The sequence below is a fragment of the Amycolatopsis halotolerans genome (assembly GCF_042647905.1).
Taxonomy (GTDB): domain Bacteria; phylum Actinomycetota; class Actinomycetes; order Mycobacteriales; family Pseudonocardiaceae; genus Amycolatopsis; species Amycolatopsis halotolerans.
On the sequence record NZ_JBHRWI010000002.1, the window covers coordinates 113,072 to 156,472 of the forward strand.

Sequence of the window (43,401 nt, forward strand, 5' to 3'; positions counted from 1 at the left end):
CGTTACCTCGTCTCGAAGGGGGCCTGACTCATGACCACCACCCTCCCCAGCGCGGACCAGCTCCGCGAGGAAGTCCGCGAGTGGCTCGCCGTGGAGTGGACCGGGCTTGCCCCGGCCGAGGATCGCTGGAGCACCACCCCGGAACGCATTGCGTGGCTGGAAAAAGTCGTCGCCGCCGGATACGCCGTGCCGACCTGGCCGGGCGAATGGTCCGGCCGCGGCTACCCGGCTGAGCTGGCCGACGTAATCGCCGCCGAGTTCGACGCCGCAAACGCACCCGGTGCACGACAGGACAAATACAGCATCCCCGCCAACACCGTCCTCGCGTTCGGCACCGAGAAACTCAAGAACGACTTGCTGCACGACGTCCTCACCGAACGCTCCCGGACCTGCCTGTTCTACAGCGAACCCAGCGCGGGATCCGACCTCGCCGGTGTCCGCACCACCGCGGTCCGCGACGGCGGCCGCTGGATCGTCAACGGCCAGAAAGTCTGGACGTCCGGCGCGAAAACCGCCGACTACGCGCTGCTGATCGCGCGCACCGACTGGGATGTCCCGAAGCACAAGGGCCTCAGCTACTTCGTCGTGCCGATGCACCAGCCCGGCGTCGACATCCGGCCGCTGGTGCAGATCACTGGCGAAGCGCACTTCAACGAGGTGTTCCTGACCGACGTCGAGATCCCGGCGGACTACCTGGTCGGCGAAGAGGGCAAGGGCTGGCGCGTGTTGCAAACCGCACTGGCGTACGAACGCTCCATCATGGGCGACGGCGCGCGGGCGTCGCGGCACGGATCGATCGCCGACAACCTCGTCGAACTGGCCCGGGAACGCGACCGGCTCGCCGATCCGGTCATCCGCGACAACCTGGCCACCGTGCTCGCGTTGCGCGAGCTGAACGCGTTGAACAACGCACGCGCGAAGGCCGCGGCCGAACAGGGCACGTCGAGTTCGGTGATGTCGCTGGGAAAGCTCGCGATGTCCGGCATTTTGCACGCCGAAGGACGGTTGCGCACCGACATCGCCGGTCCGGAAACGCTGCTCGCCGGAGACGGGAACCCGGTCGCCGACGACGTGAACTTCCTGGCGCTCAACGCGTTCTTCACGTCCATCGGCGGCGGCACCGACCAGATCCAGCGCACGATCGTCGCCGAACGCGTCCTCGGCCTGCCCAAGGAACCCGAGATCGACCGCGACCTCCCCTTCCGCGCCGTCCGCCGCAGCTGATCCCCGAGGAGGCTGGTTCCCTTGTCCGAGACCTACGACCCGCCGCTGTCCGGGGTCCGCGTGCTCGATCTGTCCTCCGGCCCGATGACCGCGACCGGACGGCTGCTGGCCGATCTCGGCGCGCGCGTCACCCGGGTCGTCCTGTCCGGCGTCACCGACGAACGCACCACCGGCCCGGTCGTCGACGGCGTCGCGATCGGCACCGCCCTCGACCGGCACGGCTTCGCCCACGCCACCGCCGAACCCGGCTCGCACGGCTGGGAACAGCTGCTGGCCGACGCCGACCTGCTGATCGAGACCACTCCGCCGGGTTCGCCCGCCGAAGAACTCCTCGACGTCCCCGGCCTGCGCACCCGGCATCCCGAGCTGGTCGTCCTGTCGGTCAGCGACTTCGGCCGCGCCACGACCCGGCGGCACTGGCAAGCCACCACCCCGGTGTTCCACGCGCTGACCGGCGAACTCTCCCGGTCCGGCATCCCCGGCCGCGCGCCGCTGCTGCCGCCCGGCGAGTTGCCGTACCACGTCGCCGCCGCGCAAGCCGCGTTCCAGGCGGTGAGCCTGTACCTCGACCGGCTGCGCACCGGACGCGGCGACCGCATCGACTTCTCCGTCCTCGACGGCGCGATGCAAACGCTGGACCCGGCGTTCGGCATGGTCGGCAGCGCCGCCGCCGGGGTTCCGTTGAGCAACCTTCCGCGCGGACGCACCGAAGAACGCCACCGGTACCCGATTTTCCCTTGCCAGGACGGGTACATCCGGATCTGCCTGCTGTCGCGACGACAGTGGCGCGGGATGTTCGAATGGATGGGCAGCCCGGCCGAGTTCGCCGACCCGAAGTACGACCAGGTGCGCGAACGCTATGCGGCACCGGACCTCCTGCCCGCGATCGGCCGCTTTTTCGCCGACCGCACCCGCTCCGAACTGGAGCGCGAAGGCCAGCGCCACGGCGTGCCGACCGCCGCAGTGCTCACCCTTGCCGAGGCCCTGCACACCGACCAACTCACCGCCCGCGGCTTCTTCCGCGACACCGAACTGTCGCCCGGCCTGATCGCGCCAGTCCCGGCCGGAATCACCGAAATCGACGGACACCGCGCCGTCGCCGGTCCAGACAGCGGCGCGCGAGTCACTACCGCACCGATCCTGGCCGCTCGCCCCCGTCGCGGCGAAGGGCGTCCGCTGGAAGGAATCCGGGTCCTTGACCTCGGCGTGATCGTGGTCGGCGGCGATACCGGGCGGCTCTTCGGCGACCTCGGCGCGGACGTCATCAAGATCGAGAACTCCGCTTTCCCCGACGGTTCCCGCGCCGCGCTGCCGGGCCTGATGTCGCACGGATTCGCCGCCGGGCACCGCAACAAACGCGCCATCGGCGTCAACCTGCGGAATCCCGAAGGCCAGGCGCTGGTGCGGCGGCTGGTCGCGCAGTCGGACGTCGTGCTGACCAACTTCAAACCCGGCGTCATCGCCTCGCTCGGCCTCGACCGGGCGGCTTTGTCCGAGGTCAACCCCGGCATCGTCGTCGTGGACAGCTCCGCCTTCGGCCCGACCGGTCCGTGGGCCCAACGCCTCGGCTACGGCCCGCTCGTGCGCGCCGCGGCCGGACTCACCAGCGAGTGGATCTACCCGGGCGAGCCAGGCACGTTCAGTGACGCCGTCACCGTCTATCCCGACCACGTGTGCGCCCGGATCGGCGCGCTGGCCGCGCTGGCGCTGCTCGTCCGCCGCGAACGCACCGCAGAGGGCGGGGCGGTGAGCGTCGCGCAGTCCGAGGTGATGCTGAGCCATTTCGCGGACCGGATCGCCGCCGAAGACCTGGCCCGCCGCGGACATTGTTTGGCTGGCCCCGCGCACGACGCGCCGTGGGGCGTCTTCCCGACCGCTGGCGACGACGATTGGCTGGCCGTCACCGTCCGCGGCGACACGGATTGGGGCGCGCTGTGCTCAGTGCTGGACCGTCCCGACCTGGCCGCGGACCCTGCTTTGGCCACCCGGTCCGGCCGGGCTTCGTCGCGGACCCGGATCGACGCCGCGGTGACCGAGTGGACGGCGAGGCATTCCCCGTTCGCGGCAATGGATCTGCTGCAGGCCGCCGGAGTTCCCGCCGGTGCCCTGCTGCGGGCGGCTGACCTGCCGGAATGGGAGCAGTACCGGGAGCGGCGCGCGTTTCGGGAGGAGCTGCATCCGCACGCGGAGGAGCCGTACGTGCTGGAGAACGTGCAGATCCATGCGGCGTACGTCGCCGATCCGCCGGTGGGGCAGGCACCGTTGCTGGGCGAGCAGACGTTCGAGATCGCGGCGGAGTTGTTGGGGCTGGGCGTCGCGGAGACGGCTGGGCTTGTGGCGCGCGGAGTGTTGGAGGCTCCGGAGGAAAGCGGTAGGCGGAGCGCTCGCGCGGGGTGACATTTCGGCGGTCTCATCGCTTGCGGGATTCCGGCGCCGCCGAGCGCACCGTCCCCCATTGCAGCCCGCACCAACAACCAGCCGAACTTCCCTCCCCCGCCGTATGATCGCCGGAAACCCGCCCGCCCCGCTGGACATTGGACGATGGAGATCGACTTCACCCGGCTCAAATACTTCGTCGCGGTCGCCGACGAGCTCCACTTCAAGCGCGCGGCGGACCGGCTGCGGATCACCCCTCCGCCGCTCAGCAAGCAGATCAAGCTGCTCGAGCGCGAACTCGGCGGCCCGCTGTTCGAACGGCACTACCACGAGGTCCGACTCACCCCGCTCGGCGAAGCGCTTCTCGGCCCGGCGCGGGCGATCCTGCGCCAGGTCGACGGGCTGAAGGACATCGCGGCGGGAGTCCTCGAAGACGGCACGCCGATCCGGGTCGGCGCCACCGCGTACGCGCCGTCGGACCTCCTCGAAGACCTCGAAACCGCGGTCGGCGGGCTGGCTTCCCCGGCGACGTTCGAGGTGGCCGGGTCAGCGGCCGAGGTCACCGCGAAACTCGTGTCGGGGCATCTGGAACTCGGGCTGATCCACCTCGCCGTCGAGGACCGACGGCTGCGCGCCCGGACCGTCGCCGAGTACCAGGGCGCGATCGCGGTCCGCGCGGACGATCCGCTCGCCTGCCGCGACCTCGTCCGCATCGAGGAACTGCGCGACCGCGAGGTGGTCATCGACTTCGCCCGGCCGAACCCGGTCATCCTCGCCGCGCTGACCCGGCGGCTCGCGAAACGCGGCGTCCGGAACATCGTCCGCGCGGTCAGCGGGCGCGGCGGCGAGCTCGAAATGGCCGCGCAGGTGTTCAACCGGCGGCTGGTCGCCCTCGTGTCCTACGCGCCGGCGTCGTTCATCGGCCGGATGTTCTCGCCGCCGGAGTTCAAGCTGGTCCGGATCGACGAGGACGGCTGGGAACCGAGCCGGCTCGCGCTCGCCTGGGCCGCCGACCGCGCCGACGGACCGCCCCGTCCGGCCGATCTCGCCGAGGACCTCTCCGCGAAACTGGGCCCGATCCGCCGCGGCTGACCGAGCCGCCCGGCCCGCCGTCCACTGTGGACGGCTAAGACTCGACGAACCTCGTCAGCAACCGCCCGAACTCGACCACGTCCCGACTCGGCCAGTCCCGCAACCGCTCCTCGAGCCGTTCCCGTTGCGCCGCACGGGTAATCGCCAGCGCGCGATGCCCGTCCTCGGTCAGCTCGAGCTGCTGCCTGCGCGAATGCCGCGGATCCGGACTTCGCACCAGCAGCCCGGCGTTCTCCAGCTCCGCCAGCTGCCTGCTCACGGTCGAGGGGTCGAGCCCGTACTCCTGGGCGAGATCCGCGGCGTGCGCGCAGTCCGCGAGGTCGATCGAGGACAGCATCGTGTACTGCACGAACCCGAGCCCCTCGTACAGTTCGTTCGAGCGGACCCGGGACCCGCGGGAAAACAGGATCATCGCGCGGTGGATAGCGTCCAGGGCATCGCCGTCGCGGTCTTCTCCCGGCATGTCCCCGCATGCTAGAGATGCACCATACAACTGTCAACGCGACTCGGCGGCGATCCCCCGGTTCAGCAGGTCGTCCGCGTCCAGCCCGGCTTCTTCAAGCAGCGCACGGGTATGCGCGCCGAACGCCGGGACGTCGCCCATCCGCGCCTCGACGTCCGCGAACGTCACCGGCGGCAGCAGCGCGTCGACGGTCGCGTGTTCGGTGCCGATCGTCCGCCAGCGGTCGCGGGCGCGCAGCTGCGGGTCTGCTACGACATCGGCGACCTGTTTTACCTGTGCGGCGGGGATTCCTGCTTTCGCTAACCGCTCGTCCAGGTCCACTGTGGACCATCGGGCCGTTTCGGCGGCTACTGCCGTGTCGCATTCCGCTCGATGTTTCACGCGCAGGACGTTTGTGGTGAATCGGGGGTCTTCGGCAAGTTGCGGGGCTTCGAGGACCGCGGTGACCAGGGTTCGCCAGCCGCTGTCGTTCTGGACGCCGATCAGCATTTGGCCGTCTTTCGTCGGGTACGCGTCGTAGGGGGCGATCGAGGCGTGGCTCAGGCCCATGCGCGCGGGCTGGCGTCCGGAGTACATCTGGCTGTACATCGCGTAGCCCATCCATTCGACGGTCGCTTCCAGCATCGACACTTCCACTGTCGCGCCTTGGCCGGTTCGGACGCGGCGCAGGAGGGCGGCCAGGACTGCTTGGGCGCAGTACATTCCGGAGGCTATGTCGGAGGTGGGGATGCCGGTTTTCACCGGGGTTTCCGGGGTGCCGGTGATGCCGATCAGGCCTGCTTCCGCTTGGACGAGCATGTCGTAGGCCTTGCGTTGTTCCCTTGGGCCGCCGGTACCGTAGCCGGAGAGGTCTACGGCGATTAGTTCTGGGTGGTTGGCCCGGAGGTCTGCAGCGTTGAAGCCTAGACGGGCCGCTGCGCCTGGGGCCAGGTTTTGAATGAAGACGTCTGATTGGGCGATCAGGCGGTGTACTGCGTCGCGGCCTTCTGCTGTTTTTAGGTCTATGGCTAGGGATTCTTTGCCTCGGTTCAGCCAGACGAAGTGGGCGCCGGTGCCGTGGACTACGTGGTCGTATTCTCGGGCGAAGTCTCCGCCGTCTGCTCGTTCTACCTTGATCACTCGGGCGCCTAGGTCGGCTAACGTGCGGGTGGCTAAGGGGGCGGCTACTGCTTGTTCGATGGAGACGATGGTGAATCCGTCTAGCGGGAGCGCTGGGTGCATGGTGCTTACTATTACTCGGTTTTCGGTGGGGTGCTGCGGGAAGAAGTGTTGCGTGGGGCACCCCGAAGCTTGATTGTGCTGACGGTTCGGGGGTGCTTGTCAAGGCGGGAAAGATGCCTTGACAAGCACCCCCGAACCGCAGAGAAGGCTTCGTATCGGGGTTGGGGAGGGGCTGGGTGCCTCGATCGTTGGGTGCACCGGTGCGGTTTGTTCGTGGGTGGGGCTTGCGCCCCAATGTGGCATTGGGTGCATCGCACGCACCCAATGTGGCGTTCGGTGCGTCTGACGCACCCAATGCCACATTGGGGCGCGTTCCGGCGGTGGGCGGAGGCGGTCCGTGAAGGGCTCCTTGAAGGAATCTGATTCCGTGAAGGAGCCCCTCACGGACCGTCGAGGGGCCGTGAGGGGAACCCTGAGGGACTCTGAGTCCCCCAGGGTGGCCCTCACGGAACTCGTCAGCCGCGCGGGTCGAAGGGGATGCCGTTGGGCTTCGACTTTTCCAGCAGGTCTTGGTAGCGGCCTTCGCTGATCTTGATCGTCGCGGCACCGAAGTCCGCGCCCATCAGGCGGTCGCGCAGGGTGGTCGTCGGCCAGCCGTCCCAGCCGACCAAGGGCGGATAGCGCCAGTCGTGGTAGTGGTTTTCCGGCGGTTCGTCATGGGCGTCGGCCAGGCGGAAGAAGTGCGTGCCGGGGCCGTCCTTGTGATACACCGCCTTCGGGTGGGTGCCGTCGAAGGTCACCTTTGACCGCGGATAGGTCACCTGCGAGGAGTGCTGCGTGGTCGTCACGTACTCGACCTGGTTCGACGACTGGTCGATCCACGAGATCACGTGTTCCCAGTCGTGCCGGTGTCCGCCCAGGCCGCTGCCGTCTACTGCCTGGTCTTTTTCGAAGTAGCTCGCGTAGACGACCGCGCACCAGCCGTGGTTGCAAGTCGACCGGGAGTAGGTCTGGGAGTTGTCCAGGTCGGACTTGTCGTGGCAGTTGCCGTTGACCGCACCCGTGGTTTTGAGACCGGGAGCCAGCGTGCCGTCGGGGCCGATCGCGGGGGTGGCGTAGCAGCCGTCGCCGTCGTAGTCGTATGCGGGCGAGAAGGATTGCTCGTATCCGTTGGCGTTCTGCGGCAGGTTGTGCGGCGGATCGGCGTACGCCGCGGACACCGGGAACAGCAGTGCCATGGCCACCGTCACCGTCACGATCGGGAGTTTCCTCATGTTCGGATGGTGACATCGCGAATACAGAAGGTGAAGGTACGCAAGGGAAGCATTCGGTGGCCGCACGGCCTTCAGTTCGCGAGGACCTCCGCGCCCCGGTGCACGCGCAGCAGGTCAGCTCGTACGAGGTCGGCCAGCAGGCGCTCCTCCTCGTCCACGTCGGCCGGACGCGGCGGCAACTCGCCGCTGCCCGCCAGCGCGTCCGCGGCTGCCGAGGCGAAGGACGCCATTGTCGGCGACTGGTCGTCTCGCTGCAGCAGCGCGCCTGCCGACGCGGCGAGTCCGCGTAGGCCCTGTCCGGCTTCTTCCAGGGCTTCTCGTTGCTCCGGCGAAGGCTCCCGGCTGCCGGGCTCGGGGCTCAGCAGGTCCTGATGTGTCCGGGCCGCTGCCCGGAATCGCAGTCCGACCTCGCGTCGGCCGCCTCCCCCGCGCAGTCGTTCCGCCACCGAGGCGAGCAGTTCGCCAGTTTCAGCGACGGCGTCGGAAAATCGTTGTGCCACTGAAGGTTTCGGGACGCCTGGCACTGCGGCGAAGCCGAAAAGCAGTCCGATCGCCACCGCCAGCGCCACCAGCAGCAGGTACTCCACGAGTACCGAGACCGCGTCCAGATGTCGCGTCGTGGCGTTCATGCCAACGCTCATCAGCACCATGCAGCCGTTGAACACCATCGGTTTGACCTGCATGAACGGGAATCCGACAAGGAGCGCGACGATTCCCAGCGGCAGCAGCGCACCGGGCGGCAACAGCCACAGCGCGACCGCCAGGACCACGGCTCCGGCCACGGCACCGGCGGCGCGCTGCCCTGCCTTTGCCAGCGTGTCCCGCCATTCCGGCTGCATGAGCGCGAAGGTCGTCATCAGGAAAGACACCGTGAGCGGGTCGCCGGGCCGGAATGTCGCGATCACGGCCGCGACGAGCATTCCCAGAGCACACCGCACCGCGTGCCGCAATTGAGCGGACCGCCACGAGAACACCCCGGTCGCCTCGCGTCGCAAGGCCTCGCGGACGAGGTGCCGCGGGAAGTCCACAATGGACTCGTCGCGAGCCAGTACTGCTTCCCGGATCGCGGACAGTCCGGCCCAGGCTTCGTCGAGCAGCGCGCTGGTGTCCCCGGGCAGCGCGACATCCGGATCGATTCGTTCGATCTCCGGTGGGTCCGAGACAGTCTTGGCTCGCACGGCTTCCGCAAGCGCCGCGACCTGTTCGTCTGCCGCGTCGAGTACGCGGGAAACGGCGGCCGCCTGCTCCTCGTCGAACGCGCGCAGCCGGTCCCGTAGCAACGCGGCCGTTCCGTGATACCGCGCGCCGCCTGCGAGAACACGCGCCTGCCACGCTCGCGGGCGGTCGGTCACCCACAATCGCACTGCCCGCTCCGCGCTCGCGCGGTCCGGTCCGGCGAGGGCGTCGGCCAGCGCGGTGCGGGTGGGTTTACCGGGATCGCGCAAGCCCATAAGCAGCCGCAGCACGAAGACGACCCCGACGGCCAGCGCCGGCGCACAGATGATCTGCACCGGGCTGGCCGCACCGCTCAACTGGAAGCCGTAGCCGAATACCGAAGCCATGCCGAGTCCGAGCCCGACCGTCACATACCGCGGCCCGAGCGCGGGCACTACCGCCGCCGCGAACACCACCAGCACCAGCAGCGCGATCGAAGCGACCGGCGAAACCTCGCCCAGCAACCGCGGCCCGGCCCCGCCCAGCACGACCGCGGGAGCGAACGCCGCGAGCAGCCACAGGTCCGGCCGCAGGGGCCCGCCGGTGGCGGCGATGAAGCAGAACAACGCAGTCAGCCCGGCCAGCATCGCCGTCCCGCCGAGCCCGAGCGCCACCCCGAGCCCGGCCGTGCCGCCGACGACCACCAGAATCGCCGCGAGCATCCCGCCGCCGCGCGCAATCGCGTTCATTCCGCCTCGTTCCGTCACCGCGCAATGCCGCCGGGTAGCCTCGCACGCCGCGACCGGGCGCCGCACGGCGGGGAAAGCTCGTGCGCGGCGATCGCGGTTCTTGCCGGGATCGCCGCGCACGGCCTCAGACGGTCGCGCGCTCCGGCGGCAGCGTCAGCAAGTTGTGCACCTCGCTGTGCGCCTCCCCCGGCAGCCCGTCCAACGCCCGCAACGCCGAGTTCCGCGCCGCCACCTCCGCGTCGGTCCGCGGCGACATCACGACCGACCCGCCCGTCGCCAGCGCCTGGTTCGCCTCCACGAACTCGCGCGACCGCTTCTCGTACGCCGCGAACGCGACGTCGTGCGGAGCCTCCGCCAGCTCGTACGCCAGCAAGTACGCGCCGATCATCGCGAGGCTCGAGCCCTGCCCGGACAGGAACGACGTCGCGTGCGCGGCGTCCCCGGCCAGCGCGACGCGGCCCTTCGACCACACCGGCATGTGGATCTGGCTGACCACGTCGAAGAACAGGTCGTCCGCCGAGCGCATCGCCTCGACCATCCGCGGCACCTCCCAGCCGCAGCCCTCGAAGCGGCTCGCGACCAGCGCGCGCTGCGCGGCCGGGTCGGCGAACGCGGAGAACGGCGGGTCGGCGTGAGTGAACACGAGGAACCCGTGCACCTGGTCGATGTCGCCGTCGCCCGCGGCGTAGAGCGACGCCGAACGGCCCGCGACCGCCCAGGACATGCCCTCGTGCGACAGGCCGAGGTAGTTCGGCATGGTGAACCCGGCGAAGCAGTAGCCGAGGTAGCGGTGGAACTGCTCCTCCGGCCCGAGCACCAGCGAACGGGTCTTCGAGTGCAGGCCGTCCGCGCCGACGACCAGGTCGAACGTCTGGCTCCGGCCGCTGGCGAAGGTCACGTCGACCCCGTCGCCGCGGTCGTCCAGCTCGGCGATCGAGTCCGAGAAGCGGAAGTCGACGTCGTCGCGCACCGCGTCGTACAACAGGCTGGTGAGGTCGCCGCGGGCCAATTCGATGTCGTGCCCGGCCTCGTCCCCGGTGATCACGGTCGGCGCGACACTGTTCAGGACGCCGCCGTCCCCGTCGAGGAACGCCAGTCGCCGGGTGTTGACGTGCCGCGCCCGCACCGCCTCGTCCAGTCCCATCCGCCGCAGCACCTCGACCGCCGGGCCGCGCATGTCGATCGGGTACCCGCCGCCGCGCACCGCCGCCGACTTCTCCACCACCGTGACCGCGAAGCCGTACCGGTTCAGCCAGTACGCCAGCGCCGGGCCCGCGATGCTCGCCCCCGAGATCAGCACACTCCTGCTCATGGTTCTCCCCTTCGCCTCGGCAGGCGGTAGATGCCTACCTTAGGTATCATTTTCGAGACCGGCCGGAACCGCCTCTCGCGATCCCGGTGACCCAACTGTATACCTAACTTAGGTATCTAATCAAGGAGACCGCGATGTCCGCCGTCCCTTCCCTGCTCCGGGACCTGCTTCCCCGGCTGAACGAGCTGAGCGGTTCGCTGCGCCGGGGCAAGCTGTTCGAGCGCGCGGTCGAGGCCACCGGGCTGCCGCTGGAACGGCCGGCGATGACCGTGCTCGGCATCCTGCACATCGAGGACGCGCCGCTGCGGGTCGGCGAGATCGCGAACCGGATGAACGTCGTCGGCCCGCACGTGACCCGGCAGGTGCAGGGGCTGGAAAGCCGCGGGCTGGTGCGGCGCGTGGCCGACCCGGACGACCAGCGGGCCCGGCTGATCGAGCTGACCCCGGAAGGAAAGGCCGCGGCCGAACGCTACATCGGCGTGATCGAGGACTGGTTCGCCGGCGCGATGAGCGGCTGGACAGCGGAAGACCGCCAGCTCCTCGACCGGCTGGTGACCCGGCTGGTCGAGGACCTGACGGCCCGGTTGTCCGATTTGGACTGAAGCGGTTTTAGCGCGACAGCCGCAGGAACTCCTGCTGCTCGCGGTCGTAGCGCTGGGTCAGCCCGTTTCCGTAGCGGTCCCACCAGTTCTGGGTGTGCCCGTTCTGGCGGGTGGTCGTGTCGCCGTAGATCTCCCGGTCGTATTCGATCCGGGCGTCGTGGAACTGCTGCTGGAATTCCTGCGGCGACAAGCCCTGCAACTGCTGCACCGCGGCCGGGTCGAGGGTGCGTGCGCTCTGCACGATGTCCGCGCCGCCCATGTGGTTCAGGATCGCCCGGACGCCGCCCGCGCCGCGCATGTGCGCGCCGGACATGATCGCGGCCTGCGTGCCCGCGTCGGAGAACTCCAGCGCTCCGGCGTGGCGCGCGTTCGCGGTCATCAGCTGCGCGACCACGGCGTGCTCCTCGGCGCTGCCGATGCCGTACTGCTGGCGGGCGGCCATGATCTGGTCGTAGCCGTTGTGCATGTTCCGCCGGAAGCCGTACGCCTCCGGCACCCCGCCCTGTTCGCCGGTCGCGCCCTCGGACCGCATGATCGAATCGACGACCCGCTCGTCCAGCTGCTGCGGTGCGGCACCCCCAGCAGCCGCACCGCCGCCCGCCGCCCCGGCTCCCCCGCCGCCGCCCGTTCCGCCGCCGTAGCCTTGGGCCACCGCGGTGTCGGCGTCGGCGTAGTTCTGCGCCGCGTGCTGGACTTTGCCGTTGACCTGTTCGATCAGTTTCACGAAGTCGCCGAGCGACGACACGAGTTTCGACTGCAGCAAGGTGTTCGCCGCGGCGACCCCGCTGCCGATGCCCGCGAACGACAAGGCGTCGATCACGAGCGTCTCGAGGTCGCGCACGGCCGAGAACGCCGCTGAGCCGAGGCCTTCCACGTTCTTCACGATCGCCGACACCTCGGCCGGCAGCACCCGGTAGGTTCCCGCTGTCATGCCAGTGACGATCGCGCACCGGCCCCGTCGCGCCCACGGCCGAATTACCCACTTTCGCAGGGGATCGATTCCTTGCCCGCTGGGTACCTCGGCGGCATGGAGTCCGACGAGGACCGGCACGACCGGACCGACCACGAGATCGAACTGCTCGCCGAGCGGCTCTGGGCCTGGTCCCGCGAACCCGCCGACGACCCGGCGCCCGGCCTCGGGCAGCTCGCCGCAGCCGGTTTCGACGTCACCGGCCGCACCGCCGTGTACGGTGCCGGACGTCCGTGCGTCGCCCTGCTGCTTCCGTCCGACCGGCTCCGCGAATTCGGGCACAACCTCGTCGCCGCGGCGGTGCTCGGCGCGGCGCTCGCCACCGCCGCGACGCTGGAATCCGGTTCCGTCGTCGTCACCGATCGTCCCGCCGACGAGATCGACGCGGTGCTGACTTTCCAGCCCGGCGTGCACACCTGGGCCGCCGCGCCGCTCGCCGCGCGGACCGAACTGCGGGTGACCGTGCACGGGAATTCCGGTCCAGCGCCCGAAGACACCACCGACGCGGTCGCCTCGCTGGTGCAGGTCTTCACCGCGATCGCCGCCCTGCGCGCCCGGCTTCCGGCGGGTGCGACAGTGCAGGGAATCGTGACGCACGGCGAGGAATCCACCGACGTGGTGCCCGATTTCGCCGAAGCCCGCTTCGGGTTGCGCGCGCCGGATTCGGAGGCGCTCGGCCGGGTGGTCACCGAAGTGACCGCTGCTGCCGAAGGCGCCGCGATGGCGACCGGGACCAAGGCGAACGTCGAACGGTTCGGCCCGATTCACGCGCGGTTCCAGGACAATCCGGTGCTGTCCGGGCATTTCGCCCGGCAACTCGCGGCGTGCGGGATCCACGCTTCCCCTTCAGGTGCGGCGGCAGTGCCCGGCCGGGCCGAGGTGGGCGATCTGAGCGTGCGGATGCCGACGATCCATCCGTCGGTCGCGCTCCACGATCCGGTGCGCGCGGTCGGCAGCCGGGCGTTCGCCGAGGCGACCGGCTCGCCGCGAGCCCGGACGGTGTTGCTCGCGACGGCGTCGGCGCTGGCCCGGACCGCGTCGGACCTTCTCGCGCACCCCGCGCTGGTTCGGCAGGCCTGGGACAATTTCGCCGATCGCGCGCGCCGGGGCGGCTAGAGTTCCCGGCATGGGGACGACTGATCTATCGCTGCCGGACGGCCGGAATCTTCGAGTGCACGACAGCGGGGGCGACGGCTTTCCGCTGGTGTGGCACCACGGGACCCCGCAGTCCGGCCGCCTGCTGCCGCCCGTGGTGGAGGCTGCCGCCGCGCGGGGTTTTCGGGTGGTTTCCTACGGTCGGCCTGGGTACGGCGGGTCCACCCCGAACGCCGGGCGGACGGTGGGGTCGGCTGCCGAGGACGTGCGGCAGCTGGCGGATGCCCTGGACCTAGCGGGTTTCGCGGTCATGGGCGCGTCCGGCGGCGGACCGCACGCGCTGGCCTGCGCCGCGGGCCTGCCGGATCGGGTGACGGCGGCGGTGTCGCTCGCCGGTTTGGCGCCGTACTCCGAGGACTACGACTGGTACGGCGGGATGGTCGACGACAGCTCGTTGCGCGCCGCCCGCAAAGGCCGGGAAACCCGCTTGCAGCACGGAGAAACGCAAGAATTCGACCCGACGAGCTTCACCGACGCGGACTGGACGGCGCTGCGCGGCACGTGGGGCCCGCTGGGCGAGGACGCCGGTGCTTCCGGTGACGTGGCCGCCGAAGCCGACGACGACCTCGCGTACGTGACGCCGTGGGGATTTTCCGCTGCCGACGTGCGGGTTCCGGTGCTGCTGGTGCACGGGGGCGAGGATCAGATCGTCCCGGTCAGCCACAGCGAATGGCTCCTGCGGAACCTCCCGGACGCCGAAATGTGGTCACGTCCGCACGACGGGCACATCTCGGTGCTGAACGCGCTCCCGACCGCGCTCGACTGGCTGCGCAACCTCCTCGCCCGCTGACCCGCGCCAGCGGTCCGTGAGGGCCACCTTCACGGACTCTGATGCCCTCAGGGTTCCCCTCACGGACAGCTGGGCGGGAACTCGCACGCGGCCGGTTATCGTGTCAGGCATGAGCAACGTCGAGACCGACCCGGCCGAACTAGCGTGCGGCGGGGACCCCGTCGACCCCGGCAAGGTCGAGGTCCTCGACGCCCGCTCGGTGCCCCTCGGCGGCCCGCGGGCCATGCCGGTCCGCCGCACCCTGCCGCAACGCAAGCGCTCGCTGATCGGCGCGTGGTGCTTCGCCGACCACTACGGCCCCGACGACACCTCCGTCAGCGGCGGCATGTCCGTCGGCCCGCACCCGCACACCGGCCTGCAAACGGTGAGCTGGCTGTTCACCGGCGAAATCGAACACCGTGACAGCCTCGGCTCGCACGCGATGGTCCGCCCCGGCGAGCTGAACCTGATGACCGGCGGCCACGGCATCTGCCACGAAGAGGTGTCGACGCCGGAAACCGCCACGCTGCACGGCGTCCAGCTCTGGGTCGCGCTCCCGGACGAGCACCGGCACACCGCCCGCGACTTCCAGCACTACGCGCCGCCCGCCACCGAACTCGACGGAGCCACCGCCCGCGTCTTCCTCGGCGCCCTTGCCGGGGAAACCTCGCCGGTGAAGACGTTCACTCCCTTGCTGGGCGCGGAAATCGTCCTCGAGCCGGGCGCGGAGCTCAGCCTCGACGCGGACCCGTCCTTCGAGCACGGCGTCCTGCTCGACACCGGAGAAGTCACCTTCGCCGGCACCCCGCTGCAGCAGGCTCAACTCGGCTACCTCGGCATCGGCGCGACCACGCTCCACCTGCACAACCCCGGCTCCTCCCCGGCCCGCGTGATCGTGCTCGGCGGCCCGCCGTTCGGCGAGGAAATCCTGATGTGGTGGAACTTCGTCGGCCGCAGCCACGACGAGATCGCCGAATACCGCGAGGCGTGGGAAGCGAACTCCGACCAGTTCGGCGCGATCGACCCCTACCCCGGCGGCCCGGCGCGACTGCCCGCTCCCCCGCTGCCCGCGGTGCGGATCAAACCGCGCCGCAACCCCTCGTGAGTGGCTACGCCGGTTAGAACCAGCCGGGTAGAACTGGCGCCAGCACTCAGGACCCCTCCGCCTCACGCAACCGATTCCGCGCCCCGGACGGGTCGAAGTTCACCCGCCGGAGCGGCCCGGCCGCCAGCAACACCACCGCCACCGCACTCAACGCCGCCAGCACCAACGCCGCCACAAACCGAGCCGGAACCGACGTCGCCGACGCCAGCACCGCATACCCGCCCAGCACCACCAACGTCGGCCCGAGCAACGCGACCCCCGTCACCACCACCGGGATCCGCCCGCCGTCCGGACGTCTCGCCGAGACGACCGCCGCGCCCGCCGACACCACCGCGGCCACCAGCAGGCACGCGCCCACGGTGTCCGACAGGCGGTGCCAGCTCAGCGCGACGGTCGCCGCGGCCACCCAGGCGACGCCGGGCGCACCCACGGCGAGCACCCAGGTCCGGAACCGCGCGGGCAGCACCACGGCCAGTGCCAGCAGCACGGCGGTGGCCGCGCTGACGTGCCCGCTCGGAAAGCTGTTGTGGTGCGGGGCTCCCGTCGAACCGACGTCCGGCCGGTCCAGCAGGTAGATCTTGAGCAGCTGCGCCGCGGCCAGCGGCAGCAAGTACAGCACCAGCGCGGTCACCCCGAGCGCGAACCGCTTGCGCAGCACCGCGAGCGCCACGATGACGATCCCGGCCGCGCCGAACACCTCGACGCCGTCGATCCCGGCCAGCGGCCGCGCCCAGTCCACAGTGGACCGCGGAAGGTTCTGCGCGAAGCGGACGACCCCGTCCTCCGCGCGCTGCCCGGCCTCGGTCCGCACGAACAGCAGGTAGGCGACGACGAACGCGCCCGCGAACCCGATCGCGGCCGCGACCAGCACGGCGGTCCGCGAACGCCCTCGAGGGGCGAGCGCGTGCCGGGGCGAGGACAGGGGCACGGTCGGCGTTTCAGGAGTCAGCACTGCCATGCCTTCGAGCCTGGCCGCGGGATTTCGGGATCTCGTCAGAGCTGTGTCATGGTTTCGCTACAAGATCCGCCCGGCTCGCGCGAATCCGCGGGCATTCCGAATAATGGCCACCGTGGCTGTGGTGTTGGTGATCGAGGACGACGCGTCCGTCCGCGAGGGCATGGAGCTGGCGCTGCGCCGTCAAGGACACACGGTGCACACCGCCGCGACCGGCGAGGACGGCGTCGTGCAACTGCGCGAACGCGCGCCCGACCTCGTGGTCCTCGACCTGATGCTGCCCGGCATCGACGGGTTCGAGACGTGCCGCCGGATCCGCGCGCTCGGCCAGGTGCCGATCATCATGCTCACCGCGCGCAGCGACGATTTCGACGTCGTCGCCGGACTCGAAGCGGGCGCGGACGACTACGTCGTGAAGCCGATCGAGCCGCGCGTGCTCGACGCCCGCATCCGCGCGGTGCTGCGGCGCACCGCCCCCGAACCCGGTGCCGCCGGGCCGGAACAGCACGGCGACCTGGTGATCGACCGGGCCGGAATGCTGGTGCGCAAGCACGGCGAGCAGGTCTCGCTCACGCCGACCGAACTGAAGCTGCTGCTGGAGATCTCGCGCACGCCAGGCCAGGTGTACAGCCGCAGCCAGCTGCTCGCCTCGGTGTGGGGGCACGACTATCTCGGCGACTCCCGCCTGGTCGACGCGTGCGTGCAGCGGCTGCGCGCGAAGATCGAGGACGTTCCGGCGCGCCCGGACCATGTGCAGACCGTGCGCGGCTTCGGCTACCGGTTCGGCCGCTCGTGAAGCGGGCCGCGCCGTGAAGCGGCTCCGGTCGTGGGTGTCCGGGCTGCGGCTGCGGCTGGTGCTGGCGTTCGCGGCGATGACGCTGGTCGGCGCTGGCGCGGCGGCGGGCGCGAGCTACGTGTCCGCGCGCAACACGATCCTGGCCGGCGTGCAGGACCCGGCGATGGTGCAGTTGCGCGACGAGGTCAGGACGTACCTGCCGCAGCTGACGCTCCCGCCCGACCAGCGGCAGCTCGACAACATGGCGAGTTCGCTCAAAGGCGTCACGACCGTGGTGTTCGGGACGCTGCATTCGCGCGTCGGGCTGAATCCGGCGGAAATACCCGCCGGGCTGCGCACCGCGGTCGCGGGCGGGACCAGTGTCCAGTTCCAGCGGGTCATCGAGGGCGGCCGTCCGGTGCTCTACATCGGGATGCCGCTGCTGCGCTATGGCGCGGCACAGGGGGAACACACCGGAATCGAGGTCTACAAAACCGTCCCGCTGGCCACCCAGCAGGCCGCGATCGACCAGCTGGCGACGCGTGCGTGGCAGATGACCGCGCTGGCCCTGCCGATCGCCGTCGCGCTGGCGCTGCTGGCCGCGCGCCAGGTGCTGCAGCCGGTGCGCGCGCTGAACTCGGCGGCTCGCAAACTCGGCGACGGACAACTCGACGTGCGCCTGCCCGCCAAGGGTTCCGACGAACTGGCCCAGCTGGTCACCACGTTCAACCACACCGCGGCGGAGCTGGAGCGCACCGTCGGCTCGCTGCGCGAGATGGAGGCCGACGCGCGCCGGTTCGTCGCCGACGTCTCGCACGAACTGCGCACCCCGCTGGCGGCGATGAACGTGGTCACCGACGTCCTGGACGAGGACGCCGACCAGCTGCCCTCGGACACCGCGGTGGCAGCGCGGCTGGTGTCGTCCGAAACACGCCGGCTGACCCGGCTCGTGCAGGACCTGGTCGAAATCTCCCGCTTCGACGCCGGACGGGCCGAGCTGCGCGTCGAGGAGGTCGACCTGGCCGAGGCCGTGACGAACACCCTCGCCGCCCGAGGCTGGACCGACTCCGTGGTGGCTGACCTGCCCAGCGTCACCGTGCCCGCGGACCCGCGACGGCTCGACCTGGTCATCGCCAATCTCGTCGGCAACGCCCTGCACCACGGCGCACCGCCCGTCGAAATCGAGCTGAGCACCGACGACGCGACAGTCTCCCTGGCGGTCACCGATCACGGCCCGGGGATCCCCGAAGAGGTGCTGCCCAAGGTGTTCGACCGCTTCGCCAAGGCGGACACGTCACGGGCCCGGTCCGACGGCAGCGGCCTCGGATTGTCGATCGCGCTGGAGAACGCCCGGCTGCACGGCGGCGACATCGCAGCGGAAAACACCGGCGACGGGGCGCGGTTCACGCTCCGGCTGCCTCGCACCGAGCAGGAGGAGCGATGAAACTTCCCCGGCTCTTCCTCGCGCTGATTTCGGTCTTGCTCCTGGCCAGTTGCGGCGTCCAGCCGACCGGCGTGGTCCCCGCTGGGGAAGCACCCGGCGGATTCCAGCTGGGCACGCCGCGTCCGGCAATCACGCTCTATTTCGTCTACGCGGGACAACTCAGCCCGGTGCAGCGCGCCTGGGCGCGGGACGCGACCCCCACGACGGTGCTGACAGAACTGTTCGGCGGCCCGACGCGCGTCGAAGAACAAGAGGGTTTCTACTCGATGCTCTCGCCCGGCCGGCACGTCACGGTCGACACCTCGACGCAGCCGGTCACCGTGACCGTCTCCGAATCGATGAAACTGCTGTATCCGATCGGTCTGCAGCAGGTGGTCTGCACCGTGTCCGCGTCGCTGGCGGCGTCCGGGCAGTCGATCGGCAAGGGGATCACCGTGGTCGCCTCGGACACGAAACTCGAATCCCTGTACTGCAATTAGCCTTTCTTCCCGGGCAGAAACCCGTACACGACCCGGTCGACGGTCGCCAGGACGACCTCCGTCGCGCTGCTTCCGTCCGGCAGCTGCCGCAACGCCGCCTCCAACGCGCCCAGCACCGCGCCGGTCAACGCGGCCGCCTCGACCCGGTCCAGCTGCGGCTTGCACGTCTCGTAGAGCTTCTCCGCCCACCGATCGCCCACCACGGCGTTGCGCAGCAGGTACCCGGCGCGCAACGCGGGCACCGCGGCGAGCAGCCGGGTGCGCACCTCGGTGAGCGGATGGTCCAGCGGGAAACTCCACGCTTCCGCCGTCGCCAGCGCGTGCACAGTCCTCGTCACGAGCTCGGCGACCTGAGCGTCCGGCTTCGCCGCGGCGAACACCCCGTCCACCACCTCGTCGTAAAGATGCTGGTCAGCGAAGACGACCTCCTCTTTGGTGGCGAAGTAGTTGAAAAACGTCGCCGGGGAAACCTTCGCCCGCGCGGAGATCTCGGCGACGGTCGTGCCGTCGTAGCCCTGCTCGTCGAACAGCGTGAGCGCGGCCTCGATCAGCGCCTGGCGGGTCCGCCGCTTCTTCTCTTCCCGCAACCCGGTCATGGCGTGAATCTTAGCGTTACTCTAAACTTAGAGTGTCTCTAAGATTGGAGGACCGATGGAGCGGACCGGATGCGTGGTCGCTGGGGGCGGACCGGCCGGCGTGATGCTGGGCCTGCTGCTGGCGCGGGCCGGGGTCGAGGCGGTGGTGCTGGAGAAGCACCGCGACTTCCTGCGGGACTTCCGCGGCGACACCGTGCACCCGTCGACCCTGCGACTGCTGGACGAACTGGGCCTGGGCCCCCAGTTCGCCGCCCTGTCCCGTTCGATCCTGGAACGGATGAAAATGGAAATCGGCGGGGAAACCGTGGTAGCCGCGGATTTCAGCAGACTGCGCGGCCCGCACCGGCACATCGCGATGGTCCCCCAAGCCGAATTCCTGGGCTTGCTGGCCGAAGCCGGTGCCGCGGAACCGAAATTCTCCCTGCGCATGGGCGCTTCCGTCGTTTCGCTGCTCCGAGAAGGCGGCCGCGTCACCGGAGTCCGCTACCGCGACGACACCGGCGCCGTCCACGAACTCGCCGCTCCGCTAACAGTCGGCTGCGACGGCCGCTGGTCGACGGTGCGCCACGAACTCGGACTCGCACTGCGGGAGTCGGAGGTCCCGATGGACGTCTGGCAGGTGCGGGTGCCGAAAGCCGGACCGGGCGAACCGGGGGTGTTCGCCCGGTTCGGCCCCGGATACGCCTCGGTGACCATGGACCGCGGCGATTACTACCAGACCTCGTACCTCATCCCCCGCGGCTCGGACGCCGCACTGCGCTCCGGCCCGATCGAGGGATTCCGCTCCCGGCTGGGCGAGTTGTTCGGCTGGACGCCCGCGCAACTGTCCGCCGTGCGCTCGTGGGACGACGTCAAGCTGCTCGAAGTGACCATGGGCCTCCTGCCGCGCTGGCACACAGCGGGCGCGCTGTGCATCGGGGACGCAGCACACCCGATGTCGCCGGTGGGCGGGGTCGGGGTGAACCTCGCCGTGCAGGACGCCGTCGCCACCGCCCGGCTTCTCGCGGAACCGTTGCGGCGCGGGGAGATCCCGGTGTCCCGCCTCGCCGCCGTACGCCGCCGCCGCTTGCTGCCGACGGTCGCGGTGCAGTCCAGCCAGCGGGGCGAACACGCCATGCTGCTGCGTCCGGCACTCGACGGGACCCTGAACCGGTTGCCCGCGCCGATGCGTGCACTGCAACGGTTTCCGGCGCTTTCCGGGGTTACGGCTTATCTTGGCGGGGTTGGGCTGCGGCCGGAGCATGCGCCTGCTTTCGCTCGACGGTCCACTGTGGACAGTTGCGCGGGTTGAGCTTGCGCCCATCCGGGGTCGGCGCCGCTCAGCTCCGCACTGGCTTAGAGTCCGCGCGGACAGGTGTGGCGATTGGACAGTGCGGCACCACGACGGAGCGATGGGAACTGAGAGATCACTCTGTGGTCGGCTCCGGTATGATCGGCACCATGTCTGCTTCTTCGTGCGCGGCTTGCGCCGCAGTGACGAGGACGCTCCGCTAGCGGCGGGGCGTCTCTCTCAACTTCTGCAGAACGTGCCGTCGCTTCGTGGTCGAACCGAAGCGGCACGTCGGTGCTGCTCGGAACTTCTTCTGAGCAACGGAGCACTTGGTGATTTCAGGCATTCTCTTCGCGTGCCGGGACGGATCGTCCCCGGTGCGTGCACGGCTGGTGCTGTGCTGCATGGCCATGCTGCAGTTCTTCATCGCGGTCGACGTGACGGTGGTCAACGTCGCCCTGCCCTCGATCGGCGCCGGCTTCGGTGTCGACGGGCGTGCGCTGACCTGGGTGGTGGTCGGGTACACGATCACCGGTGGCGGGCTGTTGATGCTCGGCGGCCGGCTGGGCGACGTACTCGGCAGGCGGCGCGTCCTTCTGCTCGGCACCGCCGTCTTCGGCGCCGCGTCTCTGCTGGCCGGGCTGGCGCCGTCCTTCGTCCTGCTGGTGACGGCCCGGCTGCTGCAGGGGGCCGGTGAGGCGATCGCGCTTCCTGCTGCGATGTCGGTGATCGTGCTCCTGTTCCCGGAAGGCCCGCGCAGGTCACGGGCACTGAGCGGGTGGGCGGCCGTCGCCAGTTGCGGCCTCGTCCTCGGGTTCGCGGTCTCCGGGTTCATCACCGAATTCCTCGGCTGGCGGTGGATCTTCCTGGTGTCCGTGCCGTTCATCCTGGTCGTGTTCCTGGCCTCGGCGTTCCTCGTGCCGGGGGAACGGCCGGCCGGGAGGACGCCGTTGGACCTTCCCGGTTCGTTCCTGCTGATCGCGGCCCCGTTGCTCTTCACCTTCGGGGTCGTCGAAGCGGGTGAAGGAGGCGGCGCGGCGCGCTGGCTGGCCCCGGCGGCTTTGGCGGGCGCGGCCGCGGCCGGGGCCCTGTTCGTCAGGGTCGAGCGGCGCGCGCGCAATCCGCTCGTGCCGCTGCGGTTCTTCCGCAACCGGCCCCGGGTCCTGGCCAACCTTGCCACCGCCTTGGTGAGCGCGGCACTGTCCACCTCCTTTCTGCTGTTCACGTACTTCCTTCAGGACCGGTTGGGCGCCAGCCCGCTCCAGGCCGGGGTGACGATGCTGCCCTTGGCGGTGTCCCTGATCGCGGCCTCGGTGCTGGTTCCCCGGGTACTCGAACGCCGGGGTGCTCGGTTCTGCGTCCTGGCCGGGATCTGCTGCACCGCGCTGGCCATGGCAGACATCGCCCTGGTCTCGCAGTTCGGCGCTACCGGCGCGGTGATGATTCCGGCCATGGTGTTCGTCGCCGCCGGAATGGGGCTCGGGATCGTCGGACTGCAGTACATCGCGGTCACCGGCGTGACCGAAGAGGACGCCGGCATCGCCTCCGGCGTCCAGCGAGCAGCCGACCAACTGGGCGGCTCCACCGGGATCACGCTGTACATCGGCATCGGGTTCGCCCCCGCCCTGAAGGGCGCCGATCCCTTCCTCGCGAGCAGCTCCCTGGCCGTCGCCGGACTCGCGGTGGCCGCGATCGTCGCCTGGCGGATCGCCGTCCCCGCCGCCGGGACAGCGGAATCGATCACCTGACCTCGACCAGGCTGTGCCCGCCCGGCTTGAGGGCCGGACGGGCACAGCCCTGGAGATCAGACCGCGATCGCCATTCGCTCAGGTCACCTGCCCGTCTTGCCCTCCTTCATCACCGAATCCACGTGGGACCAGTTCCCCACGCTGCTTCCGCGCCAGCCGATCACCCGCCCGCCGGGGCGCCATGGTCCCCGGGTCCCAGGCCGGATCGTCTTCGACAAACGCCTGGCCCGGCTCGCACCGGGCGGCACCTGCCCACAGCACGTCGACCACCGCGTCTCCGCGACCATCCCGCGGTCCCGCCGGGGCGAGCGGATTGACGCCGGAGTCTTCACCTCCCCGCACCAGGCCGCGCTGATGCCTATGCCAGGCGATCGACCGGAATCTGGAAGACCTCGTCACGGACGGGTGCAGCGTGAAAGCCCCCAGCGGTGGCCAGCACACCGGCCCCGGGTAAGCCGATTCGGCCGCGCCTGCCCACACCGCATCGCCCCGGACCTGCCGTCCGCCCAAGCAATACCCGGGAGACATGCGCCGACCTCGCACCGCCCCGAGCCCGGTCATGCCGGATAAGCCCGCACCGACCGAGCGTCCTGCAACGCGCGCGCCCACCATTCGAGCTGGTCGAGCAACGCCTTCGCCGCAGCCTCCACACCCGGTTCGACTGGTTCGCCGTCCTCCCCGAACCGGCCGTGCACGCCGTGGAAGCTCACGGTCTCGCGGATGGTGACCGCGTGCAGCTCGGCGAAGACCGGGCGGAGGTGCTCGACCGCGCGCAGCCCGCCGGAAATCCCGCCGTAGGACACGAAAGCGACCGGTTTGGCGTGCCATTCGCCGCGGAACCAGTCGAGGACGTTCTTGAGCGCGGCCGGGTAGCTGTGGTTGTACTCCGGCGTGACCACGACGAACGCGTCCGCCGCCTCGAGCCGGGCGGCGACGGGCGCGGCCCCCTCGCCGTTCATCGCGAGCGGCAACGAGATCTCGGCGACGTCGATGACGTCGACCTCGAACCCGCCGTGCCGATCCGCCTGGCGAGTGAACCAGCGCACGACCGTGGGCGCGAACCGCCCTTCCCTGGCGCTGCCGACGAGCACAGCGAGCCGGACGGGAGCTTCGGACACGGTATTCTCCTTTTTCCCGGGGCGGAACAGGTTTCCCGCCTCCGGAAGGAGTCTCGAACTTCAAGCTCCCTTTAAGTCAAGCTATGCTGAGCGCATGGCGAAGACGGAGCTGCCCGAACTGACCGTGGGCGAACTCTCCCACCGCAGCGGCGTACCGGCGTCGGCCCTGCGGTTCTACGAGGACGAACAGCTGATCCGCAGCAGGCGCACCGCGGGCAACCAGCGCCGCTACCGCCGCGACACCCTGCGGCGGGTGACGTTCATCCGCATGTCGCAGCGAGTGGGCATGCCGCTGGCGCAGATCCGCGAGGTGCTCGCTCTCCTGCCGGACGACCGAACCCCGACCCGCGCGGACTGGTCCCGCATCTCGTCCTGCTGGCGCTCCGACCTGGACCAGCGCATCCGCCAACTGGAACAACTCCGGGACCAACTGAACGACTGCATCGGCTGCGGCTGCATGTCCCTGGCCAAATGCCGCCTGGCCAACCCCAACGACCAACTAGGCCAAGACGGCCCCGGCCCGCGCCGCCTGCCGGACCACCGGGGAACGGGATACGAGTGACACCTCGCGGCTGCACGGCTGCACGGCTGCACGGCTGCACGGCTGCACGGCTGCACGGCTGCACGGCTGCACGGCTGCACGGCTGCACGGCTGCACGGCTGCACGGCTGCACGGCTGCACGGAGAGCGCACCATGCGAGACCGCGCCACCTTCGTCAACCCGGCGTCGCAATGATTCGCCAGCCCGCACAAGCAGCCCACAAGTCCGCGACAGGCCGGGGTTGCCCGCGCATCCAGCCTGACTCTCGCCGCCCAGACAGCAGCCACTGCCGTACGCGGCCTGCCAACCGCAAACCGGCCCGCCAACTGCAAACCGCACTGCCTCCCGTGCCGGCAACAGTCCGACTGCCTCCGTCCACAGCCGACCGTCGACAGCCAAGCGAGACCGGTCACTCGCCCGGCGCATCGGTCACTCCGGCATCGTCATCCCAGCAGCAACCCCCTCACGTAGGCGGCCTGTCCGGCATGCTGGAGGTCATCGGACAGCACGCTGACCAGCCGAACTCCCAGCGTCACCGGCGGGTTCCAGGCTTCGTCGACCACCCGGTCCAGAGCCGCCCCGTCCAGGCCGGCCACCCAGGACACCGTGTGCTCGTGCACGGCGTCGTAGTAGCCGGTGAGCAAATCCGGCGACTCCGGGCGCACCTGGGCCACGTCCTCGCTGCTGTGCCCGTAGCCGATGTCGCCAGCAGCGAAGGGCAGGTCGAACTTCTCGCGCCAGTCCGCTGCCGTCCAGAGCTGGTCGGTGTCCGCGACATCGGCGACGTGGTCGTCTTGCACCCGCGCCAGATGCCAGACCAGCCAGCCGATCGAGTTGGCCTCCGGGCCGGGGCGCGCCGCCAGCTGCTCCGCGGTCAGCCCGTCGACTGCCTGGTGCACCACTTCCCGCACCCGGCCGAATCCGTCCACGAGCAGATCGGCCACATTCATCTCGCGCTCCTCCTCCGTCGTCGTGCGCTTGCCTCGATCATGCCTCGAAGACCCGGCTCTGCCCAGCACTGTGACTCCAGCAGGTACGAGGGGTCCACTCGCGCCCGCCGAACCGGCTTCAGCACGGGAAAATCCGCTCTTTACCCGCAGTGACCACGACCGTCCACTTCGGACCTGACAGCATCGTCCGGCGTCGGGTAAAATCCGGCGCGAAAGCGGATCTGCACGCCGACGACGCGAACGGAGGGCCCTGTGGCGATCACCGCGCCCCGCGCCCTGCCTGGCTTCGACAACATCGCCGGGATCGCGATTCCCGCCTGGGCTGGCATGGTGATCACCGCCGCCTGCGCGGTCTCGGCGATAGTGGTACTGCTGGTGATACTGCGCAACCGGCGCAAGTAGTCCACACGGGACATTGCTTCGATATCCGCTGGATCCCTCGTGAAACAGTGCGGAATCCGGCCGATGGTTACGTGTCCATTCGCGTGAACCGGCTGGTGATCACGTGGTCCTTGGCCGGTCCGGTCACGACCCATTCCTGTTGCCACCGGCGATCGTCGAACACGCGGTACTCGCCTCGATACCAGTCGGCGGCACACGGGTGATCGGCCGTCCACTCCCCGGTCGCCAGGTCCACATCGTGGAAGAAGCCGCCATGGTCGAAATGCACCGCGGCGCGGGAACCCCCGGCCGGGCGGTAGTGCAGAGTCCGGACAAACGGTCCGCGATGCGCTCCGAGCTGCAGCTCTCCCGACTCGCGATAGACGAGCACCCTGTCGTCGGTGGTGAACGTCGCGCGGCCGCTCGCCTCGCCCATCGGCACCCCGTCGACGTCGACGATTTCGCGCGCGAGCCGCCATTCGCCGGAGAAGTACCCGGTCAGGTCATTGATCGGAAAAGCCACGGATCCCATTGTGCGCCTCCGCACCGAACGCGAACGGCACTGGGGACGACCGACTCGGCACGGTCTGTCACGAGGGTCGCGTGAGGGGACCCGTCATCCCGGCTGTCACCAGTCGCCATGCTGTTCACCCTGTGCGACCGGCCCCGCCGCAGCGCCCGAAAACGGCCGGTGCGATGGGGACTCTCGCGCCGAACCCGGCGGGGCAGGCTCGCCCGGACGGCCCGCCGCCCTAGAATCGGCCGCGTGGCGCACCCCGATCTGGCCGAGCAGGCCACCCGTTCCCCCGCTCTCGAGACCTTGCAGCGCGTCTTCGGCTACGACGCGTTCCGCGGCGACCAGGCGGAGATCGTCGAGCACGTGATCTCCGGCGGCGACGCGCTGGTGCTCATGCCCACCGGCGGCGGGAAATCGCTGTGCTACCAGATCCCGGCACTGGTGCGGCCGGGCGTCGGCGTGGTGATCTCGCCGCTCATCGCGCTGATGCAGGACCAGGTCGACGCGCTGCGCAACGTCGGCGTGCGCGCCGGATTCCTCAACTCCACGCAGGATTTCGCGCAGCGGCAGGAGGTGGAGAACGCGTTCGTCGCGGGCGAACTGGACCTGCTGTACCTCGCGCCCGAACGGCTGTCGGTCGAAGCCACCGTGCGCCTGCTCGACCGCGGCAAGATCGCGCTGTTCGCGATCGACGAGGCGCACTGCGTCTCCCAGTGGGGCCACGATTTCCGGCCCGACTACTTGATGCTCTCGTCGCTGCACGAACGCTGGCCGGACGTGCCCCGGATCGCGCTCACCGCCACCGCGACCGAGGCCACGCACAAGGAAATCTCGCAGCGGCTCGGCCTCGACGACGCGAAGCACTTCGTCGCGAGCTTCGACCGGCCGAACATCCAGTACCGGATCGTGTCGAAGAACTCGCCACAGAAGCAGCTGCTCGACCTCCTGCGCACCGAGCACCAGGGCGACGCCGGGATCGTCTACTGCCTGTCCCGCGCGTCAGTGGAGAAAACGGCGAATTTCCTGGTGCAGAACGGAATCCCGGCGCTGCCCTACCACGCCGGGCTCGACAAGTCGACTCGTGCGGCGAACCAATCGAGGTTCCTGCGCGAGGAGGGGCTCGTCGTCGTCGCCACGATCGCGTTCGGCATGGGCATCGACAAACCGGACGTCCGGTTTGTCGCGCACCTGGACCTGCCGAAGTCCGTGGAAGGCTATTACCAGGAAACCGGCCGCGCGGGCCGCGACGGGCAGCCGTCCACCGCCTGGCTCGCCTACGGGCTGCAAGACGTGGTGCAGCTGCGCAAAATGATCGACAACTCCGAAGGCGACGAGATGCACCGTCGCCTGCAGGGCCAGCACCTGAACGCGATGCTGGGACTGTGCGAGACAGTCGAATGCCGCCGGACGCAGATCCTCGCGTACTTCGGGCAGTCCGGCCAGCCGTGCGGGAACTGCGACACCTGCCTCACCCCGCCGGAACGCTGGGACGGCACCATTCCCGCGCAGAAACTGCTGTCCACAGTGGTCCGTCTGCGCAACGAGCGGCGACAGAGTTTCGGTGCCGGCCAGATCATCGACATCCTGCTGGGCAAGACGACCCCGAAGGTCACCCAGTTCCAGCACGACACGCTCAAGGTATTCGGCATCGGCACCGAACTGCGCGAACCGGAATGGCGCGCAGTGGTGCGGCAGCTGCTGGCGCGCAACCTGCTTGCGGTCGAAGGGGATTACGGGTCGCTGGTGCTGACCGAAGGCTCGACTGCGGTCCTGAACGGCTCCCAAGAAGTACAGCTGCGCCGCGAACCCGAACGCCCGGCGCGCGCCCCGCGAACGTCCCGCCGCACGCCAGCGGCCGCTCCGGTCGACATGCCCGCGGAAGCGGCCCCGATCTTCGAGCGCCTGCGCGCCTGGCGCGGGGCCACGGCGAAGGAACAAGGAGTCCCGGCGTACGTGATCTTCCACGACGCCACGCTGCGCCAAATCGCCACGCTGATGCCGACGACGCTCGACGCCCTCGGCACGGTAAGCGGGGTGGGCGAGAGCAAGCTGGCCAAGTACGGGGAGGGAGTGCTGGCGACGCTGGCCGAGGAGTGAGGTCGGGGCGGAGCTGGGGTCGGCTGCTTGGCTAGGAACGCTCGCCGACGAACGGCGTCGGGACGGAACTGAAGTCGGCCGCCTCGCCACGAACACTAACCGAGGAACAACCCCGGAGCGGAGCTGGGTCAACTGCCCGGCCAGGAACCCTGCCCGAGGAACGACGTCGGGACAAAGCTGGGGTCGGCCGTCCGACCCGGAACACACGCCGAGGAACGACGTCGGAACCGAACCGAAGTCGGCCACCTCGCCGCGAATACTCACCGAGGAACAACCCCGGAGCGGAGCCGGGTCAACTGCCCGGCCAGGAACTCTGCCCGAGGAGCGACGTCGGGACGAAACTGGGGTCGGCCGTCCGACCCGGAACGCACGCCGAGGAACGACCTCGGGACGGGACAGGAGTCGGCAGCCTCGCCAGGAACACTCGCCTAGCAGCGACCTCGGGACTGAGCCGGGTCGGCGGCACGGCCAGGAACGCCCGCCGGGCCGAGGTTTCCCGGCCATGAACGCTCGCCGAGGCACTCCCCCGTCTCGCGCGGGAGAGTCAACGCATCACCGATCAGCCTATGGAGACGCAGGGAAGTTCCGCACCCGATGCGCGCGTTTCGCACCAGCGAGCGACCCGCACAAGCCGCTGGAACCCCCGTCCCCGCGCAGAGATTTGGCAGGCGTCCGCTGCCTCTCCAGCCGCGCGTTGAAGCTGAGCACTAGGTTGACGGGATGGGGTGGGATCTGAGCGAGCTCATCGCGAAGCACGACGTACCGGGCGCACAGGTCGCGGTGCTGGCTGACGGCGAGATCCGCGACGAGGCGGCGGGCGTGCTGAGCCTCCGCACGCGGGTCGAGGCCACGGCCGACTCGGTGTTCAAGATCGGTTCGATCACCAAGATCTGGACGGCCACGCTGATCCAGCAACTGGTGAACGACGATCTCCTGGATCTCGACCATCCCGTCCGCGACTGCCTGCCGGGTTTCCGGCTGAACGACCCGGCCGCCACGGAATCGCTGACCGTCCGGCATCTGCTCACCCACACGGGCGGTATCGACGGCAACCACTTCGTCGACACCGGCCGCAACGACGACGCGATCGAGAAGTTCGTCGCCGCCCTCTCCGATGCCGATCACCTCTTTCCGCCGGGCAGGGTTTTCTCCTACTCCAACAGCGGGTTCGCGGTGCTCGGCAGACTGGTGGAAGTCTTGCGCGGCAAGCCTTTCAACGACGTGATCCGCGAGCGGTTGGCGACCCCGCTTGGGCTTTCCACCGTCGCTGCCGACACCTACGACGCGATTCTGCATCGCGCGGCGGTCGGCCACGTCGAGACCGCAGGAAAACTCGCGCCGACGAAGAGCTGGGCAGTCCGCTATTTCTCCACGCCCAGCGGCTCGCATCTCGCGATCAGCGCCCGCGACCTCCTGGAATTCGTGCGCCCGCACCTCGCCGACCCCACGCTGGCGGGACTGCGCGAACCTCAGCTCGAGTCCGTCCCGGACTTCGGCGGCGGCGTCCTCGGCTGGGGACTCGGCTGGATGCTGTACCGGGACGGCGTCATAGGCCACACCGGCGTCTCCAAGGGCCAGAAGGCTTTCCTGCGCGTCGTCCCCTCAGCGGGCGTGGCGATGGCCGTGCTGACCAACAGCGCGGGGGCCGAACCGCTGGCCCACGAACTCTTCAGCACAGTGCTCCGGGACCTCGCCGGCGTCGAGACCGCACCGCTCCCCGTACCGCCCGCGAACCCCGCCCCCATCGACGCGGACCGGATGTGCGGCACCTACCGCACCACCTTGTACGACATCGCCCTGACCGTCGACCACGACCGCGCGTTCCTCACCTACCGCCCACGCAAGGAGACCGCCGCGTCGCTGCCCGGCAAGCGCGCTCGTCGCGTCGAGGTCGTCCGCCTCAACGACAGCGCGATCATCACCGCCGAGCCGAAGCTCAACAGCCACGAGGTGCTGTCCCTGATCGGCTCGGACGGGCACGGCCGCGCGCGCTTCCTGCACAACGGAGCCGCCGCCTGGCGGGTCACGTGATCCGCACCGCGGTTGAGACGTGCGGGATGCGCCCCCGTCAGGCGGACAGCGTCACTCAGCAGTCCGCGGACGCGTCGTATCCGCGACCTTCCGCACCGCCCCCGAGATCTGCGCGTGGTAGCGCCCGTTGGTCTTCTCGTCCACGAAACGCGCCGCCTTGCCCACGGCCTCATTGACCTTCTGCGGGTTGTTCCGCACGTACGACACCGCGCCCGCGGCACCGGCCAGCACGGTGAGTTTCTTCATCAAAGCCATCGCACAAAGTCCCTTCCCCTGCGGAAACCTCCGTCACCTACCCCAACGTCGCCCGGCCCCCGCGGGTTCCCGGCGAAACCTGGATGACAGGTGGCGCGCGCGGCAGGCATGATCCACGCGTGCGCGATCTGTCGGCCCTTCCCAAGGTGCATCTCCACGTCCATCTCGAGAGCACCATCCGTCCCGGCACGCTCAAGGAGCTCGCGGCCGCCCACGGCATCCAGCTGCCCGAGAAGCCAGCAGCGTTCGAAGGGTTCCGGGCGTTCGCCGACCGCAACAGTCTCACTCGATCGTGCCTCCGAGAAGCTGAAGACTTCGAGCGGATCGCGCGCGAGTTCTGTGCGGACGAAGCCGCTCAAGGAACCCGGTACGTCGAGGTCACGTTCACGGCTGCCGCTCATGGGGAACGGCTCGGGAACCTTGAGCTTCCGCTCAACGCGGTCCTTAAAGGACTGTCGGAGGGCGGGAAAGAGCATGGGCTGCGGTGGAAGCTGATTCTCGACCACTCGCGGCGACGGTCGATCGAGCGCGCCGAGAAGACGCTGGAGCTGGCCAAGCGGCACGAAGAGATCATCGGGATCGGGATGGCCGGCGAGGAAAAGTACTCGCTCGCTCCGTTCCGGGAGGTGCTCGACCGGGCGCGGGAAGCGGGGTTGCACCTCATTCACCACGCGGGCGAGGACGCCGGGCCGGACAGCATCCGCGAGGCGATCGAAATCGGCGGAGCCGAGCGCATTGGCCACGGAATCCGCATTTTGGAGGACCCGGAACTGACCGCTCACGCCGCGGAGAGCGGGATCGCGCTCGAGGTGTGCCCTTCCTCGAACGTCGTGCTCGGGCTGGTCCCGACGTTCCCGGAACACCCGCTGCCGCGACTGGTCGAGGCGGGCCTCAGGGTCACGCTCAACACGGATGTCCCGGACGTCACGGGCACCGCGATCACCGACGAATTCACCCGTGCGCGTGAGGTTTTCGGTTACGACGACACGACATTGGCTAAGTTGGCAAGCAACGCAGTGACCGCTTCGTTCGCGCCCGAAGAGACCAAAACGTTGCTGCATAACGAGATTGACGGCTGGCTCAAGTCGGCAGAAGGCGCGTGACCAGCACGCCCAGCTGCTGCGCGGTCCGGCATTCGTGCATCTCGACCAGTTCCGCGTAGTCCGGCGCGGCTGAATCGCCGGTCCCCCACAGGGATCGGCGTTCGGGGTTTAGCCAGTGGACGTGCCGCGCGCGGGAGCGGACCGCGCGGACGGCGTCGAGATTCGGGTCGCCGCCGTTCGTCCGGGCGTCGCCGAGGATGAGCACGGACGTTCGCGGGCCGACTGCGTCCAGCCAGTGAGCGGTGAACTGGCCCAGCGCGCGGCCGTAATCGCTGTGGCCGTCCCAACGGACTACCGCGGCCTCGCTGAGCATTCGCGCGCCCAGTTGCTCGGGATCGGCGGCACCGGTGTCGACGAGGTGCGTCACCTCGTCGGTGCTGTCGACGAAACCGAAAACGCGGATCTTGCTGAACTGGTCCCGCAACGCTTGCACCAGCAGCATCGCGAAGTTCGCGAAACCCGCCACCGAACCGGAAAGGTCGCACAGGAGGATGATTTCCGGGCGGCCGGGGCGGCGGTGCCGGTAGGCTGGACGCAAGGGCACGCCGCCAGTGGAGAGTGAACGACGCAGCGTTCGGCGCAAGTCGATCTGGCCGCGTGTGGTGCGTTTGCGGCGCGCGGCGAGTCTGGTGGCGAGTTTGCGGGACAGCGGCTGGATGATGCGCCGCAGCTCGGCCAATTGCGTCCGGCTGGCGATGAGGAAGTCGACGCGGTCCGCGGCAGGGGCGATCGCGTGCTTGGCGATCCGTTCCCGGCCCCGGAGTTCGGCGGCTCGGCGGCGCGCTTCGGTGCGCACCCGGCCGCGGAAACCCTCGACGCGGCGGCGGATTTCGTCGCGGGTGAGCCGGTCGGTGAACTCGTCCGGCGGGCCGGCGGCGCGCATCGTCGCGAGCACCCCGGCGATGAGCGTCTGCGGTTGCAGCCGGTCCAGCGTCTGGTGCGCGGAGTATCCGCCGCCCGGACCGGTTCCGACGCCGTACTGACCCAGCAGGTCCACGGCGATTCCGGCGAGCTGGTCCAACGCCTGGTCGTCGCCCTCGGCCAGGGCGGCGGCGAGCGCTTCCCGCAGTTCCTCCCGGTCCTGCGGCGGGTTCTCGCGGGCCAGCTCCGGTGCGCCGACGCCAGCGGGGAAGTACAGGTCGAAGGCGGCGTCGAACACCGACCGCTGCCCGCCCCGGCGGACCAGCGCGGCGGCGAGCCCTTCGCGGACCAGCTCGCGGTCGTCCAGGCCGAGCACTTCCAGCGCGGCCGCCGCGTCGGCCGTCTCGCCCGGACCGGCCGGGATGCCTTGCGCCCGCAGGGCCCGCACGAACTCGGCGAGCCGTCCGGTCAGGCCCGGCGCGGCGGTCATGACGCGTCCAGCACCTGGTCGAGACTCAGCCCGGCCCCGGCCTTCGCGATGTCGTCCTGATGCTTCAGCACGACGCCGAGGCTTTCGCGCACCACCCGCTCGTCGAGTTCGCCCGCGCCCAGCTCCAGCAGCGTGCGCGCCCAGTCGACGGTCTCCGCCACCGACGGCAGTTTCCGCAGGTCCATCGCCCGCAGCGCGGCGATCACCCGCACCACCGAATCCGCCAGCGCGGCCTCGATGCCGGGCACCTTCAGCCGGACGATCTCGCGTTCGAGGTCCTCGTCCGGGAAATCGATGTGCAGGAACAGGCACCGCCGCCGCAGCGCCTCGGACAGCTCGCGCGTCGCGTTCGACGTCAGCACCACGAACGGCTGCTGCGTCGCGGTGATCGTGCCGAGTTCGGGCACGGTCACCTGGAAATCGCCGAGCACCTCCAGCAGCAGGCCCTCGATCTCGACGTCGGCCTTGTCCGTTTCGTCGATCAGCAGCACAGTCGGCTCAGTGCCCGAGATCGCGGTGAGCAGCGGGCGGCGCAACAGGAATTCCTCGCCGAAGATGTCGGTGCGCGCCTCGTCCCACGTCTCGTCGCGGCCCGCGGTGATCCGCAGCAGCTGCTTCGCGTGGTTCCACTCGTAGAGCGCGCGGGCCTCGTCGATGCCCTCGTAGCACTGCAACCGCACCAGCCGCGAGCCGGTGACCTCGGCGACCGCCGTGGCCAGCGCGGTCTTGCCGACCCCGGCCGGCCCCTCGACCAGCAGCGGTTTCCCGAGCCGGTCGGCGAGGAACACCGTGGTCGCGACCGCGGTCGACGCGAGGTACCCGGCCTCGGCCAGCTGCGCCGACACATCGTCGACGGACGAGAAAAACCCGGTGCCCACGTCGCCTCCTAAGCAATCGCTCACCTGCACTGTACTGGGCGGTCGCCACCGAAGACGTCCCGGCGACCAGACATCGGAGCTAAGCCCGGGCGCGCGACTCAAGAGCGCCGCGAAGCCCGATATTCCTCCGACGTATGCCGAGCGCCGGAAACTTCGTCACGGCAGGCTGGGAATCACCTGGTCCACCATCCGTTTCGCGACCGCGCAGGACCCTTCGTTGCTCACGGATCGATCGAGATACCAAATGTGCACCGCCGCATCAGTGCGGGAAATCTGGACCTGATATCGGCATCCGCCGCCGCCTTTCGTGGTGTCTTTTCGGACCTCGTGCCCGCTTTGGGAACTGGACTCGCTGTGCCCGCTCCAGTCCTCCGCCTCGGCCAGGTCCAGAGTCGCGGCCAGGTCGCCACCGGTCAGCTTGTACTCGCCCCGCCGCAGGTCGATCGGCGTGCCTCGCGCGGCAGTCGTCAGCAACTCGCAGGCGTCCGTCCTCGCGAACACCTCCGACGGACCGGCACTGCTGCATCCCGCCTGATCATGACCACGCATAGTACGGAGCCGAATGCGATGTCGCGCACGAAACCGGACTTTGCGCAACTAGCCGGATGTCACCCACCGTGCGCAAGCGTCTCGCGGGCTAGCATCGCGACGTGACTTACGTTGCCGCAGACCACCGTTACGATTCGATGCCCTACCGCCGTTGCGGGCGCAGCGGGCTGAAGCTGCCCGCGATCTCGCTCGGACTGTGGCACAACTTCGGGAACGACCGCCCGCTCACCGTCCAGCGCGACATCGTCCGGCGCGCCTTCGACCTGGGCATCACGCACTTCGACCTCGCCAACAACTACGGCCCGCCTTACGGCAGCGCCGAGGAGAACTTCGGCCGGTTGCTGGCGAGCGACCTCAAGCCGTACCGGGACGAGCTGATCATCTCGACGAAGGCCGGCTACGACATGTGGCCCGGGCCGTACGGCGAGTGGGGTTCGCGGAAGTACCTGCTGGCCAGCCTCGACCAGTCGCTGGGGCGGATGGGGCTGGACTACGTCGACATCTTCTATTCGCACCGGTTCGACCCGGAGACGCCGCTGGAGGAGACCGTCGGCGCGCTCGACCGGGCGGTTCGGTCGGGCAAGGCGTTGTACGTCGGGATCTCGTCCTATAACTCCGCGCGGACGGCGGAGGCCGCGCAAATGCTGCGGGACCTGGGCACGCCGTTGCTGATTCACCAGCCGTCGTACTCAATGTTCAACCGCTGGACCGAGGCGGACGATCTGCTCGGGACTCTCGAGCAGGCCGGGGCCGGATGCATCGCGTTCTCGCCGCTGGCGCAGGGATTGCTGACGAACAAGTACCTTTCCGGGGTGCCGTCGGATTCCCGGGCGGCGCAGGGGAAGTCGCTGAACCCGGACACGATCACCGAGGAGAAGCTCGGCAAGATCCGGGCGCTGGGCGAGATCGCCGAGCGGCGCGGGCAGACGCTGGCGCAGCTCGCGCTCGCCTGGGCGTTGCGGGATCCGCGGATGACGTCGCTGGTGATCGGGGCCAGCAGCGTGGCGCAGCTGGAGGACAACGCGGCCGCGCTGGGCAACCTTTCGTTCACCGATGAGGAGCTGGCCGAGATCGACCAGCACGCCACCGAAGAAGACATCAACATCTGGAAGCGGTCCTCGGACGGATGACTTGGCACGGCCGGAGGTTCGGGCTACCCGAGCCTCCGGCCGAACTCGCCGTAGACCGTCTCCCCGTCCAGAAACGCTTGGTGCGCCAAGGAAATTCGGCGCGCCTTCGACGGCCGTAATTGCGGCTGCGCGGCCTCGAGGTCGAGGAACTCGAACCGGCTCACTTCGTCCGAGGCCAGGCGGATGGCGCCGATCTGGTCGCGGCTCAGCACACCGCCGTCGAAGATGAACTGCAGGCTGTCCCGCCAGACGCCGTGCGCCGGCAGCCAATCGACGACGAGAAGACGCCCGACCGGCACGTCGATGCCGAGTTCTTCGCGGACCTCGCGACGACACGCTGCCAGCGGCGACTCGCCGTCTTCGACCAAACCGCCCGGAATCTCCAGGAACGGCTTGTAGGTCGGAGAGACGAACAGGACTCGACCGTACTCGTCGCGCGCGAGCACTCCGGCGGCCGCGTTCTTGCGCGGAAACCGGGCGGCGATGCCGGGATTGAACTCGACTTCGGGCTCGCCCTCGTCCCGGAGATCGGCCGCGAAAACGGCATCGTCGCCGCAGTGGCTGGCCGGGTTGCCGGTCATGATCAGCCGCGGGCCGCGCGGATCGTCTCCGCCGCCCACTTCGCCCAGTCCCGTTCCATCGCCGCGTATCGCTTGCCCCACTCGAGGGCCAGGCGGCCGTAAAGCGACGGATCGCTGTCGTCCCAATCGACCGACGCTTCCAGCGCCGCCAGCTCGTCGACCAGCCCCTTCGCGAAGGCGCCGTGGCGGGACAGGAACCCCCGCGCCTCCTCCGGCGTGACCTCGCCCAGGAAGTACACCCGCAGCAGCATCTCGTTCCGTCGAGCGGCAGGCGGCTTCTCCTCCAGCAGCCACTTGCGCAATTCCGACCGCCCGGCGTCGGTGATCGCGTACTCCTTGCGCCCGCGCGGCCCCTCGGCGGACACCTCGATCAGGTCGGCGCTCTCCAGCTTGCCCAGTTCCCCGTACAGCTGGCTCTGCGTGGCCGTCCAGACGCTCGACATCGCCGTCTCGAAGCGTTTCAGCAGGTCGTAGCCGCTTCCGGGGGCGGTGGCGAGCAGCCCCAGCACCGCGTGTCGCAAGGTCATGCCCTCACCTTACCTTCCACTATTGACATGTCCAGCCAGGACCTTCTACCTTTGACATGTCAACACAGGAACGTGAGCGAGGGGTCCCGATGAACTACCTGAAGAGTTTCCTTCCGTGGATCGCCTTCGCGATCGTGTCCACGCAGGCCGACTGGCGGTGGTCCGGGCTGACCGGACTGGTGCTCGCGGGCGGGCTCCTCGTGCTGGAACGCCGGCGCGGCAAGGGCTGGGACACGCTGTTCATCGAGGTCTCCGCGGTCGTCTTCTTCGCAGGCCTTGCGATCTGGTCGTTCAGCGATCCGGCCTCGCCGCTCAGGGATTACGTCGGCGCGCTGACCGATCTTTGGCTGGCGGTGACCGCTTGGGGTTCGCTCGCCGCGAAACGGCCGTTCACGCTCGGGATCGCGAAAACCATGGTCCCGCCGGAAATCGCCGCCACCGCCGTGTTTCGCCGGGTCAATGTCGTCATCACCGCGGTGTGGGCAGCCAGCTTCACGGTCGCCGGGATCGCCGAAGCCGTGCTGCTGCATTCCGCACCGCACGCCACCGTCGGTTTGATCATCATCAAGGTGCTCGGCTTCGCGATTCCGATCTCGTTCACCATTCGCTACCCGCGCATCGTCCGGGCCCGCGCCCAGAAAGCGTGAATCCATGACCACGACTGATTTCCACCTCAAGGGCCATTACGCCCCAGTCCACGACGAACTCACCGCCTGCGACCTGCCCGTCACCGGTACGCTGCCGCCGGAGCTCAGCGGCTGGTACCTGCGCAACGGGCCGAACCCGCGACAGGACAGCGCGCATTGGTTCACCGGCGACGGAATGGTGCACGGCGTCCGGCTCGAAAACGGCCGCGCGGCTTGGTATCGCAACCGCTGGGTGCGCACCGAAAGCTTCGATCTCCCGAATCCGGCGCTCTACAACGCCGACGGAACGCGAAACCTGAGATCGAGCGTCGCCAACACTCACGTCGTCAACCACGCGGGACGCACGCTCGCACTGGTGGAATCCTCGCTGCCGTACGAAATCACCACGGATCTCGACACCGTCGGCGTCTACGATTTCGACGGCAAGCTCGCCGATTCGATGACCGCGCATCCCAAGATCTGCCCGGAAACCGGCGAGCTGCATTTCTTCGGCTACGGCAGCATCACCGCCCCGCACGTGAGCTACTACCGCGCCGACGCCGCCGGGGAACTCGTGCTGCGGCAGCCGATCGACGTGCCCGGCCTGACGATGATGCACGACTTCGCGCTCACCCGGCGGCACGTCGTGTTCTTCGACCTGCCGGTGGTGTTCGAGCACGGAACCGACGGCGGCATGCCGTTCCGCTGGAGCGACACGTACGGCGCGCGCCTCGGCCTGCTCAGCCGCGATCGGCCGGAGGACGGCGTGCGCTGGTTCGAGATCGGCCCCTGCTACGTCTTCCACACCCTCAACGCGCACGACACCGCCGACGGCCGGATCGTGGTGCACGTCGTGCGGTATGAACACTTGTCCCGGCCGGGCGTTCCGGATCCGAAGGGCGTGCTGTGGCGGTGGACGATCGACCCGCGCGCGGGCACCGTCACCGAGGATCTGCTCGACGACCGCAACGGCGAATTCCCCCGCATCGACGACCGGCTCGCCGGGCTCGACGCCCGTTTCGGGCACGTCACCGGATCGCACGGTCCGGAAGGTCCGCTCGTGCTCCGCCGCTATGACCTGCACACCAACGCCGCGCGCGAGCATCTGTTCCCGGAAGGACACATCCCCGGCGAGGCGGTGTTCGTCCCCGCAGACGACCGTCCGGACGGCGCGGGCTGGCTGCTCGCGTACGTCTACGACGGACCGAACGACCGCAGTGATTTGGTGGTGCTCGACGCGCAGGACATCGAGGCGGCCCCGGTCGCCACAGTCCATCTGCCGGGCCGCGTGCCGGCCGGGTTCCACGGCAACTGGCTGCCCGACGCCTGATCAGGTCAACTACCGGAGAAGCAAACTCTGCGTGCCGTCCCCGAGTTCCGCCCGGCGAGCCCGTATCGTCGAGCCCGAGACGTCCGCCTGTCCTCTCCCGAGCCGGAAGAAAAGAAACTTTCCTGCCAAAGCGGGGCGAATCCGGTTACCGTGGCAGGACGGAAGTCCGAACGGGAAGGAAACTCAGCAGGTGGCAGGGTCGGGTACACCACCGGTCGGCACCCCGGCCGGGATGCGCATGATCAACCAGCGGGCGGTGCTCGACCTGCTGCGCCGCGGCGGGCCCGCGACGCGGCCGCAGGTGGCGAAGGACACCGGGCTGTCGAAGCCGACGGTGAGCCAGGCGCTGCTGGCGCTGGAGGCCGCCGGGCTCGCCCGCGCGACCGGGCACACGTCCACCGGCACCGGCCGTTCGGCGGTGCTCTACGAGGCGGACCCGACCGCGGGGTACGTGCTGGGCCTGGACATCGGCCGCGAGCACATCCGGGTCGCGGTCGCCGACCTCGGCCGCACCACGGTGGCCCGGCGCGACGTCCGCAACACGGCCCGCTCCGGCAGCGCGCTGATCTCCGCGCTGGGCAAGCTGGCGACGGACATCGTGGCCGAGGCGGGACTGACGAACGACGACATCGTGGTCCGCGTGCTGGGCTCCCCCGGCGTCGCGGACCCGGTCAAACGCTGCTTCCGGCACGCGCCGAACCTGCCCGGCTGGGGCCGTCCGGGGCTGCTCGACGACCTGGAGCAGGTGCTCGGGCCGGAACTGGTGGTGGAAAACGACGCGAACCTCACCGCGGTCGGCGAATGGGAAAGCGGTGCCGCGCGCGGAGCTTCGGTGGTCGGCTGCATCACGATCGGCACCGGTGTCGGCATGGGATTGATGGTCGACGGCCGGGTTTTCCGCGGCGCCACCGGCGCGGCAGGCGAGATCGGCTACCTGCCGTACGGCCGCACGCACGTCGCCGACGAACCCAGCGAACCGCCCGCGCGCGGACACCTCGAGGAAGCCACCGCCGCCCAATCGGTGGTCCGCGGAGCACGCGAACTTGGCCTGGGCACAGCGCGATCGGCGCGCGAAGTCTTCCGCCTCGCCCGCGAGGGTGACGAATTGGCGCAACGCGCGGTGTCCGAGGAAGCCGACCGGCTCGCGTACACCGTCGCTTCGGTGGCCGCGGTGATCGACCCGGAACTGATCGTCCTGGGCGGCGGCGTCGGGACGGCGGCGGATCTGCTGCTGGAACCGATCGATCGGGCCCTTCGCGCGTTCACCCCGCTCACAACGACTGTGGTGCAAGGCGAACTCGGCGACGACGGCGTCCTCACCGGCGCGATCAGCGTCGGCCTGCGCGCCGCGGAACGACTGGTGTTCGACCGGCGCGTAGGCGCCGCCTGACGCTCGGTAAACGTCGCGCCGCGACCCGCGAATGTCACCCGGGACCGGTACGTTGCAGGCATGATCGGACTGCCCGACACCATCACCGCCTGCCTCTTCGACCTGGACGGCGTACTGACCGGGACGGCCGTGCTCCACCGCGAGGCGTGGAAACGGACGTTCGACGAATACCTGCGCTCCCGGGACTACCTGCGCTCCCGGGACGCCGCGAACTTCCAAGAATTCACCGACGCCGACTACGCGACCTATGTAGACGGCCGCCCGAGGGCCGACGGCGTACGGGAATTCCTTCGCTCACGAGGAATCGACCTCCCCGAGGGCACCCCGGACGACGCCGTCGACGCGCCGACCGTGAACGGCATCGGCAACCGCAAGAACGAACTCGTCTTGAAGATCATCGACGAGCGGGGCGTCAATCCGTACCCGGGTTCCGTTCGCTACCTGGAAGAAGCGAAGCGGGCCGGGCTGCGAATCGCCGTGGTGACCTCGTCAGCGAACGGAGCCAAGGTCCTCGACGCGGCAGACCTGTCCCGCTTCGTGGAAGCCCGCGTCGACGGCCTGGTCATCCGCCGCGACCACCTGAAAGGCAAGCCAGCGCCCGATTCGTTCCTCGCCGGAGCCAAAGAACTCGGCGTGGACCCGAAGCAGGCAGCGGTGTTCGAGGACGCACAATCCGGCGTCCAAGCGGGCAAAGCCGGCGGTTTCGGTTACGTCGTGGGCGTGAACCGGGAGAACCAGGCGGACGCATTGCGCGCGCACGGCGCCGACGTCGTCGTGGACGACCTCGCCGACCTGCTGGAGGACAAGTGACGGAACTCGGTTACGAATGCTCCCCGTGGGAGCTGCGCTGGCGCGGCCTCGACGTGGATGCGTTGCAGCGCACCGAATCCGCTTTCGCGGTGTCGAACGGACACATCGGACTGCGCGGCACGCTCGAGGAAGGCGAGCCGCGCGGGCTGCCCGGCACCTATCTCAACGGGTTCTACGAGCAGCACGAACTCCCCTACGCCGAGGGCGGGTACGGCTACCCGGAGGAGGGCCAGACCGTCGTCAACGTGACTGACGGCAAGATCATCCGGCTGCTGGTCGAGGACGAGCCGCTGGACATGCGCTACGGCATCGCGACCGCGCACGACCGCGTGCTCGACTTCCGCCGGGGCACGCTGCGCCGCGTCACCGAATGGTCCTCCCCCACCGGCCGACGCGTGCGGGTGACCACCGAACGGCTGGTTTCCTTCACCCAGCGCGCCGTCGCCGCGATCCGCTACGAGGTCGAACCGCTCGACGAGGACCTGCAGCTCGTCGTGCAGTCCGACCTGCTGGCCAACGAACCGGTCGAGTCCGACACGCACGACCCGCGCGTCGCCGCCGCGCTCGACGCGCCGCTGGTCGGCGAGTTCAGCCACGCCGCGGGCTACCAGGCCGTGCTCGTGCACCAGACCCGGATGTCCGGGCTGCGGGTCGCCGCCGCGATGGACCACAAAATCGAGGTCGACGACGGCCTGCGCACCCGCATCCACGCCGAGGAAGACCTCGCCCGGCTCACCGCCGCGGTCGACGTGCCCAAGGGCGGACGGCTGCGGGTCACCAAATTCCTCGCCTACGGCTGGTCCGCGCAACGGTCCGCGCCCGCACTGCGCGCGCAGGTCGAAGCCGCGCTCGCCGGCGCCCGCCAGACCGGCTGGAAGGGCCTGGCCGCCGAGCAACGCCAGTTCCTCGACGACTTCTGGGCCACTTCGGACATCGAGATCGACGGCGACCCGGAACTCCAGCAGGCCGTCCGGTTCGCGCTCTTCCACCTGCTGCAGGCCGGAGCCCGCGGCGAAACCCGTGCCATCGCCGGAAAAGGCCTCACCGGCCCGGGGTATGACGGGCACGCGTTCTGGGACAGCGAGACGTTCGTGCTGCCGGTGCTGACGTACACGATGCCGGACGCCGCCCGCGACGCCCTCGGCTGGCGACACTCCACAATAGACAAAGCGAAGGAACGCGCGACGCAGCTCGGCTTGCGCGGCGCGGCTTTCCCGTGGCGGTCCATCAACGGCGCCGAATGTTCCGCGTACTGGCCGGCCGGTACCGCGGCGTTCCACGTCAGCGCGGACATCGCCGACGCCGTCGTGCGGTACGTGAACGCCACCCAGGACGAGCATTTCGAGCGCACCTGCGGCGCGGAACTGCTGCTGGAAACCGCGCGGTTGTGGGCGTCTCTCGGGCATTTCGACCACCACGGGCACTTCCGCATCGACGGCGTGACCGGGCCCGACGAGTACTCCGCGGTGGCGGACAACAACGTCTACACGAACCTGATGGCGCGCAAGAACTTGCTCGCCGCGGCCGACGTGTGCCGTCGCCATCCGGACATCGCCGAAGAGTTCGAAGTGGACACCCCCGAGATCGATTCCTGGCGCGCCGCGGCGGAGGCGATGGCGCTGCCGTACGACCAGGAACTCGGCGTGCACCCGCAGTCGGAAGGCTTCCTGCAGCACGACGAGTGGGATTTCGCCGCCACCGACGAGGATTTCTACCCGCTGCTGCTGAACTACCCGTACTTCGACCTGTACCGCAAGCAGGTCGTGAAGCAGGCCGACCTCGTGCTGGCCCTGCACCTGTGCGGCGATTCGTTCAGCCCGGAGGAAAAAGCCCGCGACTTCGCCTACTACGAAGCACGGACCGTCCGCGATTCTTCACTGTCCGCGGGCACGCAGGCGGTGATCGCGGCAGAGGTCGGACACCTTCAGCTGGCGTACGACTATCTCGCCGAAGCCGCGCTGACCGACCTGCACGACGTGCACAACAACGTCCGCAACGGTCTGCACATGGCGTCGCTGGCCGGTGCCTGGCAGGCCGCGGTGGCCGGATTCGGCGGACTGCGCGATTACGGCGGCCAGCTGTCGTTCGCGCCGCGACTGCCGGACGAACTCGGCGGCCTCACTTTCCGCCTGGCCTTCCGCGAAACCCGGTTCCAGGTCTCGATCCGGCACGGCGCGGCAACGTATCAGGTGCTCAACGGGCCGCCGCTGGACCTGATCCACCACGGCGAGCGGTTCACCGTGACCGAGGAGGCGGTGGAGTTGCCGATCCCGAAGCTGGACCCGGGCCCCGCGCCGGTCCAGCCGATCGGGCGCGCTCCGGCGCGACGGGACGCGTCGAAGGTGCGGCAGTTCGACCACAGCTGACTTGTGAGTGGCGATCCCGGTTCTCACCGGGATCGCCGCTCACCAGCCCCAGGCCGCGCGGAAGCTTCGCCAAGCGAGGGCGCAGGCTCAGCGTTCGGGGGCCGAGGCGCTCTGCGGGTTCGGGTTGTGTGCGGTCTTGCGCCCCAATGAGGTTTTCTCAGTAGGGCTGGGCGGGGTGCGTGTCGTCGGGGGATGA

General features: G+C 69.5%; 41 protein-coding genes (1 of these 41 running past the window's edge). 24 read left to right on the top strand and 17 right to left on the bottom strand.

Annotated features, from left to right (window positions below; all coding sequences use genetic code 11):
• The 4 genes from ACFORO_RS01255 to ACFORO_RS01270 all read left to right on the top strand — a co-directional run.
• Nucleotides 1-27, top strand: partial view of an acyl-CoA dehydrogenase family protein gene (locus ACFORO_RS01255; RefSeq protein WP_377874009.1) — the 3' portion only. The gene continues 1,035 nt to the left of window position 1, outside the view; 27 of the gene's 1,062 nt are visible here — the last part of the coding sequence; the start codon falls outside the window, past its left edge; it ends in the stop codon at nucleotides 25-27.
• Between the two features lie 3 nt (nucleotides 28-30).
• The gene (locus ACFORO_RS01260) at nucleotides 31-1,224 is read left to right on the top strand and encodes an acyl-CoA dehydrogenase family protein (RefSeq protein ID WP_377874010.1); all 1,194 of its coding nucleotides are present in this window, start codon (nucleotides 31-33) and stop codon (nucleotides 1,222-1,224) included.
• Nucleotides 1,225-1,245: 21 nt separating this feature from the next.
• The gene (locus ACFORO_RS01265; RefSeq protein WP_377874011.1) at nucleotides 1,246-3,621 is read left to right on the top strand and encodes a CaiB/BaiF CoA-transferase family protein; all 2,376 of its coding nucleotides are present in this window, start codon (nucleotides 1,246-1,248) and stop codon (nucleotides 3,619-3,621) included.
• A 144-nt stretch (nucleotides 3,622-3,765) separates the two neighbouring features.
• Nucleotides 3,766-4,692 (top strand): LysR family transcriptional regulator, encoded by a 927-nt coding sequence (locus ACFORO_RS01270; RefSeq protein WP_377874012.1) that lies wholly within the window; start codon nucleotides 3,766-3,768, stop codon nucleotides 4,690-4,692.
• 34 nt (nucleotides 4,693-4,726) lie between these two features.
• On the opposite strand, the gene ACFORO_RS01275 is transcribed toward ACFORO_RS01270, so the two are convergent.
• From ACFORO_RS01275 to ACFORO_RS01295, 5 genes are all read right to left on the bottom strand, one after another.
• Nucleotides 4,727-5,155, bottom strand: a complete 429-nt coding sequence (locus tag ACFORO_RS01275; protein ID WP_377874013.1) for a MarR family winged helix-turn-helix transcriptional regulator — start codon at nucleotides 5,153-5,155, stop codon at nucleotides 4,727-4,729.
• A gap of 33 nt (nucleotides 5,156-5,188) precedes the next feature.
• Complete coding sequence (locus tag ACFORO_RS01280) at nucleotides 5,189-6,376, bottom strand: CaiB/BaiF CoA transferase family protein (protein WP_377874014.1); 1,188 nt, start codon at nucleotides 6,374-6,376, stop codon at nucleotides 5,189-5,191.
• A 455-nt stretch (nucleotides 6,377-6,831) separates the two neighbouring features.
• Nucleotides 6,832-7,590 (bottom strand): NPP1 family protein, encoded by a 759-nt coding sequence (locus tag ACFORO_RS01285; RefSeq protein ID WP_377875463.1) that lies wholly within the window; start codon nucleotides 7,588-7,590, stop codon nucleotides 6,832-6,834.
• Between the two features lie 71 nt (nucleotides 7,591-7,661).
• Nucleotides 7,662-9,494 (bottom strand): FUSC family protein, encoded by a 1,833-nt coding sequence (locus ACFORO_RS01290; protein WP_377875465.1) that lies wholly within the window; start codon nucleotides 9,492-9,494, stop codon nucleotides 7,662-7,664.
• Nucleotides 9,495-9,618: 124 nt separating this feature from the next.
• Entirely contained in the window at nucleotides 9,619-10,806 is a 1,188-nt protein-coding gene (locus ACFORO_RS01295; RefSeq protein WP_377875467.1) for an FAD-dependent monooxygenase, read from the bottom strand.
• A gap of 134 nt (nucleotides 10,807-10,940) precedes the next feature.
• On the opposite strand from ACFORO_RS01295, the gene ACFORO_RS01300 reads away from it, so the two are divergent.
• On the top strand, nucleotides 10,941-11,408 hold the full coding sequence (locus ACFORO_RS01300; RefSeq protein WP_377875469.1) for a MarR family winged helix-turn-helix transcriptional regulator: 468 nt from the start codon (nucleotides 10,941-10,943) through the stop codon (nucleotides 11,406-11,408).
• A 7-nt stretch (nucleotides 11,409-11,415) separates the two neighbouring features.
• On the opposite strand, the gene ACFORO_RS01305 is transcribed toward ACFORO_RS01300, so the two are convergent.
• Nucleotides 11,416-12,339, bottom strand: a complete 924-nt coding sequence (locus tag ACFORO_RS01305) for a hypothetical protein (protein WP_377875471.1) — start codon at nucleotides 12,337-12,339, stop codon at nucleotides 11,416-11,418.
• 72 nt (nucleotides 12,340-12,411) lie between these two features.
• Between ACFORO_RS01305 and ACFORO_RS01310 the strand changes: the two genes are divergently transcribed.
• The 3 genes from ACFORO_RS01310 to ACFORO_RS01320 all read left to right on the top strand — a co-directional run bounded on the left by ACFORO_RS01310 (nucleotide 12,412) and on the right by ACFORO_RS01320 (nucleotide 15,407).
• On the top strand, nucleotides 12,412-13,494 hold the full coding sequence (locus ACFORO_RS01310) for a peptidase dimerization domain-containing protein (protein ID WP_377875473.1): 1,083 nt from the start codon (nucleotides 12,412-12,414) through the stop codon (nucleotides 13,492-13,494).
• A gap of 10 nt (nucleotides 13,495-13,504) precedes the next feature.
• Complete coding sequence (locus tag ACFORO_RS01315) at nucleotides 13,505-14,323, top strand: alpha/beta fold hydrolase (RefSeq protein WP_377875475.1); 819 nt, start codon at nucleotides 13,505-13,507, stop codon at nucleotides 14,321-14,323.
• 109 nt (nucleotides 14,324-14,432) lie between these two features.
• Nucleotides 14,433-15,407 (top strand): pirin family protein, encoded by a 975-nt coding sequence (locus ACFORO_RS01320; RefSeq protein ID WP_377875477.1) that lies wholly within the window; start codon nucleotides 14,433-14,435, stop codon nucleotides 15,405-15,407.
• Nucleotides 15,408-15,453: 46 nt separating this feature from the next.
• On the opposite strand, the gene ACFORO_RS01325 is transcribed toward ACFORO_RS01320, so the two are convergent.
• Complete coding sequence (locus ACFORO_RS01325) at nucleotides 15,454-16,365, bottom strand: phosphatase PAP2 family protein (RefSeq protein ID WP_354748896.1); 912 nt, start codon at nucleotides 16,363-16,365, stop codon at nucleotides 15,454-15,456.
• A 112-nt stretch (nucleotides 16,366-16,477) separates the two neighbouring features.
• Here ACFORO_RS01325 and ACFORO_RS01330 point away from each other — a divergent pair, with 112 nt between their 5' ends.
• From ACFORO_RS01330 to ACFORO_RS01340, 3 genes are all read left to right on the top strand, one after another.
• Nucleotides 16,478-17,158, top strand: a complete 681-nt coding sequence (locus ACFORO_RS01330; RefSeq protein ID WP_354748894.1) for a response regulator transcription factor — start codon at nucleotides 16,478-16,480, stop codon at nucleotides 17,156-17,158.
• A gap of 76 nt (nucleotides 17,159-17,234) precedes the next feature.
• Nucleotides 17,235-18,581 carry an ATP-binding protein gene (locus tag ACFORO_RS01335; protein ID WP_377875525.1) on the top strand — a complete coding sequence of 449 codons (1,347 nt, stop codon included), beginning with the start codon at nucleotides 17,235-17,237 and terminating at the stop codon, nucleotides 18,579-18,581.
• Entirely contained in the window at nucleotides 18,578-19,060 is a 483-nt protein-coding gene (locus tag ACFORO_RS01340; protein ID WP_377875480.1) for a hypothetical protein, read from the top strand. Before ACFORO_RS01335 ends, ACFORO_RS01340 begins: the two co-directional genes overlap by 4 nt.
• On the opposite strand, the gene ACFORO_RS01345 is transcribed toward ACFORO_RS01340, so the two are convergent.
• Entirely contained in the window at nucleotides 19,057-19,656 is a 600-nt protein-coding gene (locus ACFORO_RS01345; RefSeq protein WP_377875482.1) for a TetR/AcrR family transcriptional regulator, read from the bottom strand. The genes ACFORO_RS01340 and ACFORO_RS01345 overlap by 4 nt on opposite strands.
• 55 nt (nucleotides 19,657-19,711) lie before the next feature.
• Between ACFORO_RS01345 and ACFORO_RS01350 the strand changes: the two genes are divergently transcribed.
• Entirely contained in the window at nucleotides 19,712-20,947 is a 1,236-nt protein-coding gene (locus ACFORO_RS01350) for an FAD-dependent oxidoreductase (RefSeq protein ID WP_377875484.1), read from the top strand.
• 356 nt (nucleotides 20,948-21,303) lie between these two features.
• On the top strand, nucleotides 21,304-22,674 hold the full coding sequence (locus ACFORO_RS01355) for an MFS transporter (protein WP_377875486.1): 1,371 nt from the start codon (nucleotides 21,304-21,306) through the stop codon (nucleotides 22,672-22,674).
• A gap of 557 nt (nucleotides 22,675-23,231) precedes the next feature.
• Here the strand turns inward: ACFORO_RS01355 and ACFORO_RS01360 are convergent.
• Nucleotides 23,232-23,792: an NADPH-dependent FMN reductase gene (locus ACFORO_RS01360; protein ID WP_377875488.1), complete on the bottom strand. Its 561-nt coding sequence runs from the start codon at nucleotides 23,790-23,792 to the stop codon at nucleotides 23,232-23,234.
• A 94-nt stretch (nucleotides 23,793-23,886) separates the two neighbouring features.
• Here ACFORO_RS01360 and soxR point away from each other — a divergent pair, with 94 nt between their 5' ends.
• Nucleotides 23,887-24,354: a redox-sensitive transcriptional activator SoxR gene (gene soxR / locus ACFORO_RS01365; protein ID WP_354748882.1), complete on the top strand. Its 468-nt coding sequence runs from the start codon at nucleotides 23,887-23,889 to the stop codon at nucleotides 24,352-24,354.
• A 422-nt stretch (nucleotides 24,355-24,776) separates the two neighbouring features.
• On the opposite strand, the gene ACFORO_RS01370 is transcribed toward soxR, so the two are convergent.
• Complete coding sequence (locus tag ACFORO_RS01370; protein ID WP_354748880.1) at nucleotides 24,777-25,283, bottom strand: mycothiol transferase; 507 nt, start codon at nucleotides 25,281-25,283, stop codon at nucleotides 24,777-24,779.
• 252 nt (nucleotides 25,284-25,535) lie between these two features.
• Between ACFORO_RS01370 and ACFORO_RS01375 the strand changes: the two genes are divergently transcribed.
• Complete coding sequence (locus tag ACFORO_RS01375; RefSeq protein ID WP_344284989.1) at nucleotides 25,536-25,685, top strand: hypothetical protein; 150 nt, start codon at nucleotides 25,536-25,538, stop codon at nucleotides 25,683-25,685.
• A 67-nt stretch (nucleotides 25,686-25,752) separates the two neighbouring features.
• On the opposite strand, the gene ACFORO_RS01380 is transcribed toward ACFORO_RS01375, so the two are convergent.
• Nucleotides 25,753-26,187 (bottom strand): DUF6314 family protein, encoded by a 435-nt coding sequence (locus tag ACFORO_RS01380; protein WP_377875491.1) that lies wholly within the window; start codon nucleotides 26,185-26,187, stop codon nucleotides 25,753-25,755.
• A gap of 243 nt (nucleotides 26,188-26,430) precedes the next feature.
• On the opposite strand from ACFORO_RS01380, the gene recQ reads away from it, so the two are divergent.
• Nucleotides 26,431-28,278, top strand: a complete 1,848-nt coding sequence (recQ, locus tag ACFORO_RS01385) for a DNA helicase RecQ (protein ID WP_377896479.1) — start codon at nucleotides 26,431-26,433, stop codon at nucleotides 28,276-28,278.
• A gap of 720 nt (nucleotides 28,279-28,998) precedes the next feature.
• Entirely contained in the window at nucleotides 28,999-30,309 is a 1,311-nt protein-coding gene (locus ACFORO_RS01390; protein WP_377875498.1) for a serine hydrolase domain-containing protein, read from the top strand.
• A gap of 51 nt (nucleotides 30,310-30,360) precedes the next feature.
• Here the strand turns inward: ACFORO_RS01390 and ACFORO_RS01395 are convergent, their stop codons facing one another.
• Nucleotides 30,361-30,555 carry an antitoxin gene (locus ACFORO_RS01395; RefSeq protein WP_446681618.1) on the bottom strand — a complete coding sequence of 65 codons (195 nt, stop codon included), beginning with the start codon at nucleotides 30,553-30,555 and terminating at the stop codon, nucleotides 30,361-30,363.
• 128 nt (nucleotides 30,556-30,683) lie between these two features.
• Here ACFORO_RS01395 and add point away from each other — a divergent pair, with 128 nt between their 5' ends.
• Nucleotides 30,684-31,667 (top strand): adenosine deaminase, encoded by a 984-nt coding sequence (gene add / locus ACFORO_RS01400; RefSeq protein ID WP_377875502.1) that lies wholly within the window; start codon nucleotides 30,684-30,686, stop codon nucleotides 31,665-31,667.
• Here add and ACFORO_RS01405 read toward each other — a convergent pair.
• The 3 genes from ACFORO_RS01405 to ACFORO_RS01415 form a co-directional block, all read right to left on the bottom strand.
• Nucleotides 31,645-33,018 (bottom strand): vWA domain-containing protein, encoded by a 1,374-nt coding sequence (locus ACFORO_RS01405; protein WP_377875504.1) that lies wholly within the window; start codon nucleotides 33,016-33,018, stop codon nucleotides 31,645-31,647. The genes add and ACFORO_RS01405 overlap by 23 nt on opposite strands.
• Nucleotides 33,015-33,896: an AAA family ATPase gene (locus tag ACFORO_RS01410; RefSeq protein ID WP_377875506.1), complete on the bottom strand. Its 882-nt coding sequence runs from the start codon at nucleotides 33,894-33,896 to the stop codon at nucleotides 33,015-33,017. The genes ACFORO_RS01405 and ACFORO_RS01410 overlap by 4 nt, the downstream gene beginning before the upstream one ends.
• Nucleotides 33,897-34,052: 156 nt before the next feature.
• Nucleotides 34,053-34,397 carry a hypothetical protein gene (locus tag ACFORO_RS01415; RefSeq protein WP_377875508.1) on the bottom strand — a complete coding sequence of 115 codons (345 nt, stop codon included), beginning with the start codon at nucleotides 34,395-34,397 and terminating at the stop codon, nucleotides 34,053-34,055.
• A 149-nt stretch (nucleotides 34,398-34,546) separates the two neighbouring features.
• Between ACFORO_RS01415 and mgrA the strand changes: the two genes are divergently transcribed.
• A complete protein-coding gene (gene mgrA / locus ACFORO_RS01420) occupies nucleotides 34,547-35,575 on the top strand; it encodes an L-glyceraldehyde 3-phosphate reductase (RefSeq protein WP_377875510.1) in 1,029 nt (342 codons plus the stop codon).
• Nucleotides 35,576-35,598: 23 nt separating this feature from the next.
• Here the strand turns inward: mgrA and ACFORO_RS01425 are convergent, their stop codons facing one another.
• Nucleotides 35,599-36,195, bottom strand: coding sequence for an NUDIX domain-containing protein (locus ACFORO_RS01425; protein WP_377875512.1), 597 nt, complete (start codon nucleotides 36,193-36,195; stop codon nucleotides 35,599-35,601).
• Nucleotides 36,159-36,683 (bottom strand): PadR family transcriptional regulator, encoded by a 525-nt coding sequence (locus ACFORO_RS01430; RefSeq protein ID WP_377875514.1) that lies wholly within the window; start codon nucleotides 36,681-36,683, stop codon nucleotides 36,159-36,161. The genes ACFORO_RS01425 and ACFORO_RS01430 overlap by 37 nt, the downstream gene beginning before the upstream one ends.
• Nucleotides 36,684-36,772: 89 nt before the next feature.
• On the opposite strand from ACFORO_RS01430, the gene ACFORO_RS01435 reads away from it, so the two are divergent.
• The 5 genes from ACFORO_RS01435 (at nucleotide 36,773) to ACFORO_RS01455 (ending at nucleotide 43,205) form a co-directional block, all read left to right on the top strand.
• On the top strand, nucleotides 36,773-37,330 hold the full coding sequence (locus ACFORO_RS01435; protein WP_377875516.1) for a hypothetical protein: 558 nt from the start codon (nucleotides 36,773-36,775) through the stop codon (nucleotides 37,328-37,330).
• A gap of 4 nt (nucleotides 37,331-37,334) precedes the next feature.
• Entirely contained in the window at nucleotides 37,335-38,639 is a 1,305-nt protein-coding gene (locus tag ACFORO_RS01440; RefSeq protein ID WP_377875518.1) for a carotenoid oxygenase family protein, read from the top strand.
• 232 nt (nucleotides 38,640-38,871) lie between these two features.
• A complete protein-coding gene (locus tag ACFORO_RS01445) occupies nucleotides 38,872-40,029 on the top strand; it encodes an ROK family transcriptional regulator (RefSeq protein ID WP_377875527.1) in 1,158 nt (385 codons plus the stop codon).
• Nucleotides 40,030-40,089: 60 nt separating this feature from the next.
• Nucleotides 40,090-40,839 carry an HAD family hydrolase gene (locus ACFORO_RS01450; RefSeq protein WP_377875520.1) on the top strand — a complete coding sequence of 250 codons (750 nt, stop codon included), beginning with the start codon at nucleotides 40,090-40,092 and terminating at the stop codon, nucleotides 40,837-40,839.
• Nucleotides 40,836-43,205: a glycoside hydrolase family 65 protein gene (locus tag ACFORO_RS01455; protein WP_377875523.1), complete on the top strand. Its 2,370-nt coding sequence runs from the start codon at nucleotides 40,836-40,838 to the stop codon at nucleotides 43,203-43,205. Before ACFORO_RS01450 ends, ACFORO_RS01455 begins: the two co-directional genes overlap by 4 nt.
• Nucleotides 43,206-43,401 lie beyond the last annotated feature (196 nt).

What these genes read in the sequence shown, in the direction of transcription:
- ACFORO_RS01260 (WP_377874010.1), top strand. Translation starts at nt 31, where the DNA reads ATGACCACCACCCTCCCCAGCGCGGACCAGCTCCGCGAGGAAGTCCGC.
- ACFORO_RS01270 (WP_377874012.1), top strand. Translation starts at nt 3,766, where the DNA reads ATGGAGATCGACTTCACCCGGCTCAAATACTTCGTCGCGGTCGCCGAC.
- ACFORO_RS01275 (WP_377874013.1), bottom strand. Translation starts at nt 5,155, where the DNA reads ATGCCGGGAGAAGACCGCGACGGCGATGCCCTGGACGCTATCCACCGC.
- ACFORO_RS01280 (WP_377874014.1), bottom strand. Translation starts at nt 6,376, where the DNA reads ATGCACCCAGCGCTCCCGCTAGACGGATTCACCATCGTCTCCATCGAA.
- ACFORO_RS01285 (WP_377875463.1), bottom strand. Translation starts at nt 7,590, where the DNA reads ATGAGGAAACTCCCGATCGTGACGGTGACGGTGGCCATGGCACTGCTG.
- ACFORO_RS01290 (WP_377875465.1), bottom strand. Translation starts at nt 9,494, where the DNA reads ATGAACGCGATTGCGCGCGGCGGCGGGATGCTCGCGGCGATTCTGGTG.
- ACFORO_RS01295 (WP_377875467.1), bottom strand. Translation starts at nt 10,806, where the DNA reads ATGAGCAGGAGTGTGCTGATCTCGGGGGCGAGCATCGCGGGCCCGGCG.
- ACFORO_RS01300 (WP_377875469.1), top strand. Translation starts at nt 10,941, where the DNA reads ATGTCCGCCGTCCCTTCCCTGCTCCGGGACCTGCTTCCCCGGCTGAAC.
- ACFORO_RS01305 (WP_377875471.1), bottom strand. Translation starts at nt 12,339, where the DNA reads ATGACAGCGGGAACCTACCGGGTGCTGCCGGCCGAGGTGTCGGCGATC.
- ACFORO_RS01315 (WP_377875475.1), top strand. Translation starts at nt 13,505, where the DNA reads ATGGGGACGACTGATCTATCGCTGCCGGACGGCCGGAATCTTCGAGTG.
- ACFORO_RS01320 (WP_377875477.1), top strand. Translation starts at nt 14,433, where the DNA reads ATGAGCAACGTCGAGACCGACCCGGCCGAACTAGCGTGCGGCGGGGAC.
- ACFORO_RS01325 (WP_354748896.1), bottom strand. Translation starts at nt 16,365, where the DNA reads ATGGCAGTGCTGACTCCTGAAACGCCGACCGTGCCCCTGTCCTCGCCC.
- ACFORO_RS01335 (WP_377875525.1), top strand. Translation starts at nt 17,235, where the DNA reads ATGACGCTGGTCGGCGCTGGCGCGGCGGCGGGCGCGAGCTACGTGTCC.
- ACFORO_RS01340 (WP_377875480.1), top strand. Translation starts at nt 18,578, where the DNA reads ATGAAACTTCCCCGGCTCTTCCTCGCGCTGATTTCGGTCTTGCTCCTG.
- ACFORO_RS01345 (WP_377875482.1), bottom strand. Translation starts at nt 19,656, where the DNA reads ATGACCGGGTTGCGGGAAGAGAAGAAGCGGCGGACCCGCCAGGCGCTG.
- ACFORO_RS01350 (WP_377875484.1), top strand. Translation starts at nt 19,712, where the DNA reads ATGGAGCGGACCGGATGCGTGGTCGCTGGGGGCGGACCGGCCGGCGTG.
- soxR (WP_354748882.1), top strand. Translation starts at nt 23,887, where the DNA reads ATGGCGAAGACGGAGCTGCCCGAACTGACCGTGGGCGAACTCTCCCAC.
- ACFORO_RS01370 (WP_354748880.1), bottom strand. Translation starts at nt 25,283, where the DNA reads ATGAATGTGGCCGATCTGCTCGTGGACGGATTCGGCCGGGTGCGGGAA.
- ACFORO_RS01390 (WP_377875498.1), top strand. Translation starts at nt 28,999, where the DNA reads ATGGGGTGGGATCTGAGCGAGCTCATCGCGAAGCACGACGTACCGGGC.
- ACFORO_RS01395 (WP_446681618.1), bottom strand. Translation starts at nt 30,555, where the DNA reads ATGAAGAAACTCACCGTGCTGGCCGGTGCCGCGGGCGCGGTGTCGTAC.
- ACFORO_RS01405 (WP_377875504.1), bottom strand. Translation starts at nt 33,018, where the DNA reads ATGACCGCCGCGCCGGGCCTGACCGGACGGCTCGCCGAGTTCGTGCGG.
- ACFORO_RS01430 (WP_377875514.1), bottom strand. Translation starts at nt 36,683, where the DNA reads ATGACCTTGCGACACGCGGTGCTGGGGCTGCTCGCCACCGCCCCCGGA.
- ACFORO_RS01435 (WP_377875516.1), top strand. Translation starts at nt 36,773, where the DNA reads ATGAACTACCTGAAGAGTTTCCTTCCGTGGATCGCCTTCGCGATCGTG.
- ACFORO_RS01440 (WP_377875518.1), top strand. Translation starts at nt 37,335, where the DNA reads ATGACCACGACTGATTTCCACCTCAAGGGCCATTACGCCCCAGTCCAC.
- ACFORO_RS01445 (WP_377875527.1), top strand. Translation starts at nt 38,872, where the DNA reads ATGCGCATGATCAACCAGCGGGCGGTGCTCGACCTGCTGCGCCGCGGC.
- ACFORO_RS01450 (WP_377875520.1), top strand. Translation starts at nt 40,090, where the DNA reads ATGATCGGACTGCCCGACACCATCACCGCCTGCCTCTTCGACCTGGAC.